Below are 53,865 nucleotides of genomic sequence, written 5' to 3' on the forward strand. Positions count from 1 at the left end.
CCCCCCCCCCCCTCCCCCCCCCCCCCCCCTCCCCCCCCCCCCCCCCCGCCCCCACAGAGACATGTGGTGAGACACAAATAGCATGAACCCCGCAAATCCATTGTGGGAGCGAGCCAGCTCGCGAAGAGGCCCTCACATCCAGCATCCATGTTGCCTGACCCACCGCCTTCGCGAGCAGGCACGCTCCCACAGAGACATGTGGTGAGACACAAATAGCATGAACCCCGCAAATCCATTGTGGGAGCGAGCCTGCTCGCGAAGGCATTCGTCCAGACACATCCAGCTAAAAGCCTGCCTCATCCTCTGGTATCCACAGGACTAGCCTTCCTCATGACTTAAACATGAACGGGGCAAAGGAATGCCTGATCTATCCGCGTCTCATCGACTGCGTCTCGGCCGTTTTTCCGAAGCCAATCGGATTTACCTGCTGACGACTAATACCCTTGGAAGAGAGCCTGTATTTAACGACTTTGCCCTGGGCAGATTAGTCGTCGCACAATTTCGCGCCGCACAGGATCTGGGATTTGCCCATTCATTGGCATGGGTCGTCATGCCTGATCACTTTCACTGGTTGATCGATTTGCAGGGCGGATCATTGAGTGAGCTGATGCAAAGGACTAAATCCTTGAGTACCAAGGCGATAAACCGGACCACGGGTCGACAGGCCCGTTACTGGCAGCAAGGCTTTCATGATCGGGCGCTGCGCCGTGATGAAGATTTGGTGAAGCTGGCCCGCTATGTTGTGGCAAACCCGTTAAGGGCGGGGCTGGTCGATAAGCTTGGCGACTATCCGCTGTGGGATGCCATTTGGGTTTGACCTGAAACCGAGTTGCCTTCTTCGCGAGCAGGCTCGCTCCCACAGGATTTGAGGACATTGGAGATCCATTGTGGGAGCGAGCCTGCTCGCGAAGGGGCCATCCCCTCCAACCCCTTGCTGACTGACCCAGCGCTCCCACAGAAAACCGGTTTTGTGGAAATGAACAATAATCCCCATGACCGCTTGTGCAGCGGACCGGCGTCATTGGACTGGCCGGCTGGCAGCATGGGTGCATTGGAACTGGAGAATTCCCATGAAAATCGTGATTGCCCCCGATTCGTTCAAAGACAGCCTCAGTGCTCAAGGCGTGGCTGATGCCATTGCATTGGGACTCCGGGAAGTCTGGCCTGATGCACAGTTGATCAAATGCCCGATGGCCGATGGCGGGGAGGGCACCGTCGCGGCGGTGTTGGCGGCGTGCGGCGGGGAGCACCAGCGTGCCGAAGTGCGCGGCCCCCTCGGCGATGTTGCCAATGCGAGGATGGGGTGGTTGCCTGACACCCGCACCGCGATCATCGAAATGGCCGAAGCCAGCGGTTTGCAATTGGTCCCGATCGATCAACGCGATGCCTGCAACAGCAGCACCTTCGGCACTGGCCAATTGATCCGCTTCGCCCTCGACGTAGGCGCGCAACGCATCATCCTGGCCATCGGCGGCAGCGCCACCAACGATGGTGGCGCCGGTGCGATGCAAGCCTTGGGCATGAAACTGTTCGACGCCCAGGGTCAGCCCTTGGCACCGGGCGGCCTGGCCCTTGCCAAACTGTTTCGCATCGACCTGAGCGAACTCGATCCGCGCCTTAAGAATGTACGCTTCGACATCGCCGCCGATGTCGACAACCCGCTGTGCGGTCCCCACGGTGCGTCGGCGGTGTTCGGACCACAAAAAGGCGCCACACCGCAGCAGGTTCAGTTGCTGGATCATGCCCTCGGGCACTTCGCCGATCACTGCGCAAAGGTGCTGGGCAAAGATGTGCGCGACGAGCCGGGCAGTGGCGCAGCGGGTGGGCTCGGGTTTGCCGCCAAGGCATTTCTCGGGGCGCAGTTCATGCCCGGGGTCGAAGTGGTCGCTGAATTGGTGGGCCTTGCCGAAGCCGTCGACGGCGCCGATCTGGTGATTACGGGAGAAGGGCGATTCGATGCCCAGACCCTGCGCGGCAAGACCCCCTTTGGCGTGGCGCAAATCGCTCGCAAACGAGGCGTGCCGGTTATCGTTATTGCCGGCTCCCTGGGCGAGGATTATCAGGCGCTGTACGGCCACGGCATCGATGCCGCGTTCTCTCTGGTGAGCGGACCGATCACACTGAAGGAGGCATGCATGAATGCGCCACGGCTGTTGCGCGAGCGGGCGACAGACATCGCTCGCGTCTGGCGGATGGCCGGGATTCACCAGCACTAAGGTTTCTGTGGCGAGGGGATAAATCCCCTCGCCACATTCAATCACCTCACCACAAGGAGTGTGTCAGGGCGGGTCAATCTGATCCAACACCCGATTCGCCGTGATCTCCGCCAGCATCACGCTGTTGGAAATCCCCAGCAGCGCATGGCGATCGCCCCCCTCCAGATGATCCACCAACTGATGGACCATCACTTCCACCGACGCCAGCGTCTCCACCAGATACACCATCAGGTTTCGCTCGTGGCTTCGGGGTCGACGCTAAACAGCGTACTAGGCGTACGTGGCGTGGCCTTGATGTCGGCCGTGGAGGGGAAGTGAAAGTCGAGGGCGCGTTCGGCGGCTTCGTTGAGTTTGTTTGAGTCGGGTTCGTACGGGGAGGTTGGATCGGTGTCCGGGGGATTGGGTGTGACCTTAAACATACGCTTGCTTCCTGATTGGGTGCCAACCCTCATGCTGCTAAACGAGAGGGAGGCAGCTGTGCGCAGGTTAGCAGACCGGGGAAGCTAGCAAAGCCGGCGCGCCCGAAGGCGCCCTGCGCACAGCCACCATCGAGAGCAGGCATGGGAATGCCTGACTGACAGCGCTTGTGCAGCTTGCTTACAACCCCGGGCTGCTAAACCCGATCACTGATGGGCAGTGACGCGAATCAAGTTACTGAGCGGCCCCAAGGTGCACAAGCCGGCGGATTCTGGTGTAACCGTAGGCAACGACGCAAGGGTTTGTGGCTTTCAAGAAACTGTCTTAAACGCGTTTAAACAAGCTCTCGAAGGCGATCGGCAATCTCGAATTTTCTGTCGTGAAGCGCGCAATGACGAACTCTGCCAGGCCCCCTGTATAAATCCCCACCTGTCAACTCTGACAGTTTCGCTTTTCTGTATGTCGGTGCTTAATTCACGCAGAGACAGGTAGTCCTGCGACACGGGATCGTTTTGTACCCGCCAGCTCCAGGCTGTTGAGCTACGTATGCCCACGGGGATGCCCGTGGCTCAAATGGCGTAACAGGAGGGAAGGAACATGTCGAACATCCAGACCAAAAGCGAGCGAGCAAAAGCCAGCCGCGCCTATGTGAAAATGCGCAGCGATTATCGTGCGACCCTTGCAGAAAAACCGATTGAGTTCGATGCCGCGGATTTTGTCGATGTCGGCAAAACTATCCTCCACGGCCCCAGACTGCGGGAGAACAGGAAAATTACGGTAAAGATCCCGCGCTGGTTCGTTACATCGCCTCCTTTTGATCCTGCTAATCCTGACGAGCAAGGGGAATTTGTTTCGTTACAGTTGGACAGTGACGACGGCAAGGGATTTGTGGAGGTCGCCAGTCACCGATTCCTGGTGCCAACCGGCCAGACTGATTACACGGAATCTTTCCCCTATGCGATGGATATATCCATCAACGATCTTCCAGAGCACGCGAACTGCGAGCTGAAATACGTAATCACTTACTACAACACATCGGAAGACGAAAGCCCCACTGAGTCGTTCCTTTGTGATCGGGTGCGACCCTACGGTGAGCATCCACCTGAAGCACTGACGCTGGATGATCCCTTTGTGGACGATGCCAACTTGCCCGTCGGCAGCAAGCTGAAACTTACCGTTCCATCCTCTTCCAAGTACGAATGGAAGGATGGTGACAACATCGCCACTTATCTATTCGACGTCAACAATGTTCCCGACGACCTCACAGGTATCACTCCGATTGCGTATGGCCCGCTCACGGATCCCTCGACGACAACCAATGTTGTCGAAATAGATGAAGCGAAGATTCGCGCGTTTGGTGATGCGAAGGTGGTTTTTCTCCACATCATTAGAGACAAGGCACTCAATGACAGTTTGCTCTCGCTTTGGACCAATGCGACGTTCACCTTCGGCCTGTTACCTGCGTTGCCCCTCGATAAACCCGAAGTCGATCAGGCCGACCCGGTCCTGTTGCTTGAACATGTCTGGGAGGGAGTGAGTGTCTGGATCAAACGCCCCACTGCCTTCAAACCCGGTGACACGCTCACGCTGAGTTGGGGCAACACCCAAGTGGTGAAAGACTTTCCCATTCCCGATAACGGCAGCACGAGGATTGAAGTGCCGGTAGTACCCTTGAAAACGTTGTTGCTGGAATACGGAGAAACCACCGCTGGCGCTAAAGACACGCTTGTCAGTTATCTGTATGTCCGTAAAGGGCGCCCCTTTGGCCCAGCGAGCGATACGTTCAAGGTCAACCTGGAGTCCCCAATCGGCTGGTTACCGTGGCCTCCCGAAGAGGAATGGCCAGTCCCCACGCACCCGAGTTTGCTCAAGGGAGACGTGGTGAATCACGACGGGAACCGAACCAACCAGTTGACTCGGGATGACAAGAACGAAGACGCATTCTTCGATTTCAAGTGGTTTGCCGAAGCTGAAAATGGACATGTCGTGGATTTCGAATGGAATGGCGTGATTGTCCCCGAGGCGCGGCTCGAATTTGACGATACGCCTTCACCCGGCCCTGGCCACACCCCCGGTGGGGATGCAAGGGTGAGCATCCCATGGCGGTACATCAAGGAAGGCAAAAACGGCCCGAAAGTCCCCGTGCGCTATTGGGTTTCTAAAACAGGGCTGGACAACGAACTGCCTTCAGAGATCACCGAAGTGGACGTGAATGCGATCGCTCTCGAACTGCCCCAGGCGACATTCCCAACCGTACCGGCCAGACGTTCACGATGTGGTACGACTACAGCCGGCAGGCACGTCTGTTGAAGTACGTCGACGTGCTGAATCAGGATCAGATTTATGACTACGACAAATCCACTGGACGATTGCTAAGTACAACGCTGGGCACCACGGTGGCCAGGTTTACTTATCACGCTACTCTGGGCGAGGTCGAAAGCATCGTGACCACCGACGGTACGCAGAGTCTGACAACCAGGCTGAACTGGGACGATTGGGGCCGCGAAGTATTGCGAGAGTTCGATTTTGGCGGGGGAGTGACTCAAAAACTCGAACAGGTCTACAACGTAGTCGATGGGTTGACCCAGAGCACCTTGACTGAAAACGGCAGCGTTTTGCGCGACCAAACCTACCAATATGATGCTCGTAGCCGTCTGGAAGTCTATGAATGCAAAGGTACTCAACAACCAGTGGACCCTTACGGAAAGTCAATAGACATGCAGATATTTATCTTCGATGAACTGGATAATATCTTGCGGGTAACCACTTATTTTCCTGGAGGACGTAATCGCGCCAACTACACCTTCGACAACCCGAACGACCCAGCGCAGTTAAGTTCAGTCACCAACGATCATGCCGACTACCCCAGCACGATTAACCTTACCTACAACGCCGACGGTTGCTTGTTGCACGACGAAGAAGGACGAAGTCTTGATTATGACGGCCTGGGCCGCTTGATCAGTGTCAGCGAACCGACTGGAGGAGCATCAAAATCCTATGGCTACGATTCCCTGGATACGCTCGTCAGCCAAGGCACAGGCGCAAACGCACAGTTTCGTTTTTATCAAGATGGGGAGATCCACAATCTGAGCGAGGGTTCCAGCACAAGCACCTTTGTTCGTGGCAAGGAGGTTGTGCTCGCGGAGCACCAGGCAGGTGCTGTCCCAAAGTCCTGATGCTGGCCACTGACGGTGAGAACAGCGTGGTGTCAGAGGTCAGCATGCAACAGCACAAGCGTATCGCCTATTCAACGTATGGGTACGATCAGGGGGGAGGGAGTCATCTGGGCTACAACGGCGAGCTTCGGGACTCGTTTTCCGGCAAATATTTCCTGGGCGCGGGCAATAGGATGTTCAATACGTGTTTGTTGCGTTTTGAAAGTCCTGATGGTGCGTATTGGAGTCCGTTTGGAGAGGGTGGGCGCAATGCGTATGCATATGGTTTAGGTAATCCGGTCAAACATGGAGATCCGTCGGGAAATTCTTCAATAATCAAACGACTTTCGATTGTACTCATGATGTCTGGGGATGATTTCGCTAACACTGGAGCTCTAGCCGCAAGTCGTGCTGGTCGAACTTCTGGGGGCCTTGAAAGGGTTACAGATCAACTGGCTGACTTGAGTGTTTCGAGATCTTCCAGATCAGCAACGCGTACAGGAGCGAGCAGGGCACGAGGTTCGGAGATTCCAGCGCCGGATTATTCAAGCTCGCGCTCTTCCAGCCCTCAAGCGGATTGGGCGCAGAACCCGGTGGCTTCGACATCAAGAGGAGAATCAATGTCGTCGAGATTAAGCGAGCCTAAGCCCAAACTCATAGTGGGTAACTACGCACACAATAAGTACCATTTTCCCGAGGCTTACAAGGCAGCTCAGGCAAAAAGCAAGCCAGGTGTTGTAGTGGGGAAACCGCCGCAGGGGGTAAAAGGAGACATCGTCACCACCACGCCAAATGGAAATAAAGATCAATATTTCGGTTTACCAACGTACAACACGGCAGTTCGTACACCCGAAAAGACGAACATAGGAAAGCACGCTCACAGGCGATAAAGGGGCCTGCCTGTAGCAGCCGCTAAAATATTAACCATTCAACCCACTCACTCGAGCAAACTCCACCAACCCACCGCCATGGCCAAGTCCCAACTTGTCCATGGCGGTGCGTTTTTGTCGACTGATGGTTTTTTCACTGCGGTTCAATTGCTCGGCGATCTGACGTCCGGAAAGTCCCTGAACAAACAAACGCACGACCTCCAGCTCCCGGTCGGAAAGGCTTACCCTCGGCGCATCAGTGCCGGTGGACGACAAGGTTTGCGTTTTCAGGATCCCCGCAAACGATGTGCAGAGGTGTTTACGACCTTTGATCACGGTATGTGCCGCCTGTTTCAATTCGCTCAAGGGACTGCGCTTGTCGAACAGTCCACTGACGCCCAGATTCAGCAATGCTTGCAGCAACGAGGGGTTGCGCAGCATGGTCATCACGATCAAGGGGATATGGGGAAAATGCCGTCTCAGATAGCCCATCAAGGACAGACCATCGGGTAAGTGTCCACAAGGCATGGAGTAATCGCTAATCAGCAGATCACATGGCGTGCTCTTCAGCTGGTGGATAAGTTCATCGGCGTTGGTGGCCTGCGCGACAATGGCGAATGCCGATTCACCGCACGCGCGCAGTGTCATTTCAGCGCCTTTGAGTACGATGGGATGATCGTCGGCAAGGATGATGCGTAGCGGCTGGTCCGGCCGGTGCCTGTGCAACACGGGCGTATCGTCACAGGCAGCGTCTAGCGAACAGCTGAACGGAATGGATTGAGGCGTTTGTTCCAGATTCATTAAAAGTCTCAACAGGCGTCGATGACGTGCCGACCACTGATGAGACCCTGGCTCAAGGTGCTTGAATCAAGCCTTGCTCCAGTGCCTTGACCATGGCGATCCAGCGCGACCTCACACCGAATTTTCGGCGGATATTGCAATAGTGGTAATTCACACCCGCCTCAGTGCAGCCGCAGATCTTGGCCGTCTCCCAGGACGATTTGCCGGCCAGGCCCCACTTCAAGACCTCTATTTCTCTGGCCGTGAGCGTCACCACTTGGGTGGGTTGATCCGCCTGTGGCGGGCGGTTGACTTGGGCTTGCGATGATTGAACTGAAGCGGTTGTAGAACGGTACATAGTTGAATCTCCCATTCATCATCATTGACGGCGTGGGCGCGGCGGAATCTTCCTACATCTTCAAGGCGAGGTTCGCGCGACCGTCCTTCAAGCACCTATAGGGAACTGAAGGCACGGTTTTCTTATATCGCAATCTCTTCACCTTGGAACCTGTCACAAATTACAGGCGGGCGGACTTTACTGAGATACCGTGGAAAGGGCTGTCAGCGAAGGCGCATCAGTTTTGTAGGATATGTCTACGTGGTTTTCAGTGGTGCGGTGAGGTGCTAATTGACTGATTCGTTGGTCTTTTTTTTGTTATCGGTGTAGGTGCGAAGGTGACAGAGACTGATCCCCTGAAAATACCTGGACCGGGATATTTTTTTTCGGCAGCGATGTGTCCGTCCGTCGATTTGATGCGCCCTGCTGGCGCGGTTCGAGATTTGCGATAGGGTAATGAACAGGAACCCGCGCGACTGGAGAACACATGCGCTACTCAGCCTTGACCCAACGCATCGCCGGTGACGGAGCGGCGGCGTGGCAGATACATGATCGAGCACTTGAACTGCGCAAACAGGGTGTCGATGTATTGCTGCTGTCGATCGGCGATCCTGACTTCGATACGCCACTACCCATCGTCCATGCCGCCATCGATAGCCTGCTGGCTGGCGACACTCACTATCCCCCCGTACGCGGCACGCCAGGATTGCGCCACAGTATTGCCCGCCGGCATAGCCAGCGCAGCGGTCAGGTGGTGGACGCCGAGCATGTGATCGTCATGCCCGGCGCTCAATGCGCGGTGTATTCGGTTGCGCAATGCCTGCTCGATCCGGGTGATGAGGTTATCGTCGCCGAACCGATGTACGTGACGTATGAAGGCGTGCTCGGTGCCATCGGTGCGACAGTGCTGCCGGTGGCGGTACACCCGGAAAACGGATTCCGGGTCGACCCGTTCGATGTCGCTGCACTGATCACGCCGAAAACCCGCGCCATGTTGCTCAACAGCCCGAACAATCCTTCTGGCGCCAGCTTGCCATTGAAGGTCTGGCAGGCGCTGGCGTTGCTGTGTGTCCGTCATGATTTGTGGCTGATCAGTGATGAGGTCTACAGCGATTTGTTGTACGAGGGTGAACACATCAGTCCGGCCAGCCTGCCGGGCATGGCCGAGCGTACGGCGACGATCAACAGCCTGTCCAAGTCCCATGCCATGAGCGGCTGGCGGGTAGGGTGGGTAGTTGGCCCAAAAATGCTGGTCGAGCATCTGGATCATTTGTCCTTGTGCATGTTGTTCGGCATTCCTGAGTTCATTCAGAACGCCGCGCAATTGGCGCTGGATGAGGATTTGCCGGAGGTGGCGTTGATGCGCGAGGAGTATCGCCGGCGGCGCGACCTGGTGTGCTCGAGCCTGAACCACTGCCCGGGCCTGCGGGCGATTCGGCCGGATGGCGGGATGTTCGTGATGGTCGATGTGCGTCAGACCGGGTTGTCTGCCCAGCATTTTGCCGAGCGGTTGCTGGAGGGGTATGGCGTGTCGGTGTTGGCCGGCGAGGCGTTCGGGCCGAGTGCGGCGGGGCATATTCGCATCGGGCTGGTGGTGGATCGGCCGAAACTGGCGGATGCCTGTCGGCGGATCGCATTGTGTGCAATGGACCTTTTGGAGGCGCGGCGGGCCTGAGGGAATTGTGGCGTTTGTGCCGGCCTCTTCGCGAGCAGGCTCGCTCCCACAGGGGGAACGCATTCCAATGTGGGAGCGAGCCTGCTCGCGAAGACTGACTGACAGGCGACGGAGTTCTTAGCGCTTCCACGCCTGGACATTCACCAGGCTTTTCGGCCGCTCACCGGCCAGCGCAGCCAACAAGTTTTCCACCGCATATTCTGCCATCGCCTCCCGGGTCTCATGGGTCGCCGAACCGATGTGCGGGGTTGCCACCACGTTATCCAACTGCAATAACGGTGAGTCAGCATAGAGCGGTTCACGCTCGAACACATCCAGCCCTGCCGCGCGAATCCGGCCCGCCTTTAACGCTTGAATCAGCGCCGCTTCGTTGACCACCTTGCCCCGCGAAATATTGATGAAGATCGTTTCGGGCCGCATCAGTGCGAACTGTTCGGCGCCGATCAGGCCTTCAGTCTCAGCGGTCAGCGGCAACGTCAGGCAAACGAAATCCGCTTCCTGTAACAGCTCCGGCAAGCTCCGGTACTGCGCATTGAATCTTTGTTCCACCACTGGCTTCGGCGATTGGCTGTGATAGAGCACCGGCATGCCGAAGCCGAAATGCCCGCGTTGGGCCAGGGCTTCGCCGATGCGGCCCATGCCGATGATGCCCAGGGTCTTGCCGTGCACATCGGTGCCGAACTGCGCAGGACCGATGTTGCGTTGCCAACGGCCTTCGCGAACCATGTTCGCCAGTTCCACCACGCGTCGGGCGGTGGCCAGGATCAGGGCGAAGCCAGTGTCGGCGGTGGTTTCGGTGAGCACGTCCGGGGTGTTGCTGAGCAGGATGCGCCGTTCGGTGAGGTAGTCGATGTCGTAGTTGTCGACGCCCACCGAAACGCTGGCGATGGCTTGGAGATTGGGCGCCAGGTCCAGCAATGCAGCATCGAGCTTAAGGCTGGCACCGAGCAAGCCATGGGCGCGGGGCAGGGCGGCCCGCAGTTGCTCCAGACCTGCGGCGTCAAGGTTCTCGATCAGCGTAACCTCGGCTTGTTCCTCAAGCCGGGCCATCAGCACCGGCGAGAGTTTCTTGTACAACACAACCTGCTTTTTCATCATCAATTCTCTACTTCGATTCAGGAGTGGGCAGCGCGGGTCACGGCCACCGAGGGCCGCTCCCGATCACTGGCGCCGGGCTTGAGGGCAATCGTCAGCAGCACCGAGAGCATCAGCGCGCCGCTCATCAACAGGTATGAGGCGCCGGGTGAGCCGGTGGCGCTGTTCAGGTAGCCGACCAGATACGAACCGCCAAACGAACCCAGGGCACCCATGCTGTTGATCAATGCCATGGCACCGCCGGCGACGTTCGCCGGGAGGATTTCCGGGATGATCGCGAAGAACGGCCCGTAGGGTGCGTACATGCAGGCACCGGCAATCACCAGCAAGGTGTAGGACCACCAGAAATGCTCGGCACCAAGGGCGTAAGAACCGTAAAAGGCAATCGAGGCGATCAACAGCGGCGGCCAGACGAAGCGTTTGCGCTTCTGTAATTTGTCCGAACCCCAGGACACCAGCAGCATGCCGATCACCGCCGCGAGATAAGGCAGTGCCGACAGCCAGCCGGCCTGGACCATGTCCATTTGCGCACCGGCCTTGAGGATCGACGGCAACCAGAGCACGAAGCCATAGACGCCGATGCTCCAGCAGAAGAATTGCAAGGCGAGGATGATCACCTTAGGCGAGCGGAAGGCTTCGGCGTAGTTCTTCACCGCCTTGATGCCGACCTGTTCTGCTGCCAGTGCGCTTTCCAGATCCTGCTTTTCCTGGTCATTGAGCCACTTGGCTTGCGACGGACGATCATCGGCCAGCTTCCACCAGATGAATGCCCAGAGCACCGCTGGCAGGCCTTCGATGATGAACATCCAGCGCCAGCTGTAGTGCTGCACCAGATAGCCCGAGACCACCGACATCCACAGCATGGTCACCGGGTTGCCGAGGATCAGGAAGGTGTTGGCCCGGGAGCGTTCGGCGCGGGTGAACCAGTGGCACAGGTAGATCAGCATCGCTGGCATTACCGCGGCTTCGACCACGCCGAGCATGAAGCGGATGACGATCAGCCAGTAGGCGTTGGAGACGATCCCGGTCAGGGTCGCCAGGCTGCCCCAGAGGATCAGGCTGACGAAGATCAGCTTCTTGACGCTGTGCTTCTGGGCATAGATCGCCCCCGGCACCTGGAAGAAAAAGTAACCAAGGAAGAACAGCGCGCCGAGCAGCGACGACAGGCCCGGGGTGATCATCAGGTCGGCGGCCATCCCTGAGGCGGCGGCGAAGCCGTAGTTGGCGCGGTCCAGGTACGCCAGGCTGTAGGTGATGAACACGATGGGCATGATGTACCACCAGCGGCGGGTGGCGAGGGTTGCGGTTTTCATCAGTGGTGCTCCTGAGCTTGTTGTTTTTGTCGCAGCAGGTAACGGTTCTAAATCTTTAGTGACTAGGCGGGCCTCTTCGCGAGCGGGCTCGCTCCCACATTGGAATGCGTTTCCCTGTGGGAGCGAGCCTGCTCGCGAATGGCGGCCTCAAATTCGACGGTCATTTCGGAGCGGTTCGGCAACCCCTCCATATCCCCGCGACTCTGCACCGCCCGGCTGCCAATCCAGTTGGCGCGCTTCACGGCGTCGGCAAAGCTGTGGTTCTCCAGCAAGGCGCTGATCATGCCGACGGCAAAGCCATCACCGGCGCCAACGGTATCGACCACGGTTTCCACGGGCACACCGGCGACGAAACCCTGATCCAGATGCGTGCGGTAATAAGCGCCGTGCGGGCCGAGTTTGATCGCCACCGCTTCGGCACCCTGATCGAGGTAAAACGCCGCGATGTCCGCAGGGTCTTCGAAGCCGGTCAGCAAACGACCTTCACTGAGCCCCGGCAATACCCAATGGGCCAGGGCGGCGAGGCGGTTGATCTCGGTGATCATCTGTTGCTCGCTGGCCCATAGGCTCGGGCGCAGGTTGGGGTCGAACGACACACTGCGCCCGGACTCGCGCATGCGGGTCATCAATTCAAAAGACATCTGTCGCGCCGTTTCCGACAGCGCCGGAGGAATGCCGGTGGCGTGCAGGTGTCGCGCCTTGAGCAGTTCGGGCACGATCGATTGCGGCGACAAATGACTGGCCGCCGAACCGCGCCGAAAATACTCGACCTTGGGGTCGTCGCCATCATCGGTGCGGGACTTGAGCTGGAAGCCGGTGGGGTGCGCGGCATCGATGGCTACGTTGCGACAATCGAGGCCTTCGTTTTTCAAGGTGTCGATCACGAACCGCCCCAGTGAATCAGCCCCCACCCGGCTCAGCCATGCCACCTTGAAGCCCAGGCGCGACAAGCCGATGGCGACGTTGCTGTCCGCCCCGGCGATGCGCTTGTGGAAATGATCGACCCTGGCCAGATCACCGTTCTGATCGGCGACGAACATGGCCATGGTTTCGCCGAACGACAGGATATCGATCTCAGACATGGGCGCTCTCCAGGCTAGCCAGGACCGCCACATGCTCAGTGGTGAGTTGCACCAGGTCATCGCCCTGCAGCGGATATTCCGCTGCCCGCATCACGTTCGGGGTCATGTGCTCTAGTAGTTGTTCCCACTGTTGCAGGTCGCTGGCGGCAGGGGGAATGGCTATCAACTTGCCGTCGGCACGACGCGTAACGGCTTTGCAGTGCACATAGCCGACATGGCGCCCGAGCAGGCGCGCGGCGCTGGCGGCGGATTGATCCTGCCAGTGCCAATTGCCGATATCGAAGGTCATCTTGATCGGCAGTGCGTGTTGTTCAACTTCAGCAAAAAAACGCTGGAAGGGTTCGATGCGACCGCCATGCAGCGTCTGGTCGTTTTCCACCAGCAGTTGCACTGGGCTCACACGCAATAAGCTGTCGAGTGCTTGCAGGTCGTTGTTATCAGTGAAGTAACCCAGGGAAACCTTCAACCATTTGGCGCCAAAGGCCTGGGCGCGTTGCAGGGCGCTCATCAACTCGAGGTTGGGTTTCGACTGGCCGGCCAGCCACAGCTCCATGGGCGAGGAGTACACACTTTCCAGCCCTTTGGCCCGGGTTGCGTTGGCCAGTTGCTCGGGCGCTTCACCGGTCAGCAATTCTTCGCGCCATTCGATGTGCGTGGCGTCGGCGGCGGCCAGCACATCGATGAAACTGCCTTGGCCGCGTTGGCGCACAAGGTCGGCGCCGTAGCTGGAGAGGCTGATGGAAACGGCGGGTTTGTTCATTGTTTTTCTACCTCTGAAACCGGTTTCATTTTTGTTCAAAAAAACAGGTGGTGTCCTTTCGGGCCTCTTCGCGAGCAGGCTCGCTCCCACAATGGTCCTGTGTTCACAAATCCACTGTGGGAGCGAGCCTGCTCGCGAAGGGGCCAGAACTTTCACCGAACAACTCCACGGGTCGACCCACGCACAATCAACCGTGCCGAAAAATCCATGGTCTTGATCGGCCCGTCATCCCCACGCAAACGCTTGAGCAAACACTCAAAAGCCTGGGCGCCAATCTCTTCGGTTGGCTGGGCGAGGGCGGTGATGCCACTGCCCACCAGCGGATACCAATCCAGGTCATCGAGGGCAATCAGGCCCACGTCTTCGAATAGATTGCGCTGCAGTTCACGCAACGCATGAGTGCTGGCCAACGCCGCAATACCGTTGGCGCAAAACAGTGCTTTCGGGCCGGGCCCAGGGGTGTCGAGGAAGGCTTTGAGGTGGGCAGTCAATTCGCTGCCGGTTTCGCTGATCGTCCCGTTCAACATCGGCCGTTGCGCGATCTGCTCCCTGAAGCGGCTCACACGCTCGATCCGCGAACTGGTGCCATCGAACGGCTCGGTCACCAACATCACGTCACGGTAGCCACGCTCTTCGAGATGATCGAGCGCCATGTCGACCGCCTGCGGGTTGTCCAGCCCGACCATGTCGCTTTCAAGGTTGTGGACTTTACGATCCACCAGCACCAAAGGCATTTCCCGGTGCAGTTCATGCAGCTCATCGCGGTGATGGCCGAGGGTGTTCACGATCAGGCCTTCGATGTTGTAGGACCGAAGCAGGGCCAGGTGCTGGCGTTCCTGCTCGTCATCGCGGTCGGTGTTGCACACCACCAGGCTGTAGCCGTGACGGCGGCAGGCGGTTTCCACCCCGTGCATCACGGCAATCGAATAGGGGTTGCGGATGTCGGCCACCAGCATGCCGATCAGGCGGGTGCGCCCGCGTTTCAGACCACGGGCCATCTGGTTCGGCCGATAGCCGAGTTCGGCAATCGCCTGTTCGATGCGTTGGGCAATCGCATCGGACAGCAGGGCGCGGTCTTCGCCGATGAATCGCGAGACGCTGGCCTTGGACACCTTGGCGTGTTCGGCCACGTCGAGCATGGTCACGCGGCTGCGCTGGGCGGCGGAGAAATCGTTCACGGGCGGAAACCTTGTTATTGGATTTATAAGGTTTGTGCGTTGCACTGAAACCGGTTTCAGAAGACACCAGAAACGGATTCGCCGTCAAGCCCTGTGTTAGCGATTGTCCGACAAAAGGGCTCAGGCCAAGACGCTCAACCAAGCCGAACCCAGCAACAACAGGGCCATGCAGCGATTGAACCTTTGCACGGCACGGGGCGAGCGCAACCAACGACTCGACCCGGCACCCAGCAGCGCCCAGACGCCGAGGCATGGCAGGGAAATCAGGAAAAACGCCCCGGACAGGTAAAGCACCTGCATGAACCGATCTTCACCTGCACCGGCAAAAACGCTGACCACGGCCAGTGCCATCATCCAGGTTTTCGGGTTGATCCATTGCAAGCTAATGGCGCCCAGGACGCCAAGGCGGGCTTCGGCTTTCTGCGCGTTGATGGCCGTGGCCGGGGCACTGAAAATCTGCCATGCCATGAAACTCAACCAGCCCACGCCGACCCATTGCATGACCGTTTGCATTAAGGGCCATTTGCTCAGCGAAGTACCGGCACCTGTACCCACCAGCAACACAAGGAAGGCAGCACTGGCACAGGCGCCAAGAATGATGGGAACGGCGGCGGCCAAACCGAATCGGGCACTGTTGCTCAACACCAGAATGTTGGTCGGACCAGGCGTAATCGCCGCGACAAAGGCAAACAGCAGGAAGGGCAGGAACGTCGGGAAAGAAGGCAGCATCGCAGGCAAACTCCGGTGAAGATCAGTGAGCTTGATCTTCACAAGCGCCGGGTTAGCCGTCTGGAAGATTTGAGCAGCGCTTGCGGTACAGTGCCGGTGTCAGGCCGTAGGCGCGCACGAACCAGCGGCCCAGATGACTCTGGTCGGCAAAACCCAGCGTCATTGCCACCGCCGCCGGTTGTTCACCCCGGGCCAGCATTCGTCGGGCCGTGGCGAGGCGCAATTGCACTAGATAGGCGTGGGGGGCCATGCCGTAGGCGGCCTTGAAGGCACGGGTCAGGCGGAAGCGGTCGACGCCGGTTGCGGCGGCCAATTGGTCAAGGCCGATGTCCTCGTGAGCATGAGCATGCAAATACTCCCGCGCCTTCTGCGCCACCAACGGCAGGCGCGGGTCTTCGCCGTAGCGAGTGCGCCAGTGCAGATGGCGGGTCAGGCATTCGAACAAATTATCGAGGGCCGTCTGGCGGACAATCTTCAGCTCGCCGCGATGCAGGGTTTCAAAGGTCAGGCTGGTGGCGTGGGCCAGGCGCCGGTCGGTGGTCAGGGTGCTGGCGAAACTCAATTCGCTATTGTCCGGCGCCTTGTCGAACACCGCACCGAGTTCGCGGGTCAGCCACTGCGGATCGATATACAGCATCCGGTAGGTGAAACCGTCGTCCGTCGGTGCCTCTCCGTCATGAATGTCACCCGGTTCCAGCAAAAACACCTTGCCCGGTGTGCTCTGATGCTTGGCCCGGCGGCAGTTGAACTGCTGAACCCCTTGCTCGGTAACGCCCACCAGATAACTGTCATGCCAGTGCGGGTCGTAGGCATGCCCCTGGAAATGCGCGCGCAGGGTCTCGATGCCGGTGTCGGCGTCCCGGGACAGGTCGATCCAGTTATGAGCAGTCATGTGGCACCTGTGGGACGGAGGTCTGGTTCATTTAACGACTGCACAGAGGGTGCTGACTAGAACGTTTGTGCAAGGATCAGTTGAACAGCCCGGCGGCGATATTGATCGAGAAGCCGAGAATCGCCGTGTTGAACAAAAAACCGATCAACGATTGCGCCAGCACAATCTTGCGCAACTCACGTGTCGCGACGCCAACGTCCGACGTTTGCACTGCCACGCCAACCGTGAATGAGAAATACAAAAAATCCCAGTAGTTGGGCGTGGTCAGACCTTCGGCAAAACGCAGCGCCGGCTCCTTGCCGTCCCAGGTGTAAAACAGCCGCGCGTAATGCACGCTGAAGATCACCCCGATCAGCAGCCACGAGCCGAACACCGTCAGCGCGGTGAAACCGTAATGCAACAACTTGCGGGTGGTTTCCAGGTCTTTGCTGCCGGCCAGTTCGAAGGTGATGGTGGCCAGGCTGGCGATGGCGGCGATGCACACCACGAACAGCACCAGCCCGGCATTTTCGTCTTCGATCTCGGCAATGCGTTTCACGTCCGTGGCCTTGGAGCGCACTGTGAGCCAGAGCATCAGCACCAGATAACTCCAGACCCCGGCGTTCCAGCCGATGAGGATTTTGCCGATGATCGAATCGGCGGGAATCAGGATGCCAGCCGCAATGCCCAGGGTCGTGGCGGCGGACAGGCGGGGGTGGGTGTGGGTGAGGTAGGGCATGGGGGCTCGTTGGGCGGGGGTATGCACTCACCTTAGCCCAGCGTTGCCGGAAATGACCATATTCCCGAACTTTATGAAATCCCTTGTGGGAGCGAGCCTGCTCGCGAAGGCGTCATAACATCCAACACTTGTATGGCTGGTTAAACTGCTTTCGCGAGCAGGCTCGCTCCCACAATGGGTCGGTGGTGTTGGTCAGTTTTTGTCTTGGCGCTTGCGCACCCGCTTCATCACCACCACAAAAAACACTGGCACGAACACCACAGCCAAGGTCGCGGTGATCATGCCGCCGATCACGCCGGTGCCGATGGCTTGCTGGCTCGCCGAACTGGCGCCGGTGGCGATGGCCAGTGGTACCACGCCGAGGATGAAGGCCAGGGAAGTCATGACGATGGGGCGCAAGCGCAGGCGCGCGGCTTGCAGGGTGGCGTCGATCAGGTCGTGACCTTCATCAACCAGGCTCTTGGCGAATTCGATGATCAGGATCGCGTTCTTCGCCGACAGGCCGATGATGGTGATCAGGCCGACCTTGAAGAACACGTCGTTGGGCATGCCGCGCAAGGTCACGGCCAGTACCGCGCCGAGCACACCCAACGGCACCACCAGCAGCACCGAGGTCGGAATCGACCAGCTCTCGTACAACGCGGCCAGGCACAGGAACACGATCAGCAACGACAACCCGAGCAGGATCGGCGCCTGACTACCGGACAAGCGTTCCTGCAACGACAGGCCGGTCCATTCCTGGCCCAACCCCGCCGGCCCTTGCGCCACCAGCCGCTCGATTTCCGCCATGGCTTGCCCGGTGCTGTAACCCGGCTTCGGTTCGCCGGAAATGCTGATCGCCGGGTAACCGTTGTAGCGAGTCAACTGCGCCGGGCCCTGGGTCCACTTCGCTTGAACGAATGCCGACAGCGGTACCATGTTCCCGGCATTGTTGCGCACGTGAATCTTCAGCAGATCATCCACCTGACTGCGTTGATCGCCCTCGGCCTGGACCACCACCCGCTGCATCCGCCCCTGATTGGGGAAGTCGTTGATGTAGGCTGAACCGACGGCGGTGGACAGCACACTGCCAATGTCGGCAAAGGACACCCCCAGCGCATTGGCCTGCTTGCGGTCGACGATCAATTGCACCTGCGGCGCTTCGGCCAAGGCGCTTTCGCGCACGTTCATCAGGATCGGGCTTTTCTCGGCGGCGGCGAGCAACGCGGTGCGCGCCTGCATCAACGTGGCATGGCCGAGACCGCCACGGTCCTGCAAGCGGAACTCAAAACCGCTGGAAGTGCCGAGGCCGTCCACCGGAGGTGGCAGCACGGAGAAGGCCATGGCGTCCTTGATCTGGCTGAGAGCGATGTTGGCGCGGTCGGCAATCGAGCTCGCCGAATCGTCGCCGCTGCGCTCGGACCAGTCTTTCAAGGTGGTAAACGCCAACGCCGCATTCTGCCCGTTGCCGGAGAAGCTGAAGCCGAGAATCACCGTACTGTCCCCCACGCCGGGTTCCGTAGCGTTGTGCGCCTCGATCTGCTCGACCACCTGCACCGTGCGGTTCTTGCTTGCGCCCGGTGGCAACTGGATGTCGGTGATGGTGTAGCCCTGATCCTCCACCGGCAGGAACGAGGAAGGCAGGCGGCTGAAAAACAGCCCGAGGCCCACCAGCAGCACGACATAGATCAGCAAGTAGCGACCGCTGCGTTTCAGCGCATGGGCGACCCAGCCTTGATAACGATCGGTCAGTTGCTCGAACCGGCGGTTGAACCAACCGAAGAATCCGTTTTTTCGTGATGTTCGCCCTTGGCAATGGGCTTGAGCAACGTCGCACACAGCGCCGGGGTCAAGGTCAGGGCGAGGAAGGCCGAGAACAGGATCGAAGTCGCCATCGACAATGAGAACTGGCGGTAGATCACCCCGACCGAGCCCTGCATGAACGCCATCGGAATGAACACCGCCACCAGCACCAGGGTGATGCCGATGATCGCACCGGTGATCTGCTGCATCGCCTTGCGCGTCGCGTCCCTGGGCGACAGGCCTTCGCTGGCCATGATCCGTTCGACGTTCTCCACCACCACAATGGCGTCGTCCACCAGAATGCCGATGGCCAGCACCATGCCGAACATGGTCAGCACGTTGATCGAAAAACCCAGGGCCAGCATGGTCGCAAACGTACCCATCAGCGCCACCGGCACCACCAGCGTCGGGATCAGGGTGTAGCGGATGTTCTGGAGGAACAGGAACATCACTGCGAACACCAGCACCATCGCTTCAAGGAGGGTGTAAACCACCTTGGTGATCGAGACTTTGACGAAGGGCGAGGTGTCGTAAGGAATCTTGTATTCGACCTTGGCCGGGAAATAGCGCGACAGCTCATCCATCTTTGCCCGCACCAGGGTCGCGGTGCTCAGGGCATTGGCGCCGGGTGACAGTTGCACGCCGACCGCTGTGGAGGGTTTGCCGTTGAGGCGTGTGCCGAACTGATATTCCTGGCTGCCGATCTCGACCCGCGCCACGTCGCCGATACGCACGGTCGACCCGTCGGGATTGGCCTTGAGCACGATGTCGGCGAATTCTTCCGGTGTCGACAACTGGCCTTTGACCAGAATGGTCGCGGTGATTTCCTGGGTCGTGCGGCTCGGCAATTCGCCGATGCTGCCAGCGGACACCTGGGCGTTCTGCGCGACGATGGCAGCGTTAACGTCGGCCGGTGTCAGGTTGAAACCGATCAGCTTGCGCGGGTCGATCCAGATCCGCATCGCCCGTTCCGAACCATACAGCTGCGCCTTGCCGACACCGTCCAGACGCTTGATCTCGTTCATCACGTTGCGCGCCAGGTAATCGCTGAGCGCCACGTCGTCGAGCTTGCCATCGGTAGAGGTGAGGGTGATCAACAGCAGGAAACCGGCGGAGACTTTCTCCACCTGCAAGCCTTGCTGAGTCACGGCTTGAGGCAGGCGCGACTCCACGACTTTCAGGCGGTTTTGCACGTCCACCTGAGCCATTTCAGGATCGGTGCCAGGCTGGAAAGTGGCCTTGATCGTCGCGCTGCCGAGGCTGCTTTGCGATTCGAAGTACAGCAAGTGGTCGGCACCGTTGAGTTCTTCCTCGATCAGGCTGACCACGCTTTCGTCCACGGTCTGCGCCGAAGCACCGGGGTAGACGGCATAGATTTCGATCTGCGGCGGTGCGACGTCCGGGTACTGCGCCACCGGCAATTGCGGGATGGACAGCGCACCGGCGAGCAGGATGAACAGGGCGACCACCCAGGCGAACACCGGGCGGTCGATAAAGAACTGCGGCATAAACAAGCGTCCTGCTTACTGCCCGGAAACCTGGGCAAGGGGAAGAGGGGAGTCGTCGATCTGCACTTGCTCGCCGGGCTTGGCGTGTTGCAGGCCTTCGATGACGATGCGGTCGCCGGGCTTGAGGCCGCCAGTCACGATCCAGCGATCGTTCTGCACGGCGCCCAGCTCCACCAGTTGCTGGCCGATCCGTTGTTCGGCGTCGAGCAGCAGCACGTGTGCGATGCCGGCACTGTCTCGCTGGATCGCCCGTTGCGGCACGCTGATGCCTTGCGCAATCACCGCTTGCTCCAGGCGTACCCGCACGAAGCTGCCGGGCAGCAGGTCGAGGTCCGGATTGGGGAATTCGCTGCGCAGGATGATCTGCCCGGTGCCGGGGTCGACCGTGATGTCGCTGAACAGCAGCTTGCCCGGCAGCGGGTAGAGGCTGCCGTCGTCTTGAATCAGCGTGGCCCTGGCCTGTCCCTGGCCGACTTCTTTTAGTTGGCCGGAACGGAAGGCGCGGCGCAGGTCGTTGAGTTCGCGGGTCGATTGGGTCAAGTCAGCGTGGATCGGGTTCAGTTGCTGAATCAGCGCCAGCGGCGTGGTTTCGTTCTGTCCGACCAACGCACCCTCGGTGACCAACGCGCGACCGATGCGCCCGGAAATCGGCGCGGTGACGGTGGCGTAGCCGAGGTTGAGTGTCGCTCGCTCAACGGCGGCTTTACTGGCGGCCACGTCGGCGGCGGTTTGCCGCACAGTGGCCCGGGCATTGTCGTAATCCTGGCCACTGATGGCCTTGTCGTCGATCAACTGCGCATATCGCTGTTCTTGCAGCCGGGCCTGGAACGCATTGGCTTCGGCCTTGCGCAATGCGGCTTCGGCGCTGTCGAGGTCAGCCTTGAATGGCGCCGGATCGATGCGGAACAACACATCACCCTTTTTTACGTCGCTGCCTTCGCGGAAGGTACGTTGCAGGACCACGCCGGCGACCCGGGCGCGCACTTCGGCGATGCGTGGCGCGACGATGCGCCCGCTCAACTCGCTGCTGATCGACAGTGACCGGGTTTCAATGGTTTCGACACGCACGCTGGCCAAAGGCGCCTGTTCTTCGGCATTCGAGGATTTGTCGCAGGCGCTCAGCGTCAGGGCCAGAGCTACAAGACTGAGCCTGGCAAGCAGATTTTTTGACATGAATGACCCCAATAAAGACCCCCAGCATCCTACTGGGCGGCGGCGAGGGTAGCGGTGAAGCTTTGTTGGTGCTGTGTGAAATTGTGTAAGGGTTTTGCTCAGGTGCGGGTGAGGGCGTATATCCTTCAAGTCTTGAATTTTTTAGCGTCTGTCAGGCCGCTATCGCTGGCAAGCCAGCTCCCACAGTGGTTGATGGTGTAAACATGATTTATGTACACATCGGACCCTGTGGGAGCTGGCTTGCCAGCGATGAGGCCCTGACACACGCCACAGCACTTTCTGGAAACACCCCATGCCCAACATCCTCCTGGTCGAAGACGACGCCGCCCTCGCCGAATTGATTGCCAGCTACCTGGAACGCAATGGTTACTCCGTCAGTGTGATCAGCCGTGGCGATCAGGTGCGTGAGCGCGCGCGGGCCACACCTCCGGACCTGGTGATCCTCGACCTGATGCTGCCCGGTCTCGATGGCCTGCAAGTCTGCCGCCTGCTGCGCGCCGATTCGGCAGCGCTGCCGATCCTGATGCTCACCGCCCGCGACGACAGCCACGATCAGGTGTTGGGCCTGGAAATGGGCGCCGACGACTACGTCACCAAACCCTGCGAGCCACGGGTATTGCTGGCAAGGGTGAGGACCTTGCTGCGCCGCAGCAGCCTCAGCGAGCCGCAGACTGCCAACGACCGCATCCTCATGGGCAACCTGTGCATCGACTTGTCCGAGCGCACCGTGACCTGGCGCGAACAACCGGTGGAGCTGTCCAGCGGTGAATACAATCTGCTCGTGGTGCTGGCCCGGCATGCCGGTGAAGTGCTGAGCCGCGACCAGATTCTGCAACGTTTGCGCGGCATCGAATTCAACGGCACCGACCGCTCGGTGGACGTGGCGATCTCCAAGCTGCGGCGCAAATTCGACGACCATGCCGGCGAGGCGCGCAAGATCAAGACGGTGTGGGGCAAGGGCTACCTGTTCAGCCGTTCCGAGTGGGAATGCTGAGCCGATGTGCAGAATCCTGTTTCGCCTGTACCTGGTGACGATCATTTCGTACAGCGCCGCGATTTATCTGGTGCCGGACCTGGTGATCAAGGTCTTCCACGAACGCTTTGTCGCCTACAATCTCGATTATTCCCGAGGGTTGCAAACCCTCATCGTCAAGCAGTTCAAGGCTGTGCCGAGTGAACAATGGCCGGCGCTCACGGCGCAATTGGACAAGGAATTTCATCCGCTGCACATCGTTCTTAGCAGCAACGACGACCACGATTTTTCCGCCGATGAACAGCAGCGCTTGAAGCGTGGCGAGAACGTGGTGCGCATTGGCGACTGGGGCTGGCGCACCCTGGCGGTGGCGCCGCTGAACGAGCGCACCGTAGTGCAAATGATCGTGCCACCGGACCCAATGGACGTCAGCTTGCTGTACTGGAGCATTAACGTGCTGATCGGCGCGACCATGCTCGCCTGTCTGTTGCTGTGGCTGCGCCCGCACTGGCGCGATCTGGAACGGCTGAAAGGCGCCGCCGAACGCTTCGGCAAAGGTCACTTGAGCGAACGCACGCAGATTGCCCCCAGCTCCAACATCGGCAGCCTGGCCCACGTCTTCGACACCATGGCCGGCGATATCGAAAACTTGCTCAACCAGCAACGCGATCTGCTCAATGCGGTCTCCCACGAACTGCGCACGCCGCTGACCCGCCTGGATTTCGGCCTGGCCCTGGCCCTGTCCGACGACTTGCCCGTGACCAGTCGCGAACGCTTGCAGGGCTTGGTGGATCACATTCGCGAACTCGATGAGCTGGTGCTGGAGTTGCTGTCCTACAGTCGCCTGCAAAACCCGGCGCGGGTGCCGGAGCGGGTCGAGGTGTCGCTGGATGAATTCATCGACAGCATTCTGGGCAGCGTCGATGACGAGCAATCACCGGACATCGTCATCGACGTCCTGCTCCATGGCCAACTCGAACGCTTCAGCCTCGACCCGCGCCTGACCGCCCGCGCCCTGCAAAACCTGCTGCGCAACGCCATGCGCTACTGCGAAAAACGCATTCAGGTCGGCGTTCGGGTCTGCCCCAAAGGCTGTGAGATCTGGGTGGACGATGACGGTATTGGCATCCCCGATAACGAACGCGAGCGAATCTTCGAACCCTTCTACCGCCTCGACCGCAGCCGCGATCGCGCCACGGGCGGGTTTGGTTTGGGATTGGCGATCAGTCGGCGGGCGCTGGAAGCGCAGGGGGGGATGTTGACGGTTGAAGCTTCGCCGCTGGGAGGGGCGCGTTTTCGGTTGTGGTTGCCGAACCGTACCTGTCAAACCTGACAGTAGTCACAGTCACCATTTAGGCGTTCCATTGTCCCTACGCAGTCAGGCAGTCGCGCCATGCACCGATGACTGGAGAGTGGAGATGAAAGAACCAACAACAAGAACCGGCAAAGGGACGATCAACGCGATCAGGCTAGTTTGGATCGATGCCATGTGGACCAAATTTGCCATGGTCATGCCGGATGATGGTTGCTCGAGGCTGGCGGTCAGGATCGGTCCTAATCTATCGGTGGGAGGGCAGGATATGTTCCTGGTGGGTGACAAGGTGAAATACACCCTTGTTCTGGATTCGTTGGGAGAATTTCCGCGGGCGCAGGATCTTGTGAAGGCTGGCAGCAGAACGGCCTGATCAGCCAATGTCACAACGCGCCTGTAGGCGCAGCCTTCGGCAGCTCCTACAGGGTCAAGCGCTTAAGCGCGCGCGGAGTGCCCGGGCCATCTCCTCCAGATCCGCCATCGGATTACGCCCGATCAGCATCCACGCATGTTCCATGTCCGCCCAATGGACAATGTTCATCTCGTGCCGGATTTCCCGGGCTAAATGCCGGCTGCCGCTGTTGGAACGGGTGATGCACAGCGCCATCGGACCGTGGACCGGGTCGAGGTAGGTGATCTGGGCGATGGGTACGCCGTCATACTCGAGGATTTGCGCGCGTTTGAACTCGGCGCGGGCCAAGGTCAGTTGTGCGGGCGCCAGGCGCAGGCCCAAGCGCGCATCGATGGTGCGCAACTGCATGCGTTGGGCCGCTTCGTCGCTGGGCAGGTGGTCGAGGGTTTGCGGTACATAAAGCACCATGTAGTCCGCCACCAACTGCCGCCAGCTGGTTTTTTCCTGGCTCAATTGCCAGCCGAGGAACAAGCGATCCGCGAGTATTCCACCCGCCACCAGCCCGGCTGCCGCCGCGAGGAACCTGCGGCGATTAAGTGTTGGACGGGCCGGCGAGGGCAGGGTATCGAGCATGGCCTGCAGGCGATCCACCGGTGCCTGGCGCCCCAGTTCGTCGTAGGCGGCCTTGAACGGCAGGCTGCTGCGGTTCAGCCATTGCAGGCGCAGGCCCAGCATCGGATCTTCAGAAATGGCCGCATCGATACGCTGACGCTGCTCAGCGTCGAGCTGGTCGTCCAGATAAGCCACCAGTTGCTCATCCGGGATTCGCGCGTTCATCGACGTTCTCCGCGGGAAGGGTTGGGTACGGACTGCAATGGCGGATACTCGGCAAGTTTGCTCCGGGCTGCGGCCAGACGGCTCATCACGGTGCCGATGGGCACTTGCAGCACCTCGGCGACTTCGCGATAGGACAGGCCTTCGACATAGGCCAGAAAAACCGTTTCGCGCTGGGCTTCAGGTAACGCGTCGACACGGCGGATGACCTGCGCCGCCAGGACATGGGTTTGCGCCGCGTACTCACCGTCGAACGACAACACCTCTTCGCCCTCCATCGTGCCTTGACCGTTGCGCACCCGCCGGGCCCGCACTTCGTTGAGCCAGACCGAATGCAGAATGCTCATCAACCAGCGATCCATGCGCGTGCCTGACTCGAATTGCCCGGCCCGTTCCAGCGCCCGCACACAGGTGGCTTGCACCAGGTCCTCGGCCACATGCCGTTGCCGGGACAATAGCAAGCCGTAGCGCCACAAACGCGCCAGGTGCTGGCCCAGTTCTGCCCGTATTGCCTGATCGCTGGCGATAACGGCCTCCGTTGTTTCGCAAAGTCAGGTTTTCGATGAATGGTTGATGGCTTCAGCCAGGTCCTGGTATTCCTCGCAGGAGGTGTTACCACAGATTGATTTGATCTGTTGCAATTGCTCCTGGGCGAGGTCCAGTTGACCCTTGATCACATAAGCTTCGCCCAGGTATTCGCGGACCTTGGCGTAGTGTGGATCGAGTTTGACCGATTGCAGGTAAAAAGCGATGCCTTCGTCGGTGCGCCCCAGTTTACGCGTCGCGTAACCGCGATAGTTCAAGGCTTTGGCAGTGTTCGGCTGCTCCAGCGTGTCGAGCAGCGCCAGGGCTTCTTCGTAACGCCCGTCCTTGGCCAATTGATAGGCGTAATCGGTGCGGTCGGCGTCGGGCACGAGTTTGCTGGTTTGCTTGACGCATCTTTGTCCCTTGGTGTCGAACACCTGCCCCCTGGGGCACTGGGGCCTGGCGGGCGAGTCGTCCTCGCCATTGGCCCAGGCTTGTGAGCTGGACAACACGGTAACAAGGATAAGCGGCGCGGCGAATATCGAATAGCGGCTATTCATTGGCATGCTCCAAGGGTGTCGGCGACCTGCAAATATTGAACACGCCAGCGTGAACAATTATTCATTTTTTTTGCGGTGTTCTACTCAAGGAAAGCATCACACAATCCCGACCAGTCCCGCATTTGGCCGAACCGCCACCTCACGGCCTTGTTATAGTCGGGCCTCTTTTTTTGCCCGCTAAAAGGATCACCGGCATGTCCCAATACACCGCGTTCAACGTCGAACTGGTCGATAAAATCGCTCATGTGCAGATCAATCGCCCGGAAAAAATCAACTCGATGAACGCCGCGTTCTGGAGCGAAATCGTCGAGATTTTCCAGTGGATCGACGACACCGACGACGTACGTGTGGTGGTACTCAGCGGTAACGGCAAGCACTTTTCCTCCGGCATCGACCTGATGATGCTGGCCGGCGTGGCCAATGAACTGGGCAAGGACGTCGGGCGCAACGCGCGGCTGCTGCGGCGCAAGATTCTGAACCTGCAAGCGTCGTTCAACGCCGTCGACAACTGCCGCAAACCGGTGCTCGCGGCCATCCAGGGTTATTGCCTGGGCGGTGCCATCGACCTGATCGCCGCCTGTGACATGCGCTACGCGGCCGAGGATGCGCAGTTTTCGATCAAGGAAATCGACATCGGCATGGCCGCCGACGTCGGCACGCTACAACGCTTGCCGCGAATCATTGGTGACGGCATGCTGCGTGAACTGGCTTACACTGGTCGCAACTTCGGTGCCGAAGAAGCCTGGGGCATGGGCTTGGTCAATCGCGTCTACAGCGATACCGCCAGCCTGCTCGACGGTGTCATGGGCATTGCCCGCGAGATTGCGAGCAAGTCGCCGATTGCCGTCACCGGCACCAAGGAAATGATCAGCTACATGCGCGATCATCGCATCGATGATGGCCTGGAATACGTTGCCACCTGGAACGCCGCCATGTTGCAATCCACCGACTTGCGCGTGGCCATGGCTGCCCATATGAGCAAACAGAAACCTGAATTTCTGGATTGATTGAAAAATGATTTCACGCTGGACCACTGCAGTTCTGGACACCGATCAACCGGGCGGTTGGGCCGTGGCCCGCAGTCCTGAAGGCTTCCTGTTCGATGACAATGGCGCGTTGTTCCCCCGTGAATGGCTCAAGCGCCAGGATTTGCCGGTGCTCGCCGAGCATGGCATCGGTCACCTCGACGGCGAGCCGGTGTATTTGCTGGAGCTTCGCAGTCACAGCGACGTGCCGGGCTGCAACTGGAAAGGCCTGCGGGCGTTCATGCTCGATGGCGATCACACGGTCTACAAGGTGCTCGGTTATGCCGCGCAGATCGGCACCTGGGCCCGTGAGCATCGCTTTTGCGGTAACTGCGGTCAGGCGATGACCCAGGTACCGCGGGAGCGGGCAATGTATTGCCAGCCATGCGATTTGCGCAGTTATCCGCGTATTTCACCGAGCATGATCGTGCTGGTGACCCGTGGCGATGAGGTGCTGTTGGCACGCTCGCCACGGTTCGTCTCCGGGGTCTACAGCACGTTGGCGGGGTTTGCCGAGCCGGGCGAATCGGCCGAGGATTGCCTGATTCGCGAGGTTCGCGAAGAAGTGCGGATCGAGGTCAAGAACATCCAGTACATGGGTAGCCAGTGCTGGCCCTTCCCCCATTCGATGATGCTCGGTTTTCATGCCGAGTACGCCGGGGGCGAAATCGTCTGCCAGGAAGACGAGATCGAAGACGCCCAGTGGTTCAACGTTCACGCGTTGCCGCCGTTGCCGGCGTCTCGCTCGATTGCCCGCTACCTGATCGACGTGTACGTAGCGCGGCGTTTAGGCCACGCTGAACCAGTGTTGCCAGGCTAGTCGCACGGTCAAGCCCAATACCACGGTGATGAACACCGGACGAATGAACTTCGCGCCGCCGCTGATGGCGGTGCGAGCACCGAAGAACGCCCCGACCATCACGGACAGGCCCATGCACAGGCCGATGATCCAGTCCACTTGCCCTGAAAATATGAACACCGACAGCGCCGCGATGTTGCTGACGAAGTTCATGCTGCGCGCCACGCCACTGGCTTTCACCAGATCGATCGGGTACATCAGCAGGCTGCTGACCGTCCAGAATGCACCGGTGCCCGGACCCGCCACGCCATCGTAGAAACCGAGGGTGAACCCCTGGGTCGATTGCCACTTCTTTTTAATCGGTGCATCGCTGTCCAGCGGCGCTTTCGGCGTGCCGCCAAACAGCAGGTAAATGCCACAGGCGAAGACGATCACCGGCAGCATCTTGTTCAGCCACTCGGCAGGCAGGTAATGCGCGACCCCGGCACCGGCGAGTGCGCCGACCAGGGTGCCGATGATGGCGTGCATCCATTGCCGGGGGTGGAACAGCTTGCGACGGTAGAAGGTGAAGCTGGCGGTGGCCGAACCAAAGGTCGAACTGAGTTTGTTGGTGCCCAGCACCAGATGCGGCGGCAGGCCCGCAGTCAGCAACGCCGGGGTGGTCAACAGACCGCCACCGCCGGCGATGGCATCGATAAAACCGGCAATGAAAGCGACAAGGGCCAGAATGGCCAGGGTGAAGAGGTCAACACTGAGTTCGAAAGGCATGGAATCGGCTTAATCGGCAGGGTGCAGCAAGGGGGCTGCGGGGAAGGGGCGGTATCTTACCTGTATCCAACTGTCGCGGCGACCCGCCTGGTCTCTCCACAAACCCTTGTGGGAGCGAGCCTGCCCGCGAAAGCGGCCTATCAGTCAACATAGATGTTGAATCTGATGGCCTCTTCGCGAGCAGGCGCGCTCCCACAGGGTAATAATGTTTACAGGCCCAGATCGGAAAGGCCCGGATGATCGTCAGGACGGCGCCCCAGCGGCCAGTGGAACTTGCGCTCGCTTTCCTTGATCGGCAGGTCGTTGATGCAGGCAAATCGATTGGCCATCAAGCCATTCTCGTCGAACTCCCAGTTCTCGTTGCCATAGGAACGGAACCAGTTGCCCGAATCGTCGTGCCATTCATAGGCATAGCGCACGGCGATGCGGTTGCCGGTGAAGGCCCAGAGTTCCTTGATCAGACGGTAGTCCAGTTCCTTGGCCCATTTGCGCGTCAGGAAGCCCTTGGCCTCTTCGCGGTTGTGGGCGAACTCGGCGCGGTTGCGCCATTGGGTGTCCAGGGTATAGGCCAGCGATACACGTTCCGGGTCGCGTGAGTTCCAGCCATCTTCGGCCAGGCGAACTTTTTCGATGGCCGATTCACGGGTGAACGGCGGCAATGGCGGACGAACTTCGGCGTTAGACATTTCAAGTCTCCGTTAAGTTAAGTAGAGCTAGATGTCGGGCTTGATTAAGTTATGACAGGTCCAATAACTTACGCGCCATGCATTGCGCATTATCGGCGGCACTGTGATCACCCATTACAAGCGCCACGGTAATGGCACCGTCAATCAGGATCAGCAGCTGTTTGCCCAGCAGTTGCGGATCCTTGGCGCCATGTTCGGTACACAGCTCGCACAGGTAGTCGAGCAGTTTCTGTTTGTGGTCCTTGGCGACCAGGCGGACCGGGTCTTGCGGATCGCCGGTTTCGCCACTGGTGTTGATGAAGGCGCAACCGCGAAAGCCTTCCGACACGAACCAGGACTTGAGCACGGTAAACAGATTGAGCAGGCGGTCGGCCGGGGTCTCGGCCTGATCGACCGCGCTTCTGTACCAATGCATCCAGCGTTGATCGCGGCGTTGCAAAGCCGCGACGGTGAGCTCCTCCTTGTTGGCGAAGTAGCGGTAGATACTTTTTCTGGAGACACCGGCGGTTTTCACCAGAAGATCCATGCCGGTGGCAGCGATGCCACTTTTGTAGATCAACTTTTCGGTGACATCCAGGATGATGTCGCGTGTGTCGTTGCTGTTTGATTCGTTCATGTGGCGAACAGTAGAACGATCGTTCTCCTTGGTCAATAGATTATTTTTCGGGCAGTGAAATTGCCATCGCGAGCAAGCTCGCTCCTACAGGGAGACGCATTTCAAATGCGGGAGCGAGCCTGCTCGCGAAGAGGGCATTACAGTCGCTGACGAGACCCAAGCCGATCCATGGTGTAAGCTCTCAAACTCTCTGGATTCGACCCGATTGCGAGCCCTATGCCGTTGCTTTTCAAACGTTCCCTGCTGCCCAAACTGCGCAGTTTTCCGCTGACCGCCGATGCCGTCACCATCCTCTCTGGCGCTGCCGAGTTCCGTCGTTGCCTGCTCGAGAAAATTGCCAGCGCCACCCAGCGTATTTATATCGTCGCCCTGTATCTGCAACAGGATGAAGCTGGCCAGGAGATTCTCGATGCCCTGCACACCGCCAAACTGGCGCGCCCGCACCTGGACGTGGTGGTGGTCGTTGACTGGCTGCGCGCCCAGCGCGGCCTGATCGGTGCCGGCAAGCAACCGGGCAACGCCGCCTGGTATCAGGAAATGACCCGTACCCATGAAAGTGTGGTACCGGTGTACGGCGTGCCGGTGCAGACCCGCGAGTTGTTCGGGGTGCTGCATTTGAAAGGCTTCGTCATCGATGACTGCGTGATCTACAGCGGCGCGAGCCTGAACAACGTCTACCTGCACAAATTCGACAAGTACCGTTACGACCGTTATCACCTGTTGCACAACTCTGCCTTGGCCGATTCGATGCAACATCTGATTCAGCATGGGCTGGTGGCGTCGAAGGCAGTACACCGCCTCGATCTGCCGAACCTGCCGACCACCCGCAGCTTGCGCAACGACATTGGCGACCTGCGCAGTCGCCTCAAGCACGCTGCGTACGACACCACCCAGGGCTCAACGGACAGGAGCGGTCTGTCGGTCTGCCCATTGCTCGGTGTCGGCAAGAACAACCCGCTGAACCGGGCGATTTGCGAACTGATCGCCAGTGCCCAGCAGCAGCTAACCATCTGCACGCCGTACTTTAATTTGCCGCTGGCGATTATCCGTGAGATCAACCGGGCACTGGCCCGTGGCGTGAAAATCGACATCGTGGTCGGCGACAAGACCGCCAACGATTTCTACATTCCGCCGAGCGAGCCCTTCAAGGTGATCTCGGCGCTGCCGTATCTCTACGAAATCAGCCTGCGCCGCTTCGCCAAGCGCCATCAGCGCAACATCGACAGCGGCCAGTTGAACCTGCACCTGTGGAAGGATGGCGACCATACCTACCATCTAAAAGGCATGTGGATCGACAAGCGCTACACCTTGCTGACAGGCAACAACCTCAACCCACGGGCGTTTCGCCTCGACCTGGAAAACGCCTTGTTGATCGATGATCCAAAAGGCGAATTGCTTGAGCCGCGTGGCAAGGAACTGAAAGAGATCTTCCAGTACACGACGCGCATTGAGCGCTATCAGGATCTGGAAACATTGCCGGAGTATCCGTCGGGGGTGGCGAAGTTTCTCAAGCGAGTGAGTCGGGTGCGGATTGAGCGGTTGCTGTATCGTATTTTGTGACGCGCGGCAGGCCACTGACGCAGATTTGGCTTGAGGGGAGAGCACTTGATATAAGCCTTTTTTGAAAGTGCTCTTTGAACCAACACTTTAGGTTGAAGCGGCCATCTTCTGGAAAAGGAATTTCCAATGCCCGGTTCATCCGTATCCTCTTATACAAGTATTTCGGTTGCATCCTTACGACCTCTTGAAGTAAGTGCAAACGTGTTTAAGGTCGGTAGGCCGTTGTTGAGTGTCAGGAATACCTCATTTTGTTTAAATAAGGGTTTGACACAACTTAATTCGGAAACAATAAAACACGCTATTGCTCCCCCGGTGTATAGCGTGAAATACGCTGGCCAAGCCGACCTTGTCTACAATCAAACCTCTATGGATAAATACTGGGAGTTTGTACAAAAATACTTGGAGACCGAGAAGCTATCAGCGCCAGAGATGTTTGCCATACTGAGCAGCGGTCTCTTGTACACAGCAACTGGCAGTAGGCTAGCGAAGTTATTTGTTGACGCGGCAATACGCTCGATTAGACCCGAGGGTGATTCAGCGGCAGAAAAACTGCGCGTATTATTGGAGGCGATTTGCTGTTTCCCCCCTTGCCAATGGGGGGGCGAGCTCCTTGAGCGTTTAAAAATTCCTCAGTCTGGTGCCAAGGAAGGCATTGCCGAATGGTTACCAGATACGCAATGGCAATCCCTTAAAAAGATCATCAGGGATTGTCGGCCATCCATCGGGCCATGGCTTGAAGGAGAACTCGATAACGATTCAGAAAACGTAGATCGGCTCGATTGCACGCTGTCCAAACTCGAAGAGTTTTTTGAATGCTGTCCCACCTCCAAGGATGCAAAAAATCTGCTGGGCGAGTTTCTTGACGATCTGACATACACCAAGGGTAGAGAAAACTTCCCCGACCAGCAAAAACGTGCGCTTTATGAACTCTGGCGAAGTATTGAGCCACCATCGACACCGTCATCCGCTGTGTTTCTGGATAGCGTGCAACTTTTTGTTAACAGTATCAACTCTGCGTTGGATGGGGCGCGGGCGTTGTCAGTCAAGGATGTGGGGCATGGAATTTATAGTAATACGAAGTCCGCCATGCACTTCATTGCAAATAAGATAGCGAGTCTCGTGTTTCGCTCCTCGCTTGTACCCTCCGAAGTCGTGCCCATGAAAACCGGAAACGAGGGCGGCTTTACATTGTTATCGACGCTTCGGGAAATCGAACTCAAGGGTGATTTTTACGACTATGTCGACCCCTGCGGGCTGCGAGACATAAACGCATTGGCAGCCAAAATCATGTGTGTAATGAACGTCTTGAAATCTTTTACAGATATGAATCCTATGGATAGGGTTGGACCTCCTCGTTCGCCACCAAATCTACGTCAAATTACCTATGTGCCCAAACCTCAAGCGCAACACGTTAAGCCTGCACCAGAGAAAGCAGTTTTCTCCGCTGTGAGTATGTCCGAGCAAGTCGGACAGTTCGCCCAACAGGCGGATCAACTATTGAACCAAGCCATTCACGTATTTACCGGCTGGAACCCCGTCGCCGCTGTGGAACTTGAAGACCTGAGCGATCAGCTCAAAGCGTTCAAGGAGAAGCTCTTGAATGCTAACGTGAAGACTCCATTCGCAGGCGTTCCATCTTCTTCGTACGGCGCAGTGGGTAATCCTTATGGCAATACCGTCGAGCAAGTTGAGCCGGGTATTCTGGAAAAGTTTGGCATCCAACTCGCTGAATGGCTTAAGTCAACTGCCAATTACTTGGCAGTTGCAGGCGTGACGACATCGAGCACTGCAATCACCTTTATCAGGCAGCGCCCTCGCGCCACCGCTACGGTAGGGTTCGCCGCAATTCATGCTGCGATAAGCGACTTTCACAACCGATGGTTCGGCGACGCTGCCACGCCTGTAGACCCGCATTTAGCTCCGGAGGCCGATCCCGCGCTTCGGGAATTCATCATCGATAATGTGGTTTTGACCCTGAATGAAATGCCCGAAGTGGATCAATACGTCAGGGAGCGACTGAACGCTTCAAGTTACGACGATCCTCATTTGGATCCCGACTTGGTGGCGGATGTTAAATCCTTCTTGCAACAACCGGTTCCATCGAATCCGGAAGAGACGTATGCAGAGTTGGTTGATGAGAGCGTTTTAAATTCCAAGGATCGTTACTCTCGCCTGATGTTTTCACATTTCGACGTTGACGAAAATGGAAATACACACGTCGTGCAAGAGGATATCCCTGCACATTCGCAACGCGTCGAAAGCAGTGAGCCCGCCGATGAGAGCGCACAATGGGTACTCGAGGCAGTCAATCAGGAACAATTGACTCAAGTCGCCGATGGAACCCTGCAAACAAGTATTGTGGAAAGGTTGGAGTCTGAACATGATTTTCTGGTGACCGCCCCGAAAGACAGTTCGATGAGCAAGCCTCTGGAGCTATATGAACAGGCATTGAACGACCCCAAAGTAAATGCATGGTTTGAGTCCAAGGGTTTGGATGTGAGTACGTTGATTATTCACAAGGACTCTGTTTCAGGAACTGTCACGCGTGACGGTGTGAGCACTCACCAAAAATTTAGCGTATGGGATACCTCGGGATGGTGGCAGGCCTCAAGCGAACTGCTGCCAATCCTGGCGTTGCTCGACCCCAAAGATGTTGGGTTGCGCTACATAGATGAAGATTGGTCCACCATTCCTGTTGCAGTGGCGCTTAACTTTTATGGAGTGACTCCACCCACTTCTGAAGCGAACGCAAAAAGCCTTGCAAGCCAACTGAAAGCATCGGACTGGCCCGCGTTCACTGCCAGTAAAAAGGCTCGTTTGAAAAAAGCGATTGAAGGTGTTGAGCGGGGCACCCATGAGGCCGGTGTACGTGCACAACTTATTAACGCTCTCGAGCTCAGTGTAGCGGGCAAGGCTGAGAACGCGACTGTTTCGTTGTCCGGAAAAATGGCTGGTTTCGTCAGTCTTTCATTGACTGAAAAGAGCGAGAAGATTCGCAAACACTTGAACGATTTTGTCGCGTTACCGGCGATGGTTAATATTTGTAAGGCAAGAGGAATTGATTGTAGTAAGCATCCCGTCAGGCTCACTGAAAAAAGGATTCAGGTGTACTTCAAGGATAAGTGGATTAATCTGGCTGGTGCGATCAACAATAATCCGGTTCTAAAGGGGAAACTCGATGAGTTGATAGCGCATGCGGAAAACACAGGAGGTGCACTGTACACCAATAGTTCCAACGATTTATTGCAAATGATACGTTTTATGGGATTCGATGTACCTGAAAATGCAGGTGGAATACGCAATGTTATTCGCTGGCTGAAAACGTCGCTACCTCCATCACCACCGTTGGGTAACTATGCAGCCGGGTTACTGAGCGGAACCGCCACGGGTTTCATGCTTTCTGAAACGGATAGAGCCCTTCTCATTGAATGGTCAAATAAGCCATTGAGTGGGGTTCCTTCAATTCTTCATGCTTTGGGGTTCAACACGCTTCCCAACGACGCTGCTGAAAATATACGCAACAAGGCCGAGCTTATACTGAACCTGATGCTCAACAGTGGAAGACTGAATGTAGATAGTTGGGGTCAACGATTTGTTGAGAAGCTCGGCTGGTACGGCGCTGCCAACGGAGAGACGTCGTCGATGTACCAGTACCAGCAACTTTTGTTGGCTGCGATCAAACTAAACGTAGATCCCGATGCCCCTGGAAAGTTTGGCACCATAGCGGGTTATGACATTTATCAAGCGAAAAACATGGGGCGTGATTTCGGCGCGATACGTACCGATATAGAAGAGCACCTGATAAAAAACAAAGGGGTAAGTGCCGGGGCAGCGCCGTTGGTGGCGAATCTGTTTCTGGCCGATGTCGCGCCGGAATTTCTGGTGACCGTCAATAGTACAATCCTCATGGGGTCCGCCAGCTGGTTAACCTTGCGCTTGGGTACCGTCATTGCCGAGACAACGAACCCTGGATGTTCCCGTGGATTAACTGATCAGCAGCTCATGGAGTTGGCGGTGCTTGAGCCGGTCACGGCAGAACATCGTCTGTTGGTTCAGAACATGGGCGTCGATATCATGGTGGCATGGGGTGTCATGAACGGGGTAATTCAATCCCGCGCGACATCTGTCTACTCGAAGGACGACTACGAAAACGCAGCCAGAAGTTTTGACCTGCAACAAAAAGAACAGACTGAAGCTTTCAGGGCGCTTGCCAAGCCACTGATATCTCGTGAAGACCTGGCCCTTGCTGAGCTCCGTAAAATTTTTCCAGGTATCGCTGATGATCAAATCAGGGGAGTGAAGCTCTGGAATAAAAAACTAAGTGTCGGGATTAATCATCAGATGATGAGCGGAAGCGGCCAGTCACTCCTTGAAGTGTATATGTCTGGCAAGTTGAACGGTGACTGGAAGGTACTTGTTAATGACGAGGAGTTTCAGGAGAAGCGAAAGCAACTGCCTGACATCAATGAGATCTTGAGATCTTCCGTTGATGCCTACTTCGATGAATACCAGGAAGGTTTTATCAATTCGATCAGATTGTTGTTTTCCGGATTACCCCTGGAAGACCGCCAATGTCTAGAGTTGGGCAAGGTGGAATTATTCACTCTGCGTGAAGAAACAGATGTTGCTATTGACTCTGAAACTCCGGAGATACGCGCGTCGTTTCGTGGGCGGTTTGGGACGCTGATACGCTGTGAGCACCAAGGAAAGGTCATCTACTTTGAGGTGTTTCCAGCCCGGATGAAAATCATCAAACGTACCGACTTGCCAGCTGATTTGAAGTTGGGCGGAATTCCGAAAGTTGATGGTTCCCCCTTAGACCCAGGCTATCCGCACCTTTTAGCAGTAAAAGAACGAGGGTCGGAACTGTCATTCGACTTCCAGGCCTATTCAACCGGTACCGAGCCCAGGGCAAATGTCAAATCGTCGAAGTTGATTGTCGAGAAGCTGGGTGACGGTTTTTCCGCCAAACCTCTGAGGGTGGGAGACAATAAAGCTACTGCTGTTCCAAATAGCTACTTTTCCAGCCGTATCTTACAGATCGCCAATCGCCTGATCAGTGATAATTTCCTGCAGGGGCGTAAAGAATTCATTCTTAAAAGTGCAAAAGGGGAAACCTCTCTAGAGAGGTGGGACGCTTACTGGCGATCCGTGGGCGAGTATTTAGTGCAACTAATACCCTTCGTTGGTTGTGTGCAGGACATTGCTTCTGGAGAGCGGGATAGGGTCTTATTCGGTGTTTTCAGCTGTTCCATGGATGCGTTAATGATCGTGCTCGGTCTGTCTGGCGGGGCAGCCAAAATAGCTGGTCTGGCGAAGTCCGTCGTACCGGTCAAGTACAAGGCTTTCCAGATAATGAAAATCGCCACCACTTCACTCGTTTCCGCGTCCAATCCATTTGGTGGGGCGCGGGATTTGATGAAAGGGGGGGTGAGTACTCTGAAAAATGTCGGCAATTTTGTATCGAGCGGCGTATGCCACGCCACCGTAAGCGGTGCGATGCTCCTGCTCACTGGCGTCGACAAGCTCAGGATTTTTTTGGGAGGAAGGATTTTCGAGGCAGTTAGCAGTCCGCCAACGCCAGGGTGGCAGGAGGCGCAACTCGCAAGCTGCACCGGCTTGTTGGGAGGAATTAAAACATCCGCTGTACAGGTCAACGGAAAATGGTACGGGATTGATAATGACGGGCGCCCCTTTGGTCCGCCCCTCAGTGGTTTCACTCCTTTGAATCCACCAGACCAAGCTTGATCTGATCGGGATCCTGCCCGAGCAAGCCAGCCCCTGCATTGAGTGTAGGAGTGAGCTTGCTCGAGGTGGCTGGTCTGGGCCGTTGAAAATCAATTCAATCCAAGCTTGCCCCGCAACGTCGACAAATCCTCAGCCAGCGTATTCACCGGCCCCACCAGCGCCTTGCGGTCGTTCTCCTTCACTTTGTCATAAGTCTCGAAACCGCCACCCTGGGTCTTGTACTTGGCCAGAATCGTGTTGACCGTGGCGAAGTTCTTGTCGACTTTGGCGACGAACGCTGCATCCTGTTTCTCTATCTGCGGACGGAACAGGTCGACGATTTTCTTCGCACCGTCGATGTTGCCCTGGAAGTCGTAGAGGTCGGTGTGGCTGTAGCGATCTTCTTCACCCGAGACTTTGGTGGCCGCGACTTCTTCGAGCAGCGCCGCGGCGCCGCCGACGACTTTTTCCGGCGGGAAGGTCAGGCCGGCGACGCGGGTTTGCAGGTCCTTGACGTCCTTGTTCAGGCCGTCCGCCAGTTCGCCCAAGCCCTTTGTGCTGTTTTCCGAGAACAGTGAGTATTCGATGCGGTGGAAGCCGGTGAAATCTTCAGCCTTCACGCCTTTTTCGTGATCATCGACCCGGGAGTCGATGGAGGCGTCCAGGTCACTGAACAGCTCGGCAATCGGTTCGATCGACTCGTAGTAGACGCGGGTCGGTGCGTAGAGTTTTTTCGCCGTGGCCAGGTCACCTTTTTTCACCGCGTCGGTGAATTGCTGGGTGTGGCTGGCCAGTTCTTCCAGCTGCTCGGTGACGTAGATCTTGTAGTCGGAAATCGGCTGCACCAGCTCCAGCGGCGCCGTGGCCGCGAATGCCGAGAACGGGGTGTTGAGCAAGCCAAGGGTAATCATTAACGCCAGTGACGACTTTTTCATGGAGCGGCTCCGTGCAGGTGGTTTATGCGGTTTTTGTTGGTTGAGTGGCATTGAGCAGTGAACGACCAAGGAAGTCCTGATCGCTGGTTACACCGGGCAAGGTGAAGAAGTACCCACCGCCGACCGGCTTGAGGTATTCCTCCAGCGGCTCGCCGTTAAGCCGGGTTTGCACGGTGATGAAGCCTTTTTCCAGGTCGGCCTGGTAGCAGATGAACAGCAGGCCCATGTCCAGTTGTCCGTTCTTGTTTGCGCCGTTGGAGTAGTTGAAGGGACGGCGCAGGATCAGGTTGGCCTGGGTCGCGGCGGTGCGCGGATTGGCCAGGCGGATATGCGCGTCGAGTTTGGTCAGCTTGCCTTCCGGATCTTTGGCGTAGTCCGGCACCTCGGTTTCATGGCTACCGCCCAAAGGCGCGCCGGTGCTTTTGACCCGGCCGAGAATGCTTTCCTGTTCCTGTAGCGGGGTGCGGTCCCAGCGTTCGACGAAGTTGCGGATGATCCGCACCGCTTGATAGCTACCACCGGCCGTCCATGAAGGTTCGTCGCTGCCGGGCTGGACCCAGACGATACGGTCCATGGTGTTGCCATCGTTGGAGTCGGGGTTGGCCGAGCCGTCGCGAAAACCGAGGAAGTTGCGGGCACTTTGCGCCGGTATACCGGGTTTTGCTGGCGCCTGGGGCGGCACGCTGCCTTCTTGTTTCCAACGCACCAGCAATAGATCCGGCAGGTTTTTCACGATGTCCCGCAGGGCGTGAATGTTGGTGTCGGTGGTGTTGGCGCAGAACTGCAGGCTCAAGTCGCCGTGACAGCAGTCGGCCTCCAGCGCATCGTTGGGAAAGCCGACCATGCGGGTCAGGCGCTTGGGTTTGATGTCCGCCAGACCGAAGCGCTCGTCGAACAGGGAGGCGCCCACTGATACGGTGATGGTCAGGTTGTCCGGGGTGACCACGGGGCCGAGTATCCCCGAATCCACCGGTGGCAGTTTCGGATCGACTTGGGTGACCGGGCCACCCTTCATCAGGAAGGCAATGCGCTCGTTGAGCGTGCGGAACAACCGCTCCAGGTCGTCACGGTCGTTGGCCAGCACATCGAACGACACCAGCATGCCGGACGCCGGGCGTGGGGTGACGATGCCGCTTTGGTGCTTGCCGTGGAATTCGTGCCGGTCTTGGGTATGGTCGCTGCTCGGGGCTTCGGTGACCTGGGCAGGGCTGGCAGCCATGGCCGGGCAGCTCAAGGCGGTGCCTGCGAGGGCGACACCGGCGGCGCCCATTCCCATCAATACACGGCGGCGCTGGAGGTTGAATGGCTCTGAATCGTTCATCTGAAACTCGTCTTCTGATTACAGGCCGGAGAGGCCGAGGGCGGGATCGATAGCATCGAGTGCAGTGGCCAGTGCCTTGGCCTTGTCGGCGATCTGCTGGCGTTGTTCGGCGCTGACACTGTCGTAGCTGGCGAAGCCGTCCTTGACCTTGAAGCCATTGAGTTCGGCTTCGAAGGCGGCGACGGCACTGTCGATTTTCGGCAGCAGGTCGGCGGTGGACTTTGCCAGCAGCGGGCGCAGCAATTCGACTACCTTACGTGCGGCGTCGAGGTTGCCGGCAAAGCCGTTCAGGTCGCTGTGGCTGTAGCGTTCTTCCTCACCGCTGCCTGCGCGCACGTCGCCGAGGGTGTTGAGATTGCGCACCACGCTGCTCACCAGTTGCTCGGGTGGCAGGGACTGGGCCAGCAGTTGTTGCTTAAGCGTGCTGACGTCCGCAAGCAGACGCTGGGCGACCGGTGCCATTTCCTCGAGATTGCGTTGATCGAACAGCGCGTATTCGAGGCGATGGAAGCCGCTGAATGCAGGATCTTGCTCGCGTTTCTCGAAGTAATCGGCGCGAGCGTTGATGTCGTTGTCCAGTTCGGCCAGGCGTTGTGCTGCCGGAGCCAGCCGCTGGTATGCAGCGCGGGCCGGCAGGTACAAGGCTTGTGCCTGGCTCAAGTCACCGGCTTCGATCGCTTGATCGAGGGCGCTGACGGCTTTGATCAGTGCAGTTCCTTGGCTGTTTAAGTAGACGCGGAACTCCGACAACGGCCCGACAAATGCCACCATCGACGGCCTGGCTTTGGCTGCCGCATCGGATGCGGCGGTCGGGGTGACGTGCAAGGTGCCGCGTGGATTGCTCAGCAGGCCGCAGGTGATCGCGTAATCGCCGGGCATCAGGTTGGCATTGATCACCTGGCTCAGGCCGGGGGCAATGTTTTCCCGTTCTTCGACCACCAGCACGCCGTCGAGGATTTCCCATTCCACGGCACGGTCGGAGCGATTGACAATGCGAAAACTGGCGTGGCCGGCGGGCACCGTCAGGGTGTTTGGCTCGCAGCTGTGCGGGTGAATGGTCACCAGCATTTCGTCGTGGTTGGCCTGGCGCTTGGCCGCGGCCATTTTCGAGGCGTAGTAGAACAGGCCGCCGGCAGCGATCATCACGATCACTGAGCCGGCCACCGCCCAGCGCAGGGCGCGGGGAGGGGAAGCCTGGGGTGGGGCTGGATTTGGCATGGTTGCCCTTATTGACTGGAGACAAAGAAAGGCGCTCACCTTGTAGGAGCGAGCTTGCTCGCGAAGAACCTGAGGCCACCGCTGGGCATCTGGTTCTACGCGTTATCGTTCACGACCATCGCGAGCAAGCTCGCTCCTACAGAGGGCGGGCGAGACCGGGAGAAAGAACATCACCAGGGCCACCAGCAGATAAATCAGATAAGCGCCGAGGGTGCTGACCGTGGGGGCGTCCTGGTAACCGAACATGCCGGCCAGCACCGAACCCAGCGGGCCGTCCATCGGCAACGTCGCACTGATATCGAACAGTACGGATTGCAGGTGATTCCACACGCCGGCTTCATGCAGCGCTTGTACGGAGTTGGCGAGGATGCCGGCGGCGACCACGAGGATGAACAGGCCGGTCCAGCGGAAGAATGCACCGAGGTTCAGGCGCATGCTGCCGCTGTAGATCAGGAAGCCGACGATGATTGCCAGGATCAAACCGAGCAGGGCGCCGATCGGTGCCGCCGGGCCTTCGCTCTGCTGGAACACCGCCAGCAGGAAGAACACCGTTTCCAGGCCTTCCCGGGCCACGGCAAAAAAAACCATGGCGATCAGCGCGGTCACCTGATGTTTGGAGCCGGTCAATGCCTGATCGAGGGACACGTGCAACGAGCGCTTGATCGAACGCGCCACCTTGCGCATCCAGAACACCATGGAACTGAGGATGCCGACAGCCACGAGGCCGACTACGCCTTCAAACAATTCCTGCTGTTTTTGCGGAAACTCGGCGCTGACCAGTTCCAGGCCGCCACCGACCAACAAGGCCAGAGCGGCGGCGAGGAACACACCGATCCACACGGCAGGCATCCATTGGCCGCGACCGGTCTGTTTGAGGTAACTGGCGATAATGCCGACGATCAATGCCGCCTCGATGCCCTCGCGCAACATGATCAAAAAAGGAACGAGCATTCAGCACCGTGTCGTAAATAGATAGGGTGCTAAGTTGTAACATAATGACACTCATTCCCAAATGGCATTCATTGACATTTACCTGAACCTAAGCTGAACAACCCTGAATATCACCGCCCCCCCCTGTAGGAGCGAGCCTGCTCGCGGTAGCGGACGGTCAGCCACATTTGCATCAGATGCGAAGCCGCCTTCGCGAGCAAGCTCGCTCCTACAAGGGTTCTGCGCAGCGATGACGGCTGCGCTAATATGCCCACCACCCAAAACAACAACAGGGCTCGCCTCGCTCAATGTCGGAAAAAGACACCATTTCCATTCAACTGGTGCGTGAAGCGCTGTTACAGAGTTGTGCCCCGGGTGCCGCCACCGATGAGGTGTTGAGCAAGGTCGGCATTGATCCGGTGCTGTTGCTCAGCCATTCTGCGCGAGTACCGGCCACCGCCTATGCTCGGCTGTGGCGCCTGCTGGCGCGGCGGGGCGACGACGAGTTCTTTGGCATGGACCCGCGCAAGCTCAAATCCGGCAGCCTTGAGTTTCTCTGCCGCTGCGCCATGGTCCAGCCGAGCCTGGCGGCGGGGCTGACCAGTGGGCTGGGGTTTCTGTCGTTGATGCTGGAACGCATGCCCGCCGAGCTGGTGCGCCAGCAAAGCCTGGCGGAAATTGTGCTATTGGAAGACGACCACGCGCCGCGCCGCGCTTTTACTTATTTCACCTACTGGATGATCGTGCACGGCGTGGCCTGCTGGCTGGCTGGGCGACGGATTCCGATTCTGGCCATCGAACTGCGCTGCCCGCAGCCGGACTTCTGCGATGACTATCAGGTGATGTTTTCCGAAAACCTGCGTTTCGACCGGCCCCGCACGCGGATGATTTTCGCCGCGGACTGCCTGGATCTGCCCATCAAACGCACGGTACAAGAGCTTCAGCGCTTCCTGGCCCATGCCCCGGCGAACATTCTGGTGAAGTACCGCGATCCAGAGAGCCTGGCCAGCCGGATCAAGCATGATCTGCGGCAGTTGCCCGCCGAGCAGTGGCCGGAAACCGATGCCCTGGCGCAGCGCCTGTGCATGTCCGCCTCGACCCTGCGTCGGCGACTCGCCGAGGAAGGGCACACGTATCAGGGGCTCAAGGATAGCGTGCGCAAGGAGCTGGCGATTGTCTGGCTGGCCGAGCCGAACATCAGCTTCGCCGAAATCGCCACTCGCCTGGGGTTTGCCGATGCGAGTTCGTTCTACAAGGCGTTTCGCAAATGGTCGGGGTCTAATCCGGGGCATTACCGCAGTTTGATTCTCAACGAAGCCAACTGATCTGAAAGTTGCGTTGACCGGGCAGCCCTCATCGCTGGCAAGCCAGCTCCCACAAGTCCTGTGTCAATTCTGAAAACACACCAACCCTGTGGGAGCTGGCTTGCCAGCGATGGGGCCAGTACAGACAACACACCTCCAAAACCTTGGCCAAAGCAGTCAAGCAACTTGATAACTTTGACCATTGCCCTGCACCCCGCGCAGAGCGAGTATTTCCCTGTTGTATACGGTTCCCCGACCTAATAAAAAACACACAGGGATTCTGGCAATGCGCGATTACTTGTCTGCTGTTTCACAGTTCAATTATCAGCACACCGTCGATGCCGCACTGGCCGGCGACCTCACTGCCCTCAATGCCTGTGTCGAGTGTTGTGACCGACACGCCTTGCCGGGACGGATCGCGCTGTTCTGGGAAGGCCGCGATGGTTCCAGCGCGACTTACACCTTCAGCGACCTGCAGGACAAGGCTGCACGTTTCGCCAATTTCCTTCTGGCCCAGGGCGTCAAGCGCGGCGACAAGGTGGCGGGCCTATTGCCACGTAACTTCGAGTTGCTCATCACCGTGTTCGCCACCTGGCGCATTGGCGCGGTCTACCAGCCGCTGTTCACGGCCTTCGGCCCGAAAGCCATCGAGCACCGCCTCGGGAGTTCAGGCGCCAAAGTGGTGGTGACCGACGCGGTCAACCGCTCCAAACTCGCCGAAGTCGCCGATTGCCCCACCATCGTCACCGTCGGCGGGCCTAAAGGGCAGGGCATTGTCCGGGGCGATTACAGCTTCTGGGCCGAATTGGCCAATTATTCCTCCGCGTGCGAACCGGTCATGCTCACCGGCGAAGACCCGTTCCTGCTTATGTTCACCTCGGGCACCACTGGTCCGTCCAAAGCGCTGTCGGTACCGCTCAAGGCCATCGTTGCGTTCCAGAGCTACACCCGCGATGCCGTGGATCTGCGTCCCGAAGATGCGTTCTGGAACGTGGCCGATCCGGGCTGGGCCTACGGTATCTATTTCGGCGTGACGGGGCCGATGTCCATGGGACATCCGATCACCTTCTACGATGGCCCGTTCACCCTCGAAAGCACCTGCCGGGTGATCAACAAATACGGGATCACCAACCTCACCGGTTCACCGACAGCCTACCGCTTGCTGATCGCCGGAGGCGACGAATTCGCCCGCTCGATCAAGGGCAAGTTGCGCATCGTCAGCAGCGCCGGCGAACCGTTGAACCCGGAAGTGATTCGCTGGTTTGCCGATAACCTGGGCGTGGTGATTCACGACCACTACGGCCAGACCGAACTGGGCATGGTGCTGTGCAACCACCACGGTTTCGATCACCCGATCCATATGGGCGCTGCTGGCTTTGCCTCGCCGGGCCACCGCATCGTGGTGCTGGACGAGGAGTACAAGGAACTGGGCGTCGGCCAGCCGGGCATCCTGGCCATCGACCGCACCCAGTCGCCGATGTGCTGGTTCGCGGGGTACGAGGGCGTACCGACCAAAGCCTTTGTCGGCAACTACTACTTGAGCGGCGACACCGTCGAGTGGAACCCGGACGGCAGCATCAGCTTCGTCGGTCGCAGCGATGATGTGATCACTACTTCCGGCTACCGTGTCGGCCCGTTCGACGTGGAGAGCGCGCTGATTGAACATCCGGCCGTGGTGGAAGCGGCGGTGGTCGGCAAGCCCGATCCGGAGCGCACCGAACTGGTCAAGGCCTTCGTCGTGCTCAGCCCGCAATACCGTGCGTCGCCAGAGTTGGCCGAGGAGCTGCGCCAGCACGTGCGCAAGCGTCTGGCGGCGCACTCGTATCCCCGTGAAATCGAATTTGTCAGCGAATTGCCGAAAACCCCAAGCGGCAAATTGCAGCGCTTTATCTTGCGCAACCAGGAGATCGCCAAGGCTCAAGAGGCTGCGGCGAAGAACGTTTCAGCTTGAATCCAAGGAAACAATGATGCAGATCGAAAACAAGGTTTTTATCGTCACCGGCGGTGCGTCGGGCCTGGGTGCGGCGACGGCTGAAGTGCTGGTCGCAGCCGGCGCCAAGGTCATGCTGGTGGACATGAATGCCGAGGCCGTCGCGGCGCAGGCCCAGCGCCTGGGCGCGCAAAGCGTGGTGGCGGATATCAGCGACGAAGCGGCTGCTGACGCCGCGGTGCAAGCTACGGTCAAGGCCTTTGGTGGCTTGAACGGGCTGGTCAACTGCGCCGGCATCGTGCGGGGCGAGAAGATCCTCGGCAAGAACGGTCCGCACACCCTGGGAAGCTTCAGCCAGGTGATCAACGTCAACCTGATTGGCAGTTTCAACATGCTGCGTCTGGCCTCGGCGGCCATTGCCGAAACCGAAGCGGACGCCGGTGGTGAGCGCGGGGTGATCATCAACACCGCGTCGGCGGCGGCCTATGACGGCCAGATCGGCCAGGCGGCCTACGCGGCCTCCAAGGGGGCGATCGTCAGCCTGACCTTGCCGGCGGCCCGCGAGCTGGCGCGTTTCGGCATCCGCGTGATGACCATCGCCCCGGGTATCTTCGAAACACCGATGATGGCCGGCATGACCCCGGAAGTCCGTGACTCCCTGGCGGCCGGCGTACCATTCCCGCCGCGCCTGGGCAAACCGGCCGAGTATGCGTCGCTGGTGCGGCATATCATTGAAAACAGCATGCTCAATGGCGAGGTGATCCGTCTCGACGGTGCTTTGCGCATGGCGGCCAAATAAGGAGGATTTGTCATGACTATTGCCAATGATCCAATCGTGATTGTCAGTGCCGTTCGCACGCCGATGGGCGGCTTTCAGGGCGAACTCAAAAGCCTGACGGCACCGCAACTGGGTGCCGTGGCGATCAAGGCCGCCGTCGAGCGCGCCGGTGTCGCCGCCGATGCCGTCGATGAAGTGCTGTTCGGTTGTGTATTGCCCGCCGGCCTTGGCCAGGCGCCGGCGCGTCAGGCGGCACTGGGCGCCGGACTGGATAAATCGACCCGCTGCACCACCGTGAACAAAATGTGCGGCTCCGGGATGGAAACCGCGATCCTGGCCCATGACATGCTGTTGGCGGGCAGCGCCGATGTGGTGGTCGCCGGTGGCATGGAAAGCATGTCCAACGCGCCTTACCTGCTGGACCGTGCCCGCAGCGGTTATCGCATGGGCCATGGCAAGGTGCAGGATTCGATGTTCCTGGACGGTCTGGAAGACGCCTATGACAAGGGCCGCTTGATGGGCACCTTTGCCGAAGACTGCGCCGAAACCAACGAATTCAGCCGTGAAGCGCAGGACGCCTTTGCCATCGCCTCGACCACCCGTGCGCAACAGGCGATCAAGGATGGCAGCTTCAGGGACGAGATCGTCCCGCTGACCGTGACCGTGGGTAAGGAACAGGTGGTGATCAGCAACGACGAACAACCGCCGAAAGCGAAGCTGGACAAGATCGCTTCGCTGAAGCCGGCGTTCCGCGAAGGTGGCACCGTCACGGCGGCGAACTCCAGCTCGATCTCCGACGGCGCGGCGGCGCTGGTGCTGATGCGTCGCTCCGAAGCCGACAAGCGCGGTCTCAAGCCGCTGGCGGTGATTCACGGCCACGCGGCATTTGCCGATACTCCGGGGCTCTTTCCGGTAGCGCCGATTGGCGCGATCAAGAAACTGATGAAGAAAACCGGCTGGTCGCTGGATCAGGTCGATCTGGTCGAAGTCAACGAAGCCTTTGCCGTGGTCGGCATGGCCGCGATGACCCACCTGGAAATCCCCCACGAGAAGCTTAACGTGCATGGCGGCGCCTGCGCCCTGGGCCACCCGATTGGCGCGTCCGGTGCGCGAATTGTGGTGACCTTGCTCTCGGCCCTGCGCCAGAAAGGCCTGAAGCGTGGTGTGGCGGCGATCTGCATTGGTGGCGGTGAAGCGACGGCGATGGCCGTCGAGTGCCTGTACTGATACGCCTTTGCTTCCTGTAGGAGCGAGCATGCTCGCGATGGACGTCAACGATAACGCGGGGACCCTGATTTCCCGCGGTGCTCTCAGGTTCATCGCGAGCATGCTCGCTCCTACAGTGTTAACGCCTTTACACATTTAAGGACTGGTCATGATCCCCAATGACGAACAGCAACAGATCAGCGACGCCGCGCGGCAGTTTGCCCAGGAGAGGCTGAAACCCTTTGCCGCCGAATGGGACCGCGAACATCGCTTTCCCAAGGAAGCCATCGGCGAAATGGCCGAGCTGGGATTCTTCGGCATGCTGGTACCCGAGCAGTGGGGCGGTTGCGACACCGGTTACCTGGCCTATGCCATGGCCCTTGAGGAAATTGCCGCTGGCGATGGTGCTTGCTCGACCATCATGAGCGTGCACAACTCGGTCGGTTGCGTGCCGATCCTCAACTACGGCAACGACGATCAGAAAGAACGCTTCCTCAAGCCGCTGGCCAGCGGTGCGATGCTCGGCGCCTTTGCCTTGACCGAACCGCAAGCCGGCTCCGACGCCAGCGGCCTGAAAACCCGTGCGCGCCTGGAGGGCGATCACTACGTGCTCAACGGTTGCAAACAATTCATCACGTCCGGGCAGAACGCCGGGGTGGTGATTGTGTTCGCGGTGACTGATCCGAGCGCCGGCAAGCGAGGCATCACCGCGCTGATCGTGCCGACCGATTCGCCGGGCTACAAAGTCGCTCGGGTCGAGGACAAACTCGGTCAACATGCGTCCGACACCTGCCAGATCCTGTTCGAAGACGTGAAGGTCCCGGTGGCCAACCGCCTGGGCGAAGAGGGCGAAGGCTACAAGATCGCCTTGGCCAACCTTGAAGGCGGGCGTGTCGGTATCGCAGCGCAATCGGTAGGCATGGCCCGCGCCGCATTCGAAGCGGCCCGCGACTACGCCAGTGAACGCGAGAGCTTCGGCAAGCCTATCATCGAACATCAGGCAGTGGCCTTCCGCCTGGCGGACATGGCGACCCAGATCGCCGTGGCCCGGCAAATGGTGCATTACGCCGCCGCCCTGCGTGACAGCGGCAAACCGGCGTTGGTCGAGGCGTCGATGGCCAAGCTGTTTGCATCGGAAATGGCCGAGAAGGTCTGTTCCTCGGCATTGCAAACCCTTGGCGGTTACGGTTACCTGAACGACTTCCCGCTGGAGCGGATCTACCGCGACGTGCGGGTTTGCCAGATCTACGAAGGCACCAGCGACATTCAGCGCATGGTCATTTCGCGCAATCTTTGAGAAGGAGAACATTTGTGACTTACGAAACGATTTTGCTGGAAACCCACGGCCGTGTCGGCCTGATTACCCTAAACCGCCCGCAGGCGCTGAACGCATTGAATGCACAGATCGTCAGCGAGGTGAACCACGCCCTTGATGGCTTGGAGAAGGACCCGAACATCGGCTGCATCGTGCTCACCGGTTCGAAAAAAGCCTTTGCCGCCGGTGCCGACATCAAGGAAATGGCCGAGCTGACCTATCCGCAGATCTACATCGACGATCTGTTCAGCGACAGCGACCGCGTGGCCAATCGCCGCAAGCCGATCATTGCCGCGGTCAACGGTTTCGCCTTGGGCGGCGGCTGTGAACTGGCGCTGATGTGCGACTTCATCCTGGCCGGCGACAACGCCAAATTCGGCCAGCCGGAAATCAACCTCGGCGTGCTGCCGGGCATGGGCGGTACCCAGCGCCTGACCCGCGCCGTGGGCAAGGCCAAGGCCATGGAAATGTGCCTGAGCGGCCGCCTGATTGGTGCCGAAGAAGCGGAGCGTTGCGGGATCGTGGCGCGGATCGTACCGAGTGATGAGCTGCTGGATGAAGCGCTGAAAGTCGCGGCGCTGATCGCTAAAAAATCGCTGCCGATTGCGATGATGGTCAAGGAAAGCGTCAACCGTGCCTTTGAAGTGAGCCTGTCCGAAGGCGTGCGCTTCGAGCGTCGGGTGTTCCACGCAGCGTTTGCGACGCAGGATCAGAAGGAAGGGATGGCGGCGTTTATTGCCAAGCGTGAGGCTGAGTTCGTCGGTAAGTAAGACAGCGAATTCACTGACGCTATCGCGGGCAAGCCCGCTCCCACAGGTTCCAGGGGGTACACAGTATTTGTGACCGACCGAGAACCTTGTGGGAGCGGGCTTGCCCGCGATGTTTTTAAAGATCACACCAGATAGTTTTTCAGTTCCCGGGCAATCACCATTCGCTGAATTTCGCTCGATCCTTCATAAATCTGCGTGATCCGCGCATCCCGGTAGTAACGCTCCACCGGGTAATCCTCCAGATAGCCATACCCGCCATGAATCTGTATCGCTGACGAGCAGACCTTCTCGGCCATCTCCGACGCAAACAGTTTGGCCTGCGAGGCCTCCGACAGACACGGCTTGCCGGCGCTGCGCAACCGCGCGGCATGCAGGATCATCAGCCGTGCGGCGTTGAGTTGCATGTGCATGTCCGCCAGCAGGTTGGCGATGCTCTGGTGACCGATGATCGGCTGGCCGAACTGCACGCGATCACGGGAGTAGGCCAGTGCCGCTTCGAATGCGGCGCGGGCGATGCCCAAGGCCTGGGCGGCGATGCCGATGCGGCCGCCTTCGAGGTTGGACAGGGCGATGGCCAGGCCTTTGCCGCGTTCACCCAGCAGGTTGGCTTCGGGGATGGTGCAGTTGTCCAAGGTCACCGCGCAGGTATCGGACGCGCGGATGCCCATCTTGTGTTCGCTGCGGTCGACGGTGAAGCCGGGCGTGCTGGTGGGCACCAGGAACGCCGAGATACCGCGCTTGCCCAGGTCGGGGTCCGTCACGGCAAACACGATCGCCAGTTTGGCCCGTTTGCCGTTGCTGACAAACTGCTTGGCACCGTTGATCACCCACTGGCCATCGCGCAGTTCGGCGCGGGTGCGCAGGTTGTGTGCTTCGGAACCGGCCTGGGGTTCGGTCAGGCAGAAGCAACCGATGGCCTGGCCACTGGCCAAATCCGCCAGCCAGGTCTGCTTCTGTTCTTCGGTGCCGTAGTTGAGCACCGGTCCGCAGCCCACGGAGTTGTGGATGCTCATCATCGCGCCGGTGGCGCCGTCGCCGGCGGAGATTTCTTCCACGGCCAGGGCATAGGCAACGTAGTCGACGTAGGTGCCGCCCCATTCCTCCGGGACCACCATGCCCAGCAGGCCCAGTTCACCCATTTTCGCGACCAGCGCATCGTCGATCCAGCCGGCCTTTTCCCAGGCTTGGGCGTGGGGCGCGATTTCGCCGCGGGCAAAGTCCCGGGCCATGTCGCGGATCATGACTTGCTCTTCGCTCAATTCGATATCGTGCATGGCTCAGCTCCCGCTTTGGTCAAACCCGTTGAAGAAGCTCGCCACGTGTGCGGCGTCCAGCGCCTGCAGGGTGGGCGGGTTCCAGCGTGGGTTCTTGTCTTTGTCGATCAGCAAGGCGCGCACGCCTTCGATCAGGTCGCCGCGCTCGAACCACTGGCGGTCCAGGTGCAGCTCAAGGGCGAAGCAGCGCTCCAGGCTCAGGTGCCGACCGCGTCGCAGCATTTCCAGGGTCACGGCCATGGCCAGTGGCGAACGGGTTTGCAGCAGGTCGGCGGTGGTCGTCGCCCATTCATGACTGTCGGCGACCGTCACTTCACGCAATTGCTCAACAATACTCGGCACGTCCGGCAGGGCGAAGAAGTGGTCGATGGCCGGGCGTAGGGCTTTGAGAGGGGCATCGGGCAACTGTTGCACGGCGAGTTGTGCCAGCAGGCCCTGCAAATCCTTCAGCGGCGTATCGCGCCACTCCAGTTGATCAAGTTTTTCGTCCAGCGTCGCCAGGTGGGCGCTGTCCAGATACCAGTCGGCCAGGCCGCAATACAGGGCATCGGCCGCGCGGATCTGCACGCCGCTGACGCCCAGGTAGATACCCAGTTCACCGGGAATGCGCGGCAGGAAGTAACTGCCGCCGACGTCCGGGAAGTAACCAATGCCGACTTCCGGCATCGCCAGGCGGCTCTTATCGGTGACCACCCGAAGGTCGGCGCCTTGCACCAGCCCCATGCCGCCGCCCAGGACAAAACCGTCCATCAGGGCCAGCACGGGCTTGCGGTAGTGGTGAATCGCGAGGTCGAGAGCGTATTCCTCGACGAAGAAATCTTCGTGCAGCGTGTCGCCGCTTTTGAAGCTGTCGTGCAGCGAACGAATGTCGCCGCCGGCACAGAAGGCTTTTTCCCCTGCACCGCGCAGAACGACGGCATGCACGTTGGCGTCGACGGCCCAGGCGTCGAGTTGGCGTTGCAGATTGCGCACCATGTCCAGGGTCAGGGCGTTGAGACCGGCGGGACGATTGAGGGTCAGGTGACCGATGTGGTTGCGAACCTCGGCCAGCACTTCATTTTGCGCGGCATCCATAGGCGGGATTGCCTTCGATGAAACCTGAGCAGTCATCACTAACTCCCTGCTTTTATTGTTCTTTATAAAGAAGCTCGCGCGCGAGCGATGCAGGATCGTAACAGTGCAAATTTGTGATGTACAACGGGGATATGTGCAGGGGCTGTCTGCATTTTTGCAGTGGTCTTTGTAGGAGTCAGGCGCTGGTATGGCTCAGGACTTCACCAATACTGCGACGTTTAGCGTGTAACTCACTGATATGAACCAGCTGTTCCAAATCTTCAGGGGTTACGTCGAAGAAGGCTTCCATGTCGGCCAGGGCCAGTTTCAGGTCCTGGGCAGTGATCGCCTGACTGTCGATTGGCGGATGATCGGCAGGCACCATCGGCACCGGTTCGCTGGGGCGCTTGGGGTAACGGATGCGCGTCAGGTTGTTATAGGCCACAGCGCACAGCACCATGACCACTGCAGTGAGCATTATCGGGCCCAGTGCCATCCAGTCCATGGCGACCGTGGTCGGATCAGCCAGAACCGTGGTCGCTGCCACCGCGCCAGCCGGTGGATGCAGGCAACGCAGCCAGCACATCAGAATCACTGCCATGCCTGCAGCCAGACAGGCACCGCCCAGGGTTCGGCCCAATACATGGGCCACCAGTAGCCCCATGACCCCGGCGCACAGGTAACCGCCGACAATCGACCAGGGTTGTGCCAGCGCACCGGAAGACACTGCAAACAACAGTACTGCCGAAGCGCCCAGCGGACCGATCAAATGCTGAGCCACTTCGATGCCGTATACCTGACTGCATAGCCAGACACTGAGCAGCGTGCCAACGGCCATGCCGATGGCGGCTCGGCTCCATTCGGAGGGGCGGGTGTTGATGGCGGCGGGCAGCCAGCGAGCGAGCATGATGTAAACCGTTTCCTTGATAAAAACCTTAGGCAAAAAAAAGGCTTGCCGGGGTTACCCAGAAAGCCCTTGAAGTTGTTCCAACTATTGGGGGAGGAACGGCGACAGTTTGCCGATCCTTGCTGATGCTGACAAATTCATATTAATGAAGCTTCAGTTCATTAATTCTGATGTATCGCCACGCGCCGGCCACTCATGAAACACAGGAATCCACCCATGGCCGTGAGTGCGCTCAAGGCGTAGAACATGGTCGGCGCCGGTGTGTGCATCAACAGGAAGCCACAAATCACCGGGCTCAGGGCGCCGCCGAGGGCCGCCAGGTTCTGTGCGCCGTAATAGCTGCCGCGCAATTCCTCCGGAGCCAGGGTGTCGACGAACAGGAATTCGGCCGGGTAAATGATCATTTCTCCGAGGGTAAAAATGAACATCGCCACGCACCAGCTGACCATGGTGTCCGCCAGGCTAAAGCCGATCAGCCCGAGGATGAACAGGCTGGTGCCGCCGGCGATCCAGTAGCGCAACTTTTCGCGATTGAGAAAACGGCCGATCTGGTATTGCAACAGGATCACGCTGACGGCGTTGCAGGCGAGCAGGGCGGCCATGATGTCCAGCGCTTGCTTGGACTCGTGGGTCACCAGCAGGTATTGCGACAGGTAAAGAGTGAAACGTCCGTGTACCACAGTGCTGAGCAGGCAGCCGCAGGTGAACATGATCAGGGTGCGGTCGTTTTTCAGGGTCACCAGGGTCTTGAGGAAGCTCTGGGGTTGGCCAATGACCGGCGTCTGTGCCGAATCCCTGGGGATGCCGATCATCAGGAAGATGCTGAAGAAGGCGATGGCGCCGGCGATCAGGAAGGGCGCGATCGGATAGTGCCCGGCGATCACCACGCCGAGCATGGGACCGGTGGCATAACCAATGTTGGTCAGGGTGTAGCGCAGGGAAAACGCCTTGGCACGCTGGCTCATGGGCAGGTTTTCGCTGAGAATCGCCTTCGAACCGATGAGGAACAGCGCCGACGCGGTCTCGGTGATCACCAGGGTGGCGGTGGTCAGGTAGAGGTTTTCGGCGAAGGTCAGCAGCACGAAACCGATGCCGCTGGAGAGCATCGCCAGGATCAGCAGGCGGCGCTTTTCCAGGCGATCGATGATGTAGCCGCCATACAGGGCGAGCAGGGTGGCGATGAACACCGCGATCCCGAGCAGCAAGCCAACGTCCTGTTGGTTGAGGCCCAGCTTGTTGCTCAGAAACAGCGTGAGCAACGGGCTGGTGATGGCGCGGCTGACGACAATGGTCAGCGACACGATCATCAGCCGGCGAACAATGAGTGAGTATGTGGTCACGGTGAGTGCAAATGTCCTTATTCAGATTCTGTGATGTTCGGCGATAGACCGCATCGCGCCCTTCGCGAGCAGGCTCGCTCCCACAGAGGGGCGCATTCCCACCAGGGGGGGAAGAATGTTCCCCAAAAAGACAGGGAAAAAAAAACCCCATGCCAAGTGGACCACCCC

Annotated in this window: 44 protein-coding genes and 2 pseudogenes; 19 read left to right on the plus strand and 27 right to left on the minus strand. The window is 58.8% G+C overall.

Going from position 1 to position 53,865, the window contains the following annotated elements; all coding sequences use genetic code 11:
• Nucleotides 1–358 precede the first annotated feature (358 nt).
• Together ACSFE6_RS16205 and ACSFE6_RS16210 are read left to right on the plus strand one after the other, a co-directional pair.
• Nucleotides 359–817: an REP-associated tyrosine transposase gene (locus ACSFE6_RS16205; protein ID WP_435428562.1), complete on the plus strand. Its 459-nt coding sequence runs from the start codon at nucleotides 359–361 to the stop codon at nucleotides 815–817.
• 253 nt (nucleotides 818–1,070) lie between these two features.
• Nucleotides 1,071–2,216, plus strand: coding sequence for a glycerate kinase (locus ACSFE6_RS16210; protein ID WP_435428563.1), 1,146 nt, complete (start codon nucleotides 1,071–1,073; stop codon nucleotides 2,214–2,216).
• A gap of 63 nt (nucleotides 2,217–2,279) precedes the next feature.
• Here the strand turns inward: ACSFE6_RS16210 and ACSFE6_RS16215 are convergent.
• Nucleotides 2,280–2,635, minus strand: a pseudogene (locus tag ACSFE6_RS16215) (DUF6124 family protein).
• A 595-nt stretch (nucleotides 2,636–3,230) separates the two neighbouring features.
• Between ACSFE6_RS16215 and ACSFE6_RS16220 the strand changes: the two are divergent.
• From ACSFE6_RS16220 to ACSFE6_RS16230, 3 genes are read left to right on the plus strand one after another with little or no spacing between them, the layout of a single operon-like run.
• Nucleotides 3,231–4,943 carry a hypothetical protein gene (locus tag ACSFE6_RS16220; protein WP_435428564.1) on the plus strand — a complete coding sequence of 571 codons (1,713 nt, stop codon included), beginning with the start codon at nucleotides 3,231–3,233 and terminating at the stop codon, nucleotides 4,941–4,943.
• Complete coding sequence (locus tag ACSFE6_RS16225) at nucleotides 4,907–5,809, plus strand: hypothetical protein (protein ID WP_435428565.1); 903 nt, start codon at nucleotides 4,907–4,909, stop codon at nucleotides 5,807–5,809. The genes ACSFE6_RS16220 and ACSFE6_RS16225 overlap by 37 nt, the downstream gene beginning before the upstream one ends.
• Complete coding sequence (locus ACSFE6_RS16230; RefSeq protein ID WP_435428566.1) at nucleotides 5,809–6,678, plus strand: RHS repeat-associated core domain-containing protein; 870 nt, start codon at nucleotides 5,809–5,811, stop codon at nucleotides 6,676–6,678. Before ACSFE6_RS16225 ends, ACSFE6_RS16230 begins: the two co-directional genes overlap by 1 nt.
• A gap of 30 nt (nucleotides 6,679–6,708) precedes the next feature.
• Here ACSFE6_RS16230 and ACSFE6_RS16235 read toward each other — a convergent pair whose 3' ends face one another.
• Entirely contained in the window at nucleotides 6,709–7,458 is a 750-nt protein-coding gene (locus tag ACSFE6_RS16235) for a response regulator (RefSeq protein ID WP_435428567.1), read from the minus strand.
• Between the two features lie 52 nt (nucleotides 7,459–7,510).
• On the minus strand, nucleotides 7,511–7,795 hold the full coding sequence (locus tag ACSFE6_RS16240; RefSeq protein ID WP_435428568.1) for a helix-turn-helix transcriptional regulator: 285 nt from the start codon (nucleotides 7,793–7,795) through the stop codon (nucleotides 7,511–7,513).
• A gap of 466 nt (nucleotides 7,796–8,261) precedes the next feature.
• Here ACSFE6_RS16240 and ACSFE6_RS16245 point away from each other — a divergent pair, with 466 nt between their 5' ends.
• Entirely contained in the window at nucleotides 8,262–9,449 is a 1,188-nt protein-coding gene (locus ACSFE6_RS16245) for a pyridoxal phosphate-dependent aminotransferase (RefSeq protein ID WP_435428569.1), read from the plus strand.
• Nucleotides 9,450–9,566: 117 nt separating this feature from the next.
• Here the strand turns inward: ACSFE6_RS16245 and ACSFE6_RS16250 are convergent, their stop codons facing one another.
• The 10 genes and pseudogenes from ACSFE6_RS16250 to ACSFE6_RS16295 all read right to left on the minus strand — a co-directional run bounded on the left by ACSFE6_RS16250 (nucleotide 9,567) and on the right by ACSFE6_RS16295 (nucleotide 21,679).
• On the minus strand, nucleotides 9,567–10,544 hold the full coding sequence (locus ACSFE6_RS16250) for a 2-hydroxyacid dehydrogenase (RefSeq protein ID WP_435428570.1): 978 nt from the start codon (nucleotides 10,542–10,544) through the stop codon (nucleotides 9,567–9,569).
• Between the two features lie 20 nt (nucleotides 10,545–10,564).
• Nucleotides 10,565–11,857 carry an MFS transporter gene (locus ACSFE6_RS16255; RefSeq protein ID WP_435428571.1) on the minus strand — a complete coding sequence of 431 codons (1,293 nt, stop codon included), beginning with the start codon at nucleotides 11,855–11,857 and terminating at the stop codon, nucleotides 10,565–10,567.
• Between the two features lie 62 nt (nucleotides 11,858–11,919).
• Complete coding sequence (locus ACSFE6_RS16260) at nucleotides 11,920–12,939, minus strand: sugar kinase (RefSeq protein WP_435428572.1); 1,020 nt, start codon at nucleotides 12,937–12,939, stop codon at nucleotides 11,920–11,922.
• Complete coding sequence (locus tag ACSFE6_RS16265) at nucleotides 12,932–13,699, minus strand: sugar phosphate isomerase/epimerase family protein (protein ID WP_435428573.1); 768 nt, start codon at nucleotides 13,697–13,699, stop codon at nucleotides 12,932–12,934. Before ACSFE6_RS16265 ends, ACSFE6_RS16260 begins: the two co-directional genes overlap by 8 nt.
• A 152-nt stretch (nucleotides 13,700–13,851) precedes the next feature.
• Nucleotides 13,852–14,877, minus strand: coding sequence for a LacI family DNA-binding transcriptional regulator (locus tag ACSFE6_RS16270; RefSeq protein ID WP_435428574.1), 1,026 nt, complete (start codon nucleotides 14,875–14,877; stop codon nucleotides 13,852–13,854).
• A gap of 120 nt (nucleotides 14,878–14,997) precedes the next feature.
• Nucleotides 14,998–15,606, minus strand: coding sequence for a LysE family translocator (locus ACSFE6_RS16275; protein ID WP_435428575.1), 609 nt, complete (start codon nucleotides 15,604–15,606; stop codon nucleotides 14,998–15,000).
• Between the two features lie 52 nt (nucleotides 15,607–15,658).
• On the minus strand, nucleotides 15,659–16,498 hold the full coding sequence (locus ACSFE6_RS16280) for an AraC family ligand binding domain-containing protein (RefSeq protein WP_435428576.1): 840 nt from the start codon (nucleotides 16,496–16,498) through the stop codon (nucleotides 15,659–15,661).
• A gap of 76 nt (nucleotides 16,499–16,574) precedes the next feature.
• The gene (locus ACSFE6_RS16285; RefSeq protein ID WP_435428577.1) at nucleotides 16,575–17,216 is read right to left on the minus strand and encodes a DUF1345 domain-containing protein; all 642 of its coding nucleotides are present in this window, start codon (nucleotides 17,214–17,216) and stop codon (nucleotides 16,575–16,577) included.
• Between the two features lie 192 nt (nucleotides 17,217–17,408).
• Nucleotides 17,409–20,506, minus strand: a pseudogene (locus tag ACSFE6_RS16290) (multidrug efflux RND transporter permease subunit).
• 15 nt (nucleotides 20,507–20,521) lie between these two features.
• Entirely contained in the window at nucleotides 20,522–21,679 is a 1,158-nt protein-coding gene (locus ACSFE6_RS16295; protein ID WP_435428578.1) for an efflux RND transporter periplasmic adaptor subunit, read from the minus strand.
• Nucleotides 21,680–21,971: 292 nt separating this feature from the next.
• On the opposite strand from ACSFE6_RS16295, the gene ACSFE6_RS16300 reads away from it, so the two are divergent.
• From ACSFE6_RS16300 to ACSFE6_RS16310, 3 genes are all read left to right on the plus strand, one after another.
• Entirely contained in the window at nucleotides 21,972–22,673 is a 702-nt protein-coding gene (locus ACSFE6_RS16300; protein WP_435428579.1) for a response regulator, read from the plus strand.
• A 4-nt stretch (nucleotides 22,674–22,677) separates the two neighbouring features.
• Complete coding sequence (locus tag ACSFE6_RS16305; protein WP_435428580.1) at nucleotides 22,678–23,985, plus strand: ATP-binding protein; 1,308 nt, start codon at nucleotides 22,678–22,680, stop codon at nucleotides 23,983–23,985.
• Nucleotides 23,986–24,070: 85 nt separating this feature from the next.
• Entirely contained in the window at nucleotides 24,071–24,337 is a 267-nt protein-coding gene (locus tag ACSFE6_RS16310; protein ID WP_435428581.1) for a hypothetical protein, read from the plus strand.
• 54 nt (nucleotides 24,338–24,391) lie between these two features.
• Here the strand turns inward: ACSFE6_RS16310 and ACSFE6_RS16315 are convergent, their stop codons facing one another.
• Genes ACSFE6_RS16315 through ACSFE6_RS16325 form a run of 3 tightly spaced genes read right to left on the minus strand, consistent with a single transcriptional unit; the run spans nucleotide 24,392 to nucleotide 26,235 of the window.
• Nucleotides 24,392–25,153 carry an anti-sigma factor family protein gene (locus tag ACSFE6_RS16315; protein ID WP_435428582.1) on the minus strand — a complete coding sequence of 254 codons (762 nt, stop codon included), beginning with the start codon at nucleotides 25,151–25,153 and terminating at the stop codon, nucleotides 24,392–24,394.
• Nucleotides 25,150–25,647, minus strand: coding sequence for a sigma-70 family RNA polymerase sigma factor (locus tag ACSFE6_RS16320; protein ID WP_435428605.1), 498 nt, complete (start codon nucleotides 25,645–25,647; stop codon nucleotides 25,150–25,152). The genes ACSFE6_RS16315 and ACSFE6_RS16320 overlap by 4 nt, the downstream gene beginning before the upstream one ends.
• Before the next feature lie 54 nt (nucleotides 25,648–25,701).
• Nucleotides 25,702–26,235: a tetratricopeptide repeat protein gene (locus tag ACSFE6_RS16325; protein ID WP_435428583.1), complete on the minus strand. Its 534-nt coding sequence runs from the start codon at nucleotides 26,233–26,235 to the stop codon at nucleotides 25,702–25,704.
• Nucleotides 26,236–26,429: 194 nt separating this feature from the next.
• On the opposite strand from ACSFE6_RS16325, the gene ACSFE6_RS16330 reads away from it, so the two are divergent.
• Both ACSFE6_RS16330 and nudC read left to right on the plus strand, forming a co-directional pair.
• A complete protein-coding gene (locus tag ACSFE6_RS16330; RefSeq protein WP_435428584.1) occupies nucleotides 26,430–27,242 on the plus strand; it encodes a crotonase/enoyl-CoA hydratase family protein in 813 nt (270 codons plus the stop codon).
• A 7-nt stretch (nucleotides 27,243–27,249) separates the two neighbouring features.
• Nucleotides 27,250–28,080 (plus strand): NAD(+) diphosphatase, encoded by an 831-nt coding sequence (nudC, locus tag ACSFE6_RS16335; RefSeq protein WP_435428585.1) that lies wholly within the window; start codon nucleotides 27,250–27,252, stop codon nucleotides 28,078–28,080.
• On the opposite strand, the gene ACSFE6_RS16340 is transcribed toward nudC, so the two are convergent.
• From ACSFE6_RS16340 to ACSFE6_RS16350, 3 genes are all read right to left on the minus strand, one after another.
• Entirely contained in the window at nucleotides 28,048–28,827 is a 780-nt protein-coding gene (locus ACSFE6_RS16340; RefSeq protein ID WP_435428586.1) for a TSUP family transporter, read from the minus strand. The genes nudC and ACSFE6_RS16340 overlap by 33 nt on opposite strands.
• Nucleotides 28,828–29,036: 209 nt before the next feature.
• Nucleotides 29,037–29,513: a DUF1348 family protein gene (locus tag ACSFE6_RS16345; RefSeq protein WP_435428587.1), complete on the minus strand. Its 477-nt coding sequence runs from the start codon at nucleotides 29,511–29,513 to the stop codon at nucleotides 29,037–29,039.
• Between the two features lie 49 nt (nucleotides 29,514–29,562).
• Complete coding sequence (locus ACSFE6_RS16350; RefSeq protein WP_435428588.1) at nucleotides 29,563–30,129, minus strand: TetR/AcrR family transcriptional regulator; 567 nt, start codon at nucleotides 30,127–30,129, stop codon at nucleotides 29,563–29,565.
• Nucleotides 30,130–30,345: 216 nt separating this feature from the next.
• Here ACSFE6_RS16350 and pssA point away from each other — a divergent pair, with 216 nt between their 5' ends.
• Nucleotides 30,346–31,689, plus strand: coding sequence for a CDP-diacylglycerol--serine O-phosphatidyltransferase (gene pssA / locus ACSFE6_RS16355; RefSeq protein ID WP_435428589.1), 1,344 nt, complete (start codon nucleotides 30,346–30,348; stop codon nucleotides 31,687–31,689).
• A gap of 321 nt (nucleotides 31,690–32,010) precedes the next feature.
• Entirely contained in the window at nucleotides 32,011–37,437 is a 5,427-nt protein-coding gene (locus tag ACSFE6_RS16360) for a hypothetical protein (RefSeq protein WP_435428590.1), read from the plus strand.
• 89 nt (nucleotides 37,438–37,526) lie between these two features.
• Here the strand turns inward: ACSFE6_RS16360 and efeO (ACSFE6_RS16365) are convergent, their stop codons facing one another.
• From efeO (ACSFE6_RS16365) to efeU, 4 genes are all read right to left on the minus strand, one after another.
• Entirely contained in the window at nucleotides 37,527–38,351 is an 825-nt protein-coding gene (gene efeO, locus ACSFE6_RS16365; protein ID WP_435428591.1) for an iron uptake system protein EfeO, read from the minus strand.
• 22 nt (nucleotides 38,352–38,373) lie between these two features.
• Nucleotides 38,374–39,672 (minus strand): iron uptake transporter deferrochelatase/peroxidase subunit, encoded by a 1,299-nt coding sequence (gene efeB / locus ACSFE6_RS16370; RefSeq protein ID WP_435428592.1) that lies wholly within the window; start codon nucleotides 39,670–39,672, stop codon nucleotides 38,374–38,376.
• Nucleotides 39,673–39,690: 18 nt separating this feature from the next.
• Nucleotides 39,691–40,890, minus strand: a complete 1,200-nt coding sequence (gene efeO, locus ACSFE6_RS16375; protein ID WP_435428593.1) for an iron uptake system protein EfeO — start codon at nucleotides 40,888–40,890, stop codon at nucleotides 39,691–39,693.
• 102 nt (nucleotides 40,891–40,992) lie between these two features.
• Complete coding sequence (efeU, locus tag ACSFE6_RS16380; RefSeq protein ID WP_435428594.1) at nucleotides 40,993–41,841, minus strand: iron uptake transporter permease EfeU; 849 nt, start codon at nucleotides 41,839–41,841, stop codon at nucleotides 40,993–40,995.
• Nucleotides 41,842–42,128: 287 nt separating this feature from the next.
• On the opposite strand from efeU, the gene ACSFE6_RS16385 reads away from it, so the two are divergent.
• From ACSFE6_RS16385 to ACSFE6_RS16410, 6 genes are all read left to right on the plus strand, one after another.
• Entirely contained in the window at nucleotides 42,129–43,145 is a 1,017-nt protein-coding gene (locus ACSFE6_RS16385) for an AraC family transcriptional regulator (protein WP_435428595.1), read from the plus strand.
• Between the two features lie 265 nt (nucleotides 43,146–43,410).
• Nucleotides 43,411–45,075 (plus strand): AMP-binding protein, encoded by a 1,665-nt coding sequence (locus tag ACSFE6_RS16390; RefSeq protein WP_435428596.1) that lies wholly within the window; start codon nucleotides 43,411–43,413, stop codon nucleotides 45,073–45,075.
• Between the two features lie 16 nt (nucleotides 45,076–45,091).
• Nucleotides 45,092–45,853 (plus strand): SDR family NAD(P)-dependent oxidoreductase, encoded by a 762-nt coding sequence (locus ACSFE6_RS16395; protein ID WP_435428597.1) that lies wholly within the window; start codon nucleotides 45,092–45,094, stop codon nucleotides 45,851–45,853.
• A gap of 12 nt (nucleotides 45,854–45,865) precedes the next feature.
• Complete coding sequence (locus ACSFE6_RS16400; RefSeq protein ID WP_435428598.1) at nucleotides 45,866–47,059, plus strand: acetyl-CoA C-acyltransferase; 1,194 nt, start codon at nucleotides 45,866–45,868, stop codon at nucleotides 47,057–47,059.
• A 148-nt stretch (nucleotides 47,060–47,207) separates the two neighbouring features.
• Nucleotides 47,208–48,335 (plus strand): acyl-CoA dehydrogenase, encoded by a 1,128-nt coding sequence (locus ACSFE6_RS16405; protein ID WP_435428599.1) that lies wholly within the window; start codon nucleotides 47,208–47,210, stop codon nucleotides 48,333–48,335.
• Nucleotides 48,336–48,349: 14 nt separating this feature from the next.
• Nucleotides 48,350–49,123, plus strand: a complete 774-nt coding sequence (locus ACSFE6_RS16410; protein WP_435428600.1) for an enoyl-CoA hydratase — start codon at nucleotides 48,350–48,352, stop codon at nucleotides 49,121–49,123.
• 122 nt (nucleotides 49,124–49,245) lie between these two features.
• On the opposite strand, the gene ACSFE6_RS16415 is transcribed toward ACSFE6_RS16410, so the two are convergent.
• The 4 genes from ACSFE6_RS16415 to ACSFE6_RS16430 form a co-directional block, all read right to left on the minus strand.
• Nucleotides 49,246–50,397 carry an acyl-CoA dehydrogenase family protein gene (locus tag ACSFE6_RS16415; RefSeq protein ID WP_435428601.1) on the minus strand — a complete coding sequence of 384 codons (1,152 nt, stop codon included), beginning with the start codon at nucleotides 50,395–50,397 and terminating at the stop codon, nucleotides 49,246–49,248.
• A 3-nt stretch (nucleotides 50,398–50,400) separates the two neighbouring features.
• A complete protein-coding gene (locus ACSFE6_RS16420) occupies nucleotides 50,401–51,507 on the minus strand; it encodes an enoyl-CoA hydratase/isomerase family protein (protein ID WP_435428602.1) in 1,107 nt (368 codons plus the stop codon).
• A gap of 139 nt (nucleotides 51,508–51,646) precedes the next feature.
• Nucleotides 51,647–52,357, minus strand: coding sequence for an HPP family protein (locus tag ACSFE6_RS16425; protein WP_435428603.1), 711 nt, complete (start codon nucleotides 52,355–52,357; stop codon nucleotides 51,647–51,649).
• A 161-nt stretch (nucleotides 52,358–52,518) separates the two neighbouring features.
• A complete protein-coding gene (locus ACSFE6_RS16430; RefSeq protein WP_435428604.1) occupies nucleotides 52,519–53,697 on the minus strand; it encodes an MFS transporter in 1,179 nt (392 codons plus the stop codon).
• Between the last annotated feature and the right edge of the window lie 168 nt (nucleotides 53,698–53,865).

Source organism: Pseudomonas baetica, assembly GCF_051216495.1.
Classification (GTDB): domain Bacteria; phylum Pseudomonadota; class Gammaproteobacteria; order Pseudomonadales; family Pseudomonadaceae; genus Aquipseudomonas; species Aquipseudomonas baetica_B.

What these genes read in the sequence shown, in the direction of transcription:
- ACSFE6_RS16205 (WP_435428562.1), top strand. Translation starts at nt 359, where the DNA reads ATGCCTGATCTATCCGCGTCTCATCGACTGCGTCTCGGCCGTTTTTCC.
- ACSFE6_RS16210 (WP_435428563.1), top strand. Translation starts at nt 1,071, where the DNA reads ATGAAAATCGTGATTGCCCCCGATTCGTTCAAAGACAGCCTCAGTGCT.
- ACSFE6_RS16220 (WP_435428564.1), top strand. Translation starts at nt 3,231, where the DNA reads ATGTCGAACATCCAGACCAAAAGCGAGCGAGCAAAAGCCAGCCGCGCC.
- ACSFE6_RS16225 (WP_435428565.1), top strand. Translation starts at nt 4,907, where the DNA reads ATGTGGTACGACTACAGCCGGCAGGCACGTCTGTTGAAGTACGTCGAC.
- ACSFE6_RS16230 (WP_435428566.1), top strand. Translation starts at nt 5,809, where the DNA reads ATGCTGGCCACTGACGGTGAGAACAGCGTGGTGTCAGAGGTCAGCATG.
- ACSFE6_RS16235 (WP_435428567.1), bottom strand. Translation starts at nt 7,458, where the DNA reads ATGAATCTGGAACAAACGCCTCAATCCATTCCGTTCAGCTGTTCGCTA.
- ACSFE6_RS16240 (WP_435428568.1), bottom strand. Translation starts at nt 7,795, where the DNA reads ATGTACCGTTCTACAACCGCTTCAGTTCAATCATCGCAAGCCCAAGTC.
- ACSFE6_RS16245 (WP_435428569.1), top strand. Translation starts at nt 8,262, where the DNA reads ATGCGCTACTCAGCCTTGACCCAACGCATCGCCGGTGACGGAGCGGCG.
- ACSFE6_RS16250 (WP_435428570.1), bottom strand. Translation starts at nt 10,544, where the DNA reads ATGAAAAAGCAGGTTGTGTTGTACAAGAAACTCTCGCCGGTGCTGATG.
- ACSFE6_RS16255 (WP_435428571.1), bottom strand. Translation starts at nt 11,857, where the DNA reads ATGAAAACCGCAACCCTCGCCACCCGCCGCTGGTGGTACATCATGCCC.
- ACSFE6_RS16260 (WP_435428572.1), bottom strand. Translation starts at nt 12,939, where the DNA reads ATGTCTGAGATCGATATCCTGTCGTTCGGCGAAACCATGGCCATGTTC.
- ACSFE6_RS16265 (WP_435428573.1), bottom strand. Translation starts at nt 13,699, where the DNA reads ATGAACAAACCCGCCGTTTCCATCAGCCTCTCCAGCTACGGCGCCGAC.
- ACSFE6_RS16275 (WP_435428575.1), bottom strand. Translation starts at nt 15,606, where the DNA reads ATGCTGCCTTCTTTCCCGACGTTCCTGCCCTTCCTGCTGTTTGCCTTT.
- ACSFE6_RS16280 (WP_435428576.1), bottom strand. Translation starts at nt 16,498, where the DNA reads ATGACTGCTCATAACTGGATCGACCTGTCCCGGGACGCCGACACCGGC.
- ACSFE6_RS16285 (WP_435428577.1), bottom strand. Translation starts at nt 17,216, where the DNA reads ATGCCCTACCTCACCCACACCCACCCCCGCCTGTCCGCCGCCACGACC.
- ACSFE6_RS16295 (WP_435428578.1), bottom strand. Translation starts at nt 21,679, where the DNA reads ATGTCAAAAAATCTGCTTGCCAGGCTCAGTCTTGTAGCTCTGGCCCTG.
- ACSFE6_RS16300 (WP_435428579.1), top strand. Translation starts at nt 21,972, where the DNA reads ATGCCCAACATCCTCCTGGTCGAAGACGACGCCGCCCTCGCCGAATTG.
- ACSFE6_RS16305 (WP_435428580.1), top strand. Translation starts at nt 22,678, where the DNA reads ATGTGCAGAATCCTGTTTCGCCTGTACCTGGTGACGATCATTTCGTAC.
- ACSFE6_RS16310 (WP_435428581.1), top strand. Translation starts at nt 24,071, where the DNA reads ATGAAAGAACCAACAACAAGAACCGGCAAAGGGACGATCAACGCGATC.
- ACSFE6_RS16315 (WP_435428582.1), bottom strand. Translation starts at nt 25,153, where the DNA reads ATGAACGCGCGAATCCCGGATGAGCAACTGGTGGCTTATCTGGACGAC.
- ACSFE6_RS16325 (WP_435428583.1), bottom strand. Translation starts at nt 26,235, where the DNA reads ATGAATAGCCGCTATTCGATATTCGCCGCGCCGCTTATCCTTGTTACC.
- ACSFE6_RS16330 (WP_435428584.1), top strand. Translation starts at nt 26,430, where the DNA reads ATGTCCCAATACACCGCGTTCAACGTCGAACTGGTCGATAAAATCGCT.
- nudC (WP_435428585.1), top strand. Translation starts at nt 27,250, where the DNA reads ATGATTTCACGCTGGACCACTGCAGTTCTGGACACCGATCAACCGGGC.
- ACSFE6_RS16340 (WP_435428586.1), bottom strand. Translation starts at nt 28,827, where the DNA reads ATGCCTTTCGAACTCAGTGTTGACCTCTTCACCCTGGCCATTCTGGCC.
- ACSFE6_RS16345 (WP_435428587.1), bottom strand. Translation starts at nt 29,513, where the DNA reads ATGTCTAACGCCGAAGTTCGTCCGCCATTGCCGCCGTTCACCCGTGAA.
- ACSFE6_RS16350 (WP_435428588.1), bottom strand. Translation starts at nt 30,129, where the DNA reads ATGAACGAATCAAACAGCAACGACACACGCGACATCATCCTGGATGTC.
- pssA (WP_435428589.1), top strand. Translation starts at nt 30,346, where the DNA reads ATGCCGTTGCTTTTCAAACGTTCCCTGCTGCCCAAACTGCGCAGTTTT.
- efeO (WP_435428591.1), bottom strand. Translation starts at nt 38,351, where the DNA reads ATGAAAAAGTCGTCACTGGCGTTAATGATTACCCTTGGCTTGCTCAAC.
- efeB (WP_435428592.1), bottom strand. Translation starts at nt 39,672, where the DNA reads ATGAACGATTCAGAGCCATTCAACCTCCAGCGCCGCCGTGTATTGATG.
- efeO (WP_435428593.1), bottom strand. Translation starts at nt 40,890, where the DNA reads ATGCCAAATCCAGCCCCACCCCAGGCTTCCCCTCCCCGCGCCCTGCGC.
- efeU (WP_435428594.1), bottom strand. Translation starts at nt 41,841, where the DNA reads ATGCTCGTTCCTTTTTTGATCATGTTGCGCGAGGGCATCGAGGCGGCA.
- ACSFE6_RS16385 (WP_435428595.1), top strand. Translation starts at nt 42,129, where the DNA reads ATGTCGGAAAAAGACACCATTTCCATTCAACTGGTGCGTGAAGCGCTG.
- ACSFE6_RS16390 (WP_435428596.1), top strand. Translation starts at nt 43,411, where the DNA reads ATGCGCGATTACTTGTCTGCTGTTTCACAGTTCAATTATCAGCACACC.
- ACSFE6_RS16395 (WP_435428597.1), top strand. Translation starts at nt 45,092, where the DNA reads ATGCAGATCGAAAACAAGGTTTTTATCGTCACCGGCGGTGCGTCGGGC.
- ACSFE6_RS16400 (WP_435428598.1), top strand. Translation starts at nt 45,866, where the DNA reads ATGACTATTGCCAATGATCCAATCGTGATTGTCAGTGCCGTTCGCACG.
- ACSFE6_RS16405 (WP_435428599.1), top strand. Translation starts at nt 47,208, where the DNA reads ATGATCCCCAATGACGAACAGCAACAGATCAGCGACGCCGCGCGGCAG.
- ACSFE6_RS16415 (WP_435428601.1), bottom strand. Translation starts at nt 50,397, where the DNA reads ATGCACGATATCGAATTGAGCGAAGAGCAAGTCATGATCCGCGACATG.
- ACSFE6_RS16420 (WP_435428602.1), bottom strand. Translation starts at nt 51,507, where the DNA reads ATGACTGCTCAGGTTTCATCGAAGGCAATCCCGCCTATGGATGCCGCG.
- ACSFE6_RS16425 (WP_435428603.1), bottom strand. Translation starts at nt 52,357, where the DNA reads ATGCTCGCTCGCTGGCTGCCCGCCGCCATCAACACCCGCCCCTCCGAA.